Origin of the sequence: Vibrio sp. 1CM8B, from assembly GCF_023161685.1 — a bacterium.
GTDB classification, from domain to species: Bacteria; Pseudomonadota; Gammaproteobacteria; order Enterobacterales; family Vibrionaceae; genus Vibrio; species Vibrio coralliirubri.
The window spans coordinates 461,372-514,365 of the sequence record NZ_JALNTU010000002.1 but is presented as its reverse complement, the minus strand read 5'-3'; the positions used below and the strand labels follow the sequence as shown (position 1 = coordinate 514,365).

Below are 52,994 nucleotides of genomic sequence, written 5' to 3'. Positions count from 1 at the left end.
GCTACTCGCTACTCGCTACTCGCTACTCGCTACTCGCTACTCGCTACTCGCTACTCGCTACTCGCTACTCGCTACTCGCTACTCTCGCTTAGTATGGATCTTCCGACCAACCATCGCTATCCGACATGTCTGGTGCGCCAGCGATGCTGTTCTCTTCGTCTGCCCATTCACCGAAATCAATCATCTGACATTGCTTGCTGCAAAACGGGCGGTGCGGGCTTTGTTCGCCCCATTCAACGTCAGTATTACATTGAGGGCATTTAACGATGGTGATTTTCTTCGACATAGTGATTCTTAATTTGAGGATGTAATAATAGTGAGTTTAGGCTCGAGTGAGGACTCAAGCCAAACTATAAAAGGAAATTAATTAGGTGCAGATCGCCAACTCAAATTCGATGTCTTGAGTACAGGCTTGCCCAGTTTCAAAGCTCATGAATTTAACTGCAAAGCGGTTCTTGTGACCTGAGATCATCGGGTAGGCACCGTATTGCATTGGAATAGAAAGACGAAGGATATTCGCCTCATCGGCATCGCTCTGGAAGAAGCCAGCACGAGCGATTTGCTCTTTAAAGTGGCCAGTCTCTCTGGTGAGCTTCAACCACAGTGTTAGCGCTTCATACAGAGGCTGTAAGCTATCCATCCAAGCTTTAGCATCTCTCATTCTCTTATCAAGAGGAAGGTGCAGCCAATAATGCAGTGCCGGTAAATCAAAGCAGCATGAGCCACCTGGAAGATTAAAGCGTTGGCGAATCGCACTTAGGAAGCGGTCTTCTTTAAGTGACTGGCCAAAACGCTCTGCCTGCATCAGATCACGATAGATGTTGCCAATGTCATTAAGCAGTGATGTCAGCATCTCTTGATCGACACCTTCAACATCCAACCAACTTTTGTAGGTTACACGTTGCTTCTCAATATCTTTTGCCAGTTCGCTCTTGAGTTGGATCTGTTCGAAGATTTCAATCAGATCAAAGATGGAACGGAAAAAGAGTTGATACTGTTGAGCATCGAAAAATGTAGAAGACAAGTGTAGCTGCCTCAAGAGTGATTCGACTCTTAAGTAGATGCGTGTTTTCTCATTTAGAGGATGTTCAAATTTATGGGTGATCATCGAGCAAACCTTCATTCAACATTGTTCTATTCTGACCCATCTACAGCACTGATTGCCAGATACTTTTGATGTAAATCTGTGATTTGAGGCAAAAGTTCTTGGTTTTTAGTATGGTTTTTAATCACGTCATCTGCAACTGCTAAGCGTTGTTCTCTTGAAGCCTGTGATTTTAAAATTGATGCAACTTGTTCCCTAGAAACATTATCACGACTCATCGTACGTTCTATTTGAACTTCTGCTGGCACATCAACAATTAATACGCGATCGGCCATGCCTTGCATTTGGTTTTCCACCAATAGCGGTGCAACTAATAAACCATACGGGGATGTGATTTTAGACAGGTCACTGTCAATTTTGTCACGGATCATGGGATGAAGAAGATCATTGAGCCACTGCTTCTCTTTAGGGTCTGAGAAGATCAGCTCACGCAGGCTACTTCGATTGAGCGTTCCATCTTCAAGCAAGATAGACTCACCAAAGTGTTCTGTAATCTGTTTTAAACCGTCACTGCCCAGCGCAACCACTTCACGTGCCACGATATCAGCATCAACAATATCAATATTAAAATGTTCATTGAACAGGTTAGCGACCGTGGTTTTGCCACTGGCGATACCACCGCTTAATCCGATAATAATTGCCATGGTTAAATTCCTAGTACAGAAGTGAAATACCATCCCATGATGTCGTTACCCCACATCAAGCTTACCCAACCCGCAATCGCAAGATAGGGGCCAAACGGAAAGGCTTTATCAATGCCTTGCTGTTTCAAGCGAAGTTGAATCAAGCCAAAAACCAAACCGACAAGCGAAGATAAAAGGATGATCATCGGTAGATGCTGCCAACCAAGCCATGCACCAAGTGCAGCCAGGAGTTTGAAGTCACCGTAACCCATGCCTTCTTTACCTGTGAGTAGTTTGAACAACCAATACACCGACCACAGAGCTAGGTAGCCAGCCATTGCGCCAACCACAGAATCTTGTAGCGATACTGGGCTGATATTAAACAGTGCTAAAGCGATACCGGACCATACCAAAGGCAAGGTGATTTGATCGGGCAGTAGCATGGTATCGAGATCGATAAAGGTCGCGGTAATCAGGGCGAAGGTGAAAAAAATCAAAGCAATGGCGTAGTAGCTGAAACCAAAGTGGCTAGCAACCATTGTGCAAAGTATTGCGGTAAGCAACTCGACTAAAGGGTAGCGAGCGCTGATTGGATTAGCGCAGCTATGGCACTTACCCTTTAAGAATAACCAGCTTAACACTGGGATATTGTCGACGATTCTTAATTGAGTTTTGCATTTCGGGCAGGTTGAACGAGGAATGCTGAGATTGAACTTTCCCTCTGGCGCTGGAATTTTATATTGAGAGAAATATTCCGAGCACTCTTGTTGCCATTCGCGTTCCATCATAATCGGCAAACGGTGTATGACTACGTTGAGGAAGCTGCCGATAAGAAGGCTAAAAATGAAAGCTAATACGGGGAATAGCCAAGGATAGTAGTGAAATACTTCCATAGTGTCCTTTACCACTTAATCAAGGTGAGCAGAGATTGCTGCTCATGGGTGTTTAGTTGCTTTTAACTATCCTAACACACTCATAAGATTAAAGATCGGTAAGTACATCGCAACCACAAGCCCACCAACGACAGTACCTAAAAACACGATGATCAGTGGCTCTAGAATTTTGCCCAAATTGTCGACTGTGTTGTCGACTTCAAACTCGTAAATGGAAGCGACTTTATTAAGCATATCATCAAGGTTGCCTGACTCTTCACCGATCATCACCATCTGTAACACCATTTCAGGGAAGGCATTGGTATTGCGCATTGCGATATACATTGGCATGCCAGCAGCCGTTTCTCGGTGAACTTCAATGATGGCCGATTCATAATGCAGGTTGCCTGCGGTTTTTGCTGTGGTTTTGAGGCTCATCAAAATTGGAATGCCAGAACTAAAGCTGGTTGATAAGGTTCGGCTAAATTTGGCTATGGATGCTTTGGCTAATACGCCACCAAGAACAGGGAAGCGTAATCCTAGTCGGCTGACAGACAGTCTGATCGAGTGGGAACGCTGACACAGTTGGTAAATAATCAGGACAACAAGCCCGATGCCTACAGCCGTATAAAAACTGTAAGCCTGCATCCAATGGGAAAGGTAGAGTACTTGTTGGGTGAACCAAGGCAGGTCGGCGCCAAAGCCTGAAAACATCGACTCAAACTCTGGAATCACCATGGTCAGCATTAAATAAGAAACGGTCAGTGCAACGGTGACCACCATGGCGGGGTAGATCAGTGCTTTGACGACTTTGGACTTTAGCTGCTCGCTCTTTTCTCTATAGGTCGCTAAGCGTTCGAATACTTGGGCGAGGTTACCGGAGAGCTCGCCTGTCGCAACCAAATCAGTATAGAGGTCATCAAAGTGACGACTTGCGGTTCGCATCGCTTTTGAGATTGGCGTTCCGGCTTCTACACCTTTGCAGATATGCGATAGAATCGATTTCATTTCAGCTTTGCGGTGATTGTCTGACACCAACTTGATAGCCTGCACGATGGGTACACCAGTAGCCAACATAGTAGCCAGTTGCCGAGTTAAAATAGTGATGTCTTTGGCTTTGACTCTATGGGTTAAACGAGTGACGGCTGAAATACTTTTCTTTTTGATTTTCTTAATCTGAATATGCTGCTCTTTGAGCTTTTCTCGTACTTCCAATTCGGTGAGCGCTAAGGTTTGCCCAGACACTTTCTTGCCTGAGCTGTTAATTCCTTTCCAGTGATAGCTTTTTAGTTGTGATTGTTTGGACTTGCTACTCATTGGTGCTCCATGGGTTTATATGTACAGAACACGTTGCAGTTCTTGATAGCTGGTGGTGCCTTCAAGCAATTTATCTAGCCCCGACTCTTGCAGAGTTCTCATGCCTTCTCGACGAGCTAAGTTTTCAATGGCTAACGCGTTCGGTTTGTCGATCAGGCTGCTTTTCAGTTGATCGCTAAACGGCATCACTTCATAGATACCCACTCGCCCCGAATACCCCTGGTTACACTCATTGCAACCTTTAGGACTCGCTTTGTAGATGGTTTGGCTGTTAGGAATCGAGTGACGCAGAAAGATGTCTGGCGAGTCATCAGTTTCTTTGCAGTGGTTGCATAATCGTCTTGCCAGTCGTTGGGCGATAATCAAACTCAATGATGAAGCGAGGTTAAAGGGTTCTATCCCCATATTTGCGAGTCGGGTGACGGTTTCTGCGGCGGAATTAGTGTGCAGTGTCGAAAGCACTAAGTGACCGGTTTGCGATGCTTTGATCGCGATCTCTGCGGTTTCTAAGTCGCGGATCTCTCCAACCATTACAACATCAGGATCTTGTCGCAAAAATGATCGAAGTGCCTCAGCAAACCCAAAGCCAATCTTAGGTGTTACTTGTACCTGATTAATGCCGCACAGGTTAATCTCCACTGGGTCTTCAGCTGTCGAGATATTGCGTTCAGTAGTGTTGAGCACTCGAAGGCCAGTATAAAGGGAGACGGTTTTTCCGCTGCCGGTAGGCCCTGTCATTAAGATCATCCCTTGTGGGCGTTTTAGCGCATTGAGGTAGAGTGCTTTTTGATCTTCGCTATAACCGAGTTTATCGATATCGAGATTAGCCGCGCTGCTATCAAGCAGTCGCAGTACGATCTTTTCACCCCACAAGGTCGGCAGCGTTGATACACGCATATCAATCGCCAAGTCGTCATTTAGACGCAGTTTAATACGACCGTCTTGAGGCAAGCGACGTTCGGCAATATCAAGTTTGGCGAGTATTTTCACACGAGCAGATAAACGGCGACTTAAATGGGAAGCGGGTTGTTGTATTTCAACAAGGATGCCATCACAACGCAGTCGTACTCGGTAGTGCTCTTCATAAGGTTCGAAGTGGATATCTGATGCACCTTTACGCACCGCGTCGACCAATATCTGATTGATAAATCGGCTGACAGGGGAATCGTCTTGACTGAGATCTTCTATCGACGCTATCTCATCGTCAGACACTTCAACAAGATTAGCGAGTTCATCTTGGGTGATCTCTTTGCGTTTAGAGTCTTGCCCGGAAATCGAACGGCCATACAGCTTTCGTATTGCGCCTTCTAGTTCTGAGTAGTTGGCGACAACCAATTCAATCTGTAATCCGGTCGCAAATCGAAAGTCATCTTCCGCTTGCAAGTCGGTAGGGTCAGCAGAGGCGAGCGTGAGAGTCGAGCTAGAGGCTGAAATCGGGATAGCATGATACTTGGTGATCAGTTCACGAAGCCCTAGTTGGTCGCATAAGCCTTCATAGTCTGTATTGACGAGCTGTACTAACGGTAAGCCGAAGATGGTTTTAATGTTGTTTGCTAAGGAATCGCCGCTGAAGAAATCGAGAACGAGCAAAGCTTCAGGTGTCGAAATACCTGAAGCTTGTACATGTTCCGCTACAGCTTGTTCTTGAGTCAGGCTGAGTAAGTCGGCCTGGCGAAGAACGGTTGGGAGGTTGGTTAGCACTTATGAGCAGCCGTTAAGGATGACGTTCCTTGCCGAGCTAACACCACATGACCAGCTATCATCGACCCTAGATAAAGAAACTGAACTGCCTTTGCCACCACCACTAGTTATTGTCACATCAATCCCGCCTGAAGTTACAGCAATAGTACCTATGCTAAAGTCTGTTGCGCCAATAGCTGCTGAAGTTGTAGGTGCTGCCCCACTCACTGCTAAGTAATCTTCATAGTTTGTTTTGAGAGCTGTTGCCGTAGCTAATGCAGCTCCTAGAGCACCTTTCTCAACATATTCTTGATACTTAGGGATCGCAATAGCTGAAAGAACCCCAATTACAGCCACTACAATCATCAATTCAATCAGCGTAAAGCCTTTTTGGTTCGTTCTTTTGTTCTTGTTATTCATTGTCTAATTCCATTCTTTAGTTTGTTTCAGTGCAGGCACTGGTTGATGGAAAGAATAGAAGTTGATATGGGGTTGTGGAATGGTGTTCAGGTGCGGTCGCGAGTGGTTTGGTATTTATTGGTGTAGTGTTTCATATAGCGCGCAAATTTATGCGATCAACTTAAATAACTGCTTGATATACTGATAATTCAGGCAATAAAAAAGGCACTGTTATCAACAGTGCCTTTACAGAAATTACTTACTATTCAGTAAATTATGCTTTGAATCTCATTGATAGATCCATTGCTTTTAGGTGTTTAGTAAGCGCGCCTACCGAGATGTAATCAACACCCGTTTCAGCGAACTCAGCGATCGTATCTAGAGTCACGTTACCTGAGTTTTCTAGCGCAGCACGTCCAGCGTTTATTTTAACCGCTTCACGCATCATGTCTGTGGTGAAGTTGTCTAGCATGATGATGTCTGCGCCAGCGCTGATCGCTTGCTCTAGCTCTTCTAGGCTTTCGGTTTCTACTTCTACTGGTTTACCTGGGTTTAGCTCTTTTGCAGTAGAGATAGCCTTCTCAATGCCACCACAAGCGATGATGTGGTTTTCTTTGATTAGGTAAGCATCGAACACACCAATACGGTGATTGAAACCGCCACCACAGGCAACCGCGTATTTAAGTGCACTGCGTAGGCCTGGGATGGTTTTACGCGTATCCAACAGGCGGCATTCAGTGTGTTTGATTTTGTCTGCATAGATAGCCGCAGTAGTCGCACAACCAGATAGCGTTTGAATGAAGTTCATTGCGTTACGCTCACCGGTTAATAGCGCGCGAGCTGGGCCAGTTAGCGTGCAAAGCGTTTGGTTTGGTTCAACTTTGTCGCCATCTTCTACATTCCACTCGATAGTCACTTCACCGCCCAGTTGCTTGAACACTTCATCAGCCCAAGCTTTACCGCAGAACACGCCGTGCTCACGGGTAATAATGGTTGCACTGTTGATTGCGTCAGCAGGGATTAGACTTGCCGTAATATCAGCCGCTGGATCTAACGTACCACCTAGATCTTCTTTGATAGTCTCGGCTACTGCACGAGTGATCTCTAGAGGCAGTTGCTCTTTTAAGTAGTCAAGGCGTTGGTGGCTGTTATGTGTGTTTTTCATCGCAAATCTAATCTTGAAAGGGAGTGGGAATGGAATGATACTCTTGCTTAACTTCAAATTAAAGAGGCTAGCGCGACTGCTCTATGGGCAAGGTCACATCTTATTGTGCTAGCAGAAAAGAAAGTGAGACCAAGATGACGATCAGCTCCAACGGATGGTACGACAACGCTCGGCATGTTCCTTCCCCGTATTTTGATGCTCGACCGAGTACCGACGATATTTCTCTGCTGGTGGTTCACAATATTAGTTTGCCTCCGGGTCAATTTGGTGGGCTTTACATCGAACAGTTTTTTACGGGTAAGTTAGACCCGTCGGAACACCCGTTTTTTAAGGTGATTCACCAAATGGGCGTATCAGCGCACTGTTTGATTCGTCGCGATGGGGAAGTGGTGCAGTTCGTTTCTTTCTTAGACCGAGCTTGGCATGCTGGCCAGTCGAGCTTTGCAGGGCGTGAAAGGTGCAATGACTATTCGATTGGTATTGAACTAGAAGGCAGTGACTTTGTGGCTTACACCGAGCAGCAGTATCAAGCGCTTGCCCAATTAACAGAAACGATCGTATCGACGTTCCCTCAAATCACCAGAGAACGTATCACTGGCCATCAATACATAGCGCCTCTGCGTAAAACTGACCCTGGCTTGGTGTTCGATTGGCAGAAGTTTAAAAAAAATCTCAAAGTTTAAGCCTCCGTTTTTGACGATGGCCTTACCGCTGGTGGGCGTTGAATAGTCAACGCCTGGCATAATGACTTGTGAATTTTTGTTGTTGCGATGTAAAGAAAGTGGTGAAGAGAAGCGCATCAATAAATTGAGAGTGTGACGAACTTATCAAACACTCATTTATTAAAACTTATGAACAGAATTTCCACCCTAAATGTGCGCTTGGTTCGATTTTTAAACAAGTGACGCTAATCTTTCTGAAACAATTCATTTTTATCCTGAAACTTTCTAGCACGAACACTCCCCAAAAGTATTACCTCTGTAAATGGTAAGACCAATTTGGTTGCTGTTTTAAATTTCATTTGTTAAATCATGGTTAATTCACGCTGTATTCTATGATGCAGGTCAATTTTAGGCTGGACAGTGGCGTTTTAATTATGTTAATTTCTGCCCAACTTAAAATTGGTATTACCAATTGTCAGCGAAGAAAAAGAAGAACAACAAACTATGGCTTATCAAAGGATTCGTCAGCCAAAACTCTCCGATGTTATCGAACAAGAGTTAGAAAGGTTGATAGTGGAAGGAACACTGGCTCCAGGGCAGCAGCTGCCGCCTGAGCGCGAACTGGCGAAACAGTTCGATGTGTCTCGTCCTTCAATCCGAGAAGCGATACAACGTTTAGAAGCAAAACGCTTGCTTACTCGCCGTCAAGGTGGAGGTACGTTTGTTAGCGAAAATATCTGGAAAAGCTTTTCAGATCCTTTGCTTAATTTGTTGTCGTCCCATTCTGAAACCCAGCTAGACTTGTTGGAATCGCGTCATGCGATGGAAGGGATTTCGGCTTACTTCGCGGCATTGCGTGGAACTGATGAAGACTTTGCTCGAATTCAAGCATGCCAAGAAAAAATTCGCGGTGCGCAAGATAAGGGTGATATTGAAGCCGAATCTGCAGCAGTGATGGCTTTTCTTATTGCTTTAACAGAGGCAGCGCACAATGTGGTGTTATTGCACATTGTTCGTAGCTTGGCTCCGTTACTCGAACAAAACGTCTTAGAAAATTTAAAGCTGTTGCATCGTCGTAAAGACGTTGTGGAGAAAGTGAGTATACATCGAGCTAACATTGTAGATGCGATCGTTTCAGGACAGCCAGAACAGGCTCGTGAAATGTCACACTCTCATTTAGCTTACATCGAAGAAACATTGATGGATTTGACCAAAGAAGAGTCGCGTCGCGAACGTTCTTTACGTCGAATTCAACAGGGTAAATAGCCGTAATACTTCGGCTATTTACGTGTTTAGTAGAATCCAACTAACAAAAAGGATAGATCGCCATGTCTGACATGAAGCATGACGTTGATGCTCTGGAAACTCAAGATTGGTTAGAAGCTCTTGAGTCAGTAGTACGTGAAGAAGGTGTAGAACGTGCACAGTTTTTACTAGAACAAGTTCTAGATAAAGCGCGTTTAGATGGTGTTGATATGGCTACAGGCATCAACACAAACTACATCAACACAATTCCAGCAGCACAAGAGCCAGCTTACCCTGGTGACGTAACTCTTGAGCGTCGTATTCGTTCGATTATTCGCTGGAACGCAATCATGATCGTATTGCGTGCTTCTAAGAAAGACCTAGACCTTGGTGGTCACATGGCTTCTTACCAGTCAGCAGCAGCGTTCTACGAAGTATGTTTCAACCACTTCTTCCGTGCTCCAAACGAGACAGACGGTGGCGATCTAGTTTACTACCAAGGTCACATCTCTCCTGGTATCTACTCTCGTGCATTCGTTGAAGGTCGTCTAACTGAAGAACAGCTAGATAACTTCCGTCAAGAAGTCGATGGTAAAGGTATCCCTTCTTACCCGCACCCGAAACTGATGCCTGAGTTCTGGCAGTTCCCGACAGTATCTATGGGTCTTGGCCCTATCTCTGCTATCTACCAAGCGCGCTTCCTTAAGTACCTTGACGGCCGTGGCCTGAAAGAAACTTCAGCGCAACGCGTATACGCGTTCCTAGGTGACGGTGAGATGGATGAGCCAGAATCACGTGGTGCTATCTCTTTCGCTGCGCGTGAGAAGCTAGACAACCTGTGTTTCCTAATCAACTGTAACCTACAGCGTCTAGACGGCCCTGTAATGGGTAACGGTAGCATCATCCAAGAACTTGAAGGCCTATTCAAAGGCGCAGGTTGGAACGTTGTTAAAGTTATCTGGGGTAGCAACTGGGATTCTCTACTAGCTAAAGACACTACTGGTAAGCTTCTTCAACTAATGAACGAAACTATCGATGGTGACTACCAAACATTCAAATCTAAAGATGGCGCATACGTACGTGAGCACTTCTTTGGTAAGTACCCAGAAACAGCTGCACTAGTTGCAGACATGACTGATGACGAAATCTTCGCTCTTAAGCGTGGTGGTCACGATTCTTCTAAACTGTTTGCTGCATTCAACAATGCAAAAGAGACAAACGGTAAGCCAACTGTAATCCTAGCTAAGACTGTTAAAGGTTACGGCATGGGTGATGCAGCTGAAGGTAAGAACATTGCACACGGTGTTAAGAAAATGGATATGACTCATGTTCAACACCTACGTGATCGCCTAGGCCTAGAAGACATCCTTTCAGATGAGAAGATCGCTGAACTTCCTTACCTGAAACTGGAAGAAGGTACGCCTGAGTACGAATACATGCACGCTCGTCGTAACGCTCTACACGGTTACACACCTGCACGTCTTCCTAAGTTTACTCAAGAGTTCAAGGTTCCTGAGCTAGACGCATTCGCACCTCTACTAGGTGAGCAGAAGCGTGATATCTCTACAACTATGGCTTATGTACGTACGCTAAACATCCTTCTTAAAGATAAGAACATTGGTAAGAACATCGTTCCTATCATCTGTGATGAAGCTCGTACATTCGGTATGGAAGGTCTATTCCGTCAGGTTGGTATCTACAACCCACACGGTCAAGAATACACACCTGAAGATAAAGGCATCGTTTCTTACTACAAAGAAGCAACGTCTGGTCAAGTTCTTCAAGAAGGTATCAACGAACTAGGTTCTATGGCTTCATGGGTTGCTGCTGCAACGTCATACAGCACAAACGATCTACCGATGATCCCGTTCTACATCTACTACTCAATGTTCGGTTTCCAACGTATTGGTGACATGGCATGGCTAGCAGGCGACCAACAAGCTCGTGGCTTCCTACTAGGTGCTACTGCAGGTCGTACAACACTGAACGGTGAAGGTCTACAGCACGAAGATGGTCACTCGCACATCCAAGCGAACACTATCCCGAACTGTATCTCTTACGACCCAACGTTTGCTTACGAGCTAGCGGTAATCATGCAAGACGGTATCCGTCGCATGTACGGTCCTGAGCAAGAGAACGTTTACTACTACCTAACAGTAATGAACGAGAACTACGCAATGCCAGCAATGCCAGAAGGCGCTGAAGAAGGCATCCGTAAAGGTATCTACAAGCTTGAATCTCACGCTGGTGCTAAGGGCAAAGTTCAACTAATGAGCTCTGGTACTATCATGAACGAAGCGCGTAAAGCAGCTGAAATTCTAAGCGAAGAGTACGGCGTAGCATCTGACGTATTCTCTGTAACGTCGTTCAACGAACTAACTCGTGACGGCCAAGCGGTAGAGCGTGACAACATGCTTCACCCAGAAGCTGAAGAGAAAGTACCGTACATCACGACTGTTCTTGGTAAAGAACCTGCAATCGCAGTGACTGACTACATGAAGAACTACGCTGAGCAAGTACGTGCGTACATGCCAACTGAGTCTTACAAAGTACTTGGTACAGATGGTTTCGGCCGTTCTGACAGCCGTGCAAACCTACGTCGTCACTTCGAAGTTAACGCTGGCTACATCGTAGTTGCAGCTCTAACTGAACTGGCTAAACGTGGTGACATCGAGAAATCTGTAGTTGTTGAAGCAATTGCTAAATTCGATATCGACACTGAAAAAACTAACCCGCAATACGCATAAGACTGGCATTAAGGTAGGTAAATACAATGACAATCGAAATTAATGTACCAGACATCGGTGCTGACGAGGTTGAAGTAACTGAGATTCTTGTAAACGTTGGCGACAAGGTTGAAGAAGAGCAGTCACTGATCACTGTTGAAGGCGACAAAGCTTCAATGGAAGTTCCTGCGTCTCAAGCGGGTATCGTTAAAGAAATCAAAGTAGCGGAAGGCGATTCTGTTTCTACTGGTTCTCTTATCATGATCTTCGAAGCGGAAGGTGCTGCAGCAGCACCGGCTGCTCCAGCAGTTGAAGCGGCGGCACCAGTTGCAGCTGCTCCTGCAGCGGCAGCTGAGCTTAAAGAAGTTCACGTTCCTGACATCGGCGGTGATGAAGTTGAAGTAACTGAAATCATGGTTGCTATCGGTGACGCAGTAGAAGAAGAGCAATCTCTTCTTACTGTTGAAGGTGACAAGGCTTCAATGGAAGTTCCTGCACCATTCGCTGGTATCGTTAAAGAAATCAAGATCGCTTCTGGTGATTCAGTATCGACTGGTTCTCTAGTAATGGTATTTGAAGTAGCGGGTTCAGGCGCTCCAGTTGCAGCAGCTCCTGCTCCAGCGGCGGCACCAGCAGCATCAGCTGAAAAAGAAGTAAACGTTCCTGATATCGGTGGTGACGAAGTAGAAGTTACTGAAATCATGGTAGCGGTTGGCGATACAGTAGAAGAAGAGCAATCTCTAATTACTGTTGAAGGCGACAAAGCTTCAATGGAAGTTCCTGCACCATTCGCTGGTACAGTAAAAGAGATCAAGATTGCAGCTGGCGACAAAGTGTCAACTGGCTCTCTAATCATGACTTTCGTAGTTGAAGGCGCAGCGCCTGCTCCTGTTGCAGCACCTGCACAAGCAGCAGCTCCAGCGGCGGCACCTGCTCCTAAAGCAGAAGCACCTGCAGCGGCTCCAGCAGCAGCAGGCGACTTCCAAGAGAACGGTGACTACGCGCACGCTTCTCCAGTTGTTCGTCGTCTAGCTCGTGAGTTTGGCGTTAACCTTTCTAAGGTTAAAGGTACTGGTCGTAAGAGCCGTATCCTTAAAGAAGACGTTCAGTCTTACGTTAAAGATGCACTTAAGCGTCTAGAGTCTGGTGCAGCGGCATCAGGCAAAGGCGGCGACGGTTCTGCTCTTGGTCTACTACCATGGCCAAAAGTTGACTTCAGCAAATTCGGCGAAACTGAAGTTCAGAAGCTTTCTAAGATTAAGAAGATCTCTGGCGCTAACCTGCACCGTAACTGGGTAATGATCCCTCACGTTACACAGTGGGACAACGCAGACATCACTGAGCTAGAAGCATTCCGTAAAGAACAGAACGCAATCGAAGCGAAGAAAGACACTGGCATGAAGATCACTCCACTTGTGTTCATCATGAAAGCTGTTGCTAAAGCGCTAGAAGCATTCCCAGCGTTTAACTCTTCTCTTTCTGAAGATGGCGAAAGCATCATTCTTAAGAAGTACGTAAACGTGGGTATCGCTGTTGATACACCAAACGGTCTAGTTGTTCCTGTCTTCAAAGACGTGAACAAGAAAGGCATTTACGAGCTATCTGAAGAGCTAATGGCTGTTTCTAAGAAAGCACGTTCTGGTAAGCTAACAGCGGCAGACATGCAAGGCGGTTGTTTCACAATCTCTAGCCTTGGTGGTATTGGCGGTACTGCATTTACTCCAATCGTAAATGCTCCAGAAGTAGGTATCCTAGGTGTATCTAAGTCTGAAATTAAGCCAGTTTGGAATGGTAAAGAGTTCCAACCACGTCTACAGCTTCCACTGTCTCTATCATACGACCACCGTGTGATCGATGGTGCTGAAGGTGCACGCTTCATTACTTTCCTAAACAGCGCACTATCTGACATTCGTCGTCTAGTACTGTAATTGAGAAAGTAATTATTAAGGTGACTTTCGGGTCACCTTAATTCTTTATATAAAGACTATTTTTAGAGAACAGTTTCCTGCATTTCTCATAATCTGATGGGGAATTGTTGTCTAGCTCACAGGCTAACTTAAAGCTACTTTCACACTGTTAACATCTCTGTAAAATGTTTCCTGTTTGAAAGCCCAATAATTTTAAGAACATCTACTCAGCCTGTTAGGGATAATGACTACAAGAGGTCACAATGAGCAAAGAAATTAAAGCCCAAGTTGTTGTACTTGGTTCAGGTCCTGCTGGTTACTCAGCGGCATTCCGTTGTGCGGATTTAGGTCTAGAAACAGTACTAGTTGAACGTTACAGCACTCTTGGTGGTGTATGTCTAAACGTTGGTTGTATTCCATCAAAAGCACTTCTTCACGTTTCTAAAGTAATCGAAGAAGCTAAAGCGATGGCAGAGCACGGCGTTGTATTCGGCGAGCCACAAACGGACATCAACAAGATCCGTATTTGGAAAGAAAAAGTAGTTGATCAACTAACTGGCGGTCTTGGCGGTATGGCTAAGATGCGTAACGTAACTGTTGTTAACGGTTTCGGTAAGTTCACTGGTCCTAACAGCATTCTTGTTGAAGGCGAAGGCGAAGCAACTACGGTTAACTTTGACAACGCAATCATTGCTGCGGGTTCTCGCCCAATCAAACTTCCTTTCATCCCACATGAAGACCCACGTATTTGGGATTCTACGGATGCACTAGAACTAAACGAAGTACCTGAAAAACTGCTTATCATGGGCGGCGGTATCATCGGTCTTGAGATGGGTACGGTTTACCACTCTCTAGGTTCTAAAGTTGAAGTTGTAGAGATGTTCGATCAAGTTATCCCTGCTGCGGATAAAGACATCGTTAAAGTTTTCACTAAGCGCATTAAGAACAAGTTCAAGCTAATGCTTGAAACTAAAGTGACTGCTGTTGAAGCGAAAGAAGACGGTATCTACGTTTCAATGGAAGGCAAAAAAGCACCAGCTGAAGCTGAGCGCTACGATGCTGTTCTTGTTGCTATCGGTCGTGTTCCAAACGGTGCACTTATCGACGCTGAAAAAGCGGGTATCGAAGTTGATGAGCGTGGCTTCATCAATGTTGATAAGCAAATGCGTACTAACGTTCCTCACATCCACGCGATCGGTGACGTTGTTGGTCAACCAATGCTTGCTCACAAAGGTGTGCATGAAGGTCACGTAGCTGCTGAAGTTATCTCTGGTAAGAAGCACTACTTCGATCCTAAAGTAATCCCATCAATTGCGTACACTGAGCCAGAAGTTGCTTGGGTAGGTAAGACTGAGAAAGAAGCGAAAGCTGAAGGCATCAACTACGAAGTTGCTACTTTCCCTTGGGCTGCTTCTGGTCGTGCAATCGCTTCTGACTGTGCAGATGGCGTGACTAAGATGATCTTCGATAAAGATACTCATCGCGTAATCGGTGGTGCTGTTGTTGGTACTAACGGTGGTGAACTTCTTGGCGAAATCGGCCTAGCAATCGAAATGGGTTGTGATGCAGAAGATATCGCACTTACTATCCACGCTCACCCAACTCTACACGAGTCTGTTGGTCTAGCTGCGGAAGTATTCGAAGGTTCAATCACTGACCTTCCAAACAAGAAAGCGGTGAAAAAGAAGAAGTAATTCTTTCTTAGCCACTAGCTAATGTTTTTAAAAGCCGCTGATTCGTCAGCGGTTTTTTTATGCGTCATTATTAGTGAGTCATTTTACTAAAAGAGATCCCCAACTCGCTCGTACCTCGCTCTTGAGGATGACGAAATGAGGTGTTGAACTTTGTGATTGGGTTATTTTTGAATATGAGAGAGTTGCTGCTCACTATTTACGTCATTCCTTAGATTGACGAAGGAGGGAGTAGGGAATCTTTTTCAACCAATATCCATCTATCGGTAACAAAAAAGGATTGACGAAAACGCCAACCCTTTCAATCGCTTTACTCGAATCTCGAATCTCGAATCTCGAATCTACTTATAAATGCACAGCATGTTCAAGTAGCTATCCGTTAAGCTTGAAAGCTCTTCTGGCGTTTCTACACGTTTCGCTTGGATGAATAGCGAGTAGCAAATGCCGTGGAATAGATTCGCTAGATGTTTAGGGTCGTGATCGTCACAGACTTCGCCACGTTCAATCGCTTTGCTAAACATGTTTTGTACTAACATTTGGTTAGTGCGGTTCGTTGTTACGAATAGCGGCCATACTTCATCACGAGTCGAAGCGCTCCATTCGAACCATACATTTAACCAATGGCTATCTTGAGCCACTAACGTCACCATTTCAGTCGCAATATTATGTAGGTTTTGTTTTGCGTGAATATCCAGATCGATATTGTCTGAAAGGAAGTTAGAGAATTGGCGTACAACGTGATTTAGTACTTCATCAACCAGATCTTCACGGGTAGGGAAGTAATTAAATACAGTTGCGACAGACACCTGAGCGATGTCTGCAATATCAGCGTGTCCACCACGACCGATACCGCGGCGAGAGAATACCTCAAGAGCGATTTCCATCAATTGAAGTTTTCTTTTTAAAGGTGAAAGCCTAGTTCTAGGTCTCTTAGATATTGAGTCCATTTTATTTTCCTTGCCAACGAAATTTTTATATTAATGATTTTATTATTATTTAAGCCAAGATGAGTGTAATGGTGCATATGCGAATGGTCAATCCTTTCAGCTTATTTTATAGACAGTTACATCAAACTTGATACATAAAGCGTGATCAGCATTGATGTGAAAGGAGACGAGTATTGGATAAGGCACCAGCGCACATTTCGTTGAGAATCTGACAGTAAATTCGAACCATAAGGTGGTGTGGGTATTTGAGCAGTGCTAGACTTACGCACAAAATTGAGCGACACAACTGACGAAACTGTCAACATTCGTCGCAATCACCAAATAGAATGAGAGCAGTATGAAGCATACAGTTGAAGTCATGATCTCTGAGCAAGAAGTTCAGGATCGAGTGAACGAACTAGGCAAACAGATCACGGAACACTACAACGGTAGTGAAGATCTAGTTTTAGTTGGCTTATTGCGTGGATCTTTTGTCTTTATGGCAGATCTTGCTCGTGCTATCGATTTAACTCACCAAGTTGATTTCATGACCGCGTCTAGCTACGGCAACGGCATGGAAAGCTCACGTGATGTTCGTATTTTGAAAGACCTTGATGATGATATCCAAGGTAAAGACGTTCTACTTGTAGAAGATATTATCGATACAGGTAACACGCTGACTAAAGTAAAAGAGATTCTGAGCCTACGTGGTCCTAAGTCTATCGAAATTTGTACGCTATTAGACAAGCCTTCTCGCCGTGAAGTGACTGTCGATACAAAATGGATTGGTTTTGAAATCCCAGACGAGTTTGTTGTAGGTGTTGGTATCGACTACGCACAAAAATATCGTCACCTACCGTACATCGGTAAGGTAGTACCTCAAGAGTAATCATTACGCTTGTGGTTTAGAAGTCATTAAAAAGCCCGCTTGACGCGGGCTTTTTGTATATATGACGGAATGGGTTAGCTTTGTTGACTAAGAAGAGGCGTCGTTAAGATCTTGTTTAATGCATCTAAGTGACTGTTCTCTAAAGTATCGTTACTTGAGCAACGTACGCCAAGGTCCTGTAGCTTGCCATCGCCAATACCATAAACCACACCATGGATTTCAACGTCTTGGCCACGCTCCCACGCATTTTGCATAATGGTTGAGTTACCTAGGTTATAAACCTGTTCTGCGACGTTAATTTCGCATAACTTGTCACCCCATTGCTCACGAGGAAGCCCCTCGATTTGCTTACGGTATTTTAGGTAATTGTCACGGATGTGAAGTAACCAGTTGTTGATAAGACCAAGTTTAGGGTTATCAATCGCCGCATTAACACCGCCACAGCCGTAGTGGCCACAGACAATGATGTGTTTAACTTTGAGTACATCGACGGCGTACTGTACCACTGAGAGGCAGTTTAGGTCGGTATGAACCACTTGGTTTGCCACATTTCGGTGAACAAACAGTTCGCCAGAATACAAACCAGTGAGACGCTCGGCCGGAACACGGCTATCTGAGCAGCCAATCCATAGAAAACCAGGGCTTTGACCCTCTTCAAGCGTTGTAAAATACTCAGGTCGTTGAGATCGAATTTCTTCTGACCATTTAGAGTTGTTTTCAAAAAGCTGTTTAATCTCTGGCATTTTGCGTCTTACATCCCTTAATTAAGAATCTCAACTATACACAATGTTACAAATTCAATCTCGTAAAAACTGTGTCAAATAGTACTCATCTGACGTGTACTCGTCGTTAAAATCATTAACTTAGCGTAGAAGCTATGATCCGGTTATAAGACATGAATAATGTGATTGAATTAACACTTTCTGAACACTTGATACATTTGTTAAAGTGATAAGGTTTGTCATTTCATCATCAGGAAGGTGTGTTTTGTTTGGAAGTCGTTTTACGGATATCAATCTCAAAGGGGATATGTTTGGCGGTGTGACTACAGCCATCATCTCATTACCTTTAGCGTTGGCATTTGGTGTTGCTTCTGGTGCGGGCGCGGAAGCTGGCCTCTGGGGTGCCATCATGGTTGGCCTATTTGCGGCATTGTTTGGTGGATCGAGCAGCCTGATCTCTGAACCGACCGGCCCGATGACGGTGATCATGACAGCCGTAATGACCAGCATGGTCGCGAAGTATCCTGAAACCGGCATGGCAATGACCTTCACAGTCGTGATGATGGCAGGTGCTTTTCAGATATTACTCGGTACATTAAAGCTCGGAAAATACGTGACTTTGATGCCATATAGCGTGATCTCCGGATTTATGTCGGGTATTGGCGTTATTCTAATTATTTTGCAGTTATCCCCTTTATTAGGACACGCCGCACCTTCTGGTGGGGTGATGGGCACGCTCTCTGCGCTTCCAGATACGTTGGCTAATCTTAAAATCAGCGAGCTGTTTTTAGGAGCATTGACGCTCGGTATTCTTTTCGGTTTTCCAGCCAACTATCGTAAGTATGTTCCTGCTCAACTGGTCGCTTTGGTTGCTGTGACACTCTTGTCCGTCATTATTTTTGATACCGACTCTATTCGCCGTATTGGTGAAATCCCAGCTGGTTTGCCTACTCTCGTTATCCCTACGATCAGCGCTGAACAGTTAACTACTATGGTTATTGATGCCTTGGTGCTTGGTACATTAGGTTGTATTGATACGCTTTTGACCGCGGTTATCGGAGATTCATTGACTCGTAAAGAGCATGACTCAGACAAAGAACTTCGCGGCCAAGGCATTGCCAATATGATCTCTGGCCTGTTTGGTGCGCTACCTGGCGCGGGCGCCACTATGGGTACCGTAACGAATATTCAGGTGGGAGCGCGTTCTCCGCTTTCAGGTGTTATTCGAGCTTTAGTACTTGCGCTAGTGGTATTGGTTGCAGGTGGCTTAACAGAACCTATTCCTATGGCAGTGCTGGCTGGTATCGCGATGTATGTTGGTTTCAATATCCTAGATTGGAGTTTTATCCAGCGCGCGCACAAGGTTAGCTATGCCGGCATGGGCGTGATGTACGGCGTGATGCTACTGACTGTATTCGTTGACTTGATTATTGCCGTTGGACTGGGCGTGTTTATCTCGAACATTCTGATTATTGAAAGATTGAGCCGAGAGCAAGCCAGACAAGTTAAGTCGATCAGTGATGGTGATGATGAAGACGATATCCCATTGACCGATAGCGAACGTCAGTTACTCGATAGTGCCAATGGTAAAGTGTTGTTCTTCTATCTATCTGGGCCGATGATATTCAGTGTCTCAAAGGCGATCTCACGTCAACACTCAAGTATTTCTGACTATGAAGCGATGATTCTAGACCTGACAGATGTCCCTATGATTGATGTCACTGTTGGTCTTGCGCTAGAGAATGCGATTAAAGATGCATTGGATGCGCAGTGTGAGGTGTATCTACTGTGTCCTAATGAGAATACTCGTCAGCAACTGGAGAAGTTCCACGTGATTGACCTAGTGCCGGAATCCAATACTTATCGATTCAGATATGAAGCCCTGACGGCAGCAACAAGCTATGTCGATAGAGATGAGCATCAATTTGAGTCAGTTTAATTTTCAGTAATAATCGGATATGAATAATCTAGTATGAATAAGCTATAGACGCTCACTTCAAGACTGATCATTAATGCCGTTAAGTGAATCACTTAGCGGCATTTTTATATTTACTGAACATTGATTTAGTCTTCAGGGAGCCAAGACGCTTATTTGTTTTCGAAAGAAACTCTCACACGATATTTGTATTAATCGTCAATCAACGATAAACTTGTTTGCAAAATGGCCGAGTAAACAAGTTTGGGTTAGTTTTCTGCTAGCTCGTTTAAGCATTATTCTCTTCCTCAAGCTCGGTCGTCTACATCTTATCTATAGCAAATGGCAGTCTATCTCTATGTATGCATTAGAAATTGAGCAATTAAGAAAAACTTATGCTGGGGGCTTCGAGGCTCTTAAGGGCGTTAGTTTACAAGTAGAAAAAGGCGACTTTTACGCACTACTTGGTCCCAATGGTGCGGGTAAATCAACCACCATTGGTGTTATCTCTTCACTGGTAAATAAAACGTCAGGCAAGGTTAAAGTGTTCGGTTACGACATTGATACCGATCTGGAATTGGCGAAGCAGAACTTAGGCCTTGTGCCTCAAGAGTTTAACTTTAACCCGTTCGAAACCGTTGAACAGATCGTGCTGCAACAAGCGGGTTATTACGGCGTGCCAAAAGCATTAGCGAAAGAGCGAGCGAAAAAGTACCTATCTCAACTCGATTTGTGGGAAAAGCGTGGCGAACGTGCGCGTAACTTGTCTGGTGGTATGAAGCGTCGTTTGATGATCGCGCGTGCATTGATGCATGAACCTCATTTGTTGATCCTTGATGAACCGACAGCAGGCGTTGATATTGAACTACGTCGTTCAATGTGGGAATTCCTAAAAGAGATCAATGAGAAGCAGGGCATTACCATTATCTTGACCACGCACTACCTAGAAGAAGCAGAAATGCTGTGTCGCAACATTGGTATCATCAATCGCGGTGAACTGATTGAGAACACAACAATGAAAGCGCTGTTGGGTAAATTGAGTGCTGAGACCTTTATTCTGGATCTGGAAGAGGGCACGACTGAACCTAAGCTTGAAGGCGTGAATAGCCAAGTGATGGTCAATGGCTCGCTAGAAATTGAAATCGACAAGAACCTAGGTTTGAATACCATCTTTGCTCAATTGAGCGAGCAACAGGTTAAAGTCCTCTCTATGCGTAACAAAGCAAACCGTCTAGAAGAGCTATTTGTGAGTATCGTCCGTGAGGGGAGTAAATAATATGTACAGCCTATATTGGACAGCTTTCTGCAGTTTGTTGACCAAAGAGATCAATCGCTTTACTCGTATCTGGGTGCAAACTCTGGTGCCGCCAGCGATTACCATGACGCTTTACTTCATCATTTTCGGTAACCTGATTGGTGCGCGTATTGGTGAAATGAACGGCTTTAGCTACATGGAATACATTGTTCCCGGTCTGATCATGATGTCGGTGATCACCAACTCATACTCCAACGTTGCTTCATCGTTCTTTAGTGCTAAATTCCAAAAGAACATTGAAGAGTTACTTGTAGCCCCCGTTCCTAATTACGTGATTATCGCAGGTTTCGTAATGGGCGGCGTGGTTCGTGGCTTGTTAGTGGGCACTATCGTAACCTTCGTGTCGTTGTTCTTTGTCGACTTACAAGTTGACCATTGGGGCGTGATCATTGCGACGGTATTTTTAACATCAGTTGTGTTCGCTCTGGGTGGCTTGATTAACGCGGTATTCGCACGCACGTTTGATGATATCTCTATTATCCCAACCTTTATCTTAACGCCGCTGACTTACCTTGGTGGTGTGTTCTACTCGATCAGTCTATTGCCTGAATTCTGGCAAGGTGTATCGAAGTTGAACCCTATCGTGTACATGGTTAACGCGTTCAGATATGGCTTCTTGGGTGTGTCTGATGTGGGTATCGTGACGTCGTTTGGCGTACTAGGTGTGTTTATCGTGCTGTTGTATGGCATTGCACACTACTTAGTGACAAAGGGTATCGGCTTACGTAGCTAACCTTTGGTTCATCTAAGTAACAGGTAAAGAAAAAGGTCGATATAACATCGACCTTTTTTATGTTTTGCGTTTGGTGTTTTTGTTTTGCGTTAAGAGTAGAAGCCGACTATTCAGTCGCTTCTTCTTTCACTTCTTCTTTGGTTTCCGTTACCAAATCGAGAACTTGGTTATCGATAAGACGCGTCTTACCTAGGAAAGCCGACATTAGAATCACTGCTTGAGTTGATTCTGAAGTGATTGCTTGCAGTGTTTTCGCATCGCAGATGAAGATCTCGTCAGGTTGAAGATCTGCAGCGCGTAGCTGGTCAGTTGCATCTTCAATCACTGAGGCGTAATCATCGCGGCCACCACGAATAGCGCTGCTGATCCAACGCATAGTGCGCGCTAGAACGGGCGCTCGTTGGCGCTCGTCAATCGTTAGGTTGCTATTGCGAGAGCTCATTGCCAAACCATCCATTTCACGAACGGTCGCAACGCCGACAACTTCAATGTCTAACGCTAAATCAGTGGTCATCTGGCGAATAACAGCAAGTTGTTGAAAGTCTTTCTCGCCGAAGCATGCAAAGTCTGGCTGAACGATATTAAACAGTTTAGTGACAATGGTTGATACACCACGGAAGTGACCTGGACGAGAGGCACCTTCAAGCATGTGAGATATGCCAGGGACCTCAACAAACGTCTGCTTGTCTAATCCATCTGGGTACATCACCTCTGGCGTTGGTGTAAATACTAGCTCAACACCTTCACCTGTTAGCTTGCTTAAATCTGCTTCTAACGTGCGAGGGTAGTTGTTTAGGTCGTCGGCACGTTCAAACTGCATTGGGTTTACAAAGATGCTTACCACAACGATGTCGGCCAGTTCACGAGCTTTCTTTACCAGAGTCAGGTGGCCTTCATGCAGGTTTCCCATTGTCGGTACAAAAGCAACCGTACGTCCATCACGCTTAAACTGTTTAATCTGCTCACGAAGAGCCGCTATTTCAGCAAAAGTTTGCATACTTACTCCTAAGCGATTGTATGAGCTTCATCAGGGAAGCGCGCGCTCTCTACTTCTTCTTTGTATAGAGCTACTGCTTTACGCATATCACCTGTTTCTGCTAGGAAATTCTTAGAGAACTTCGGCATGTAGTTCGCAGAAATACCGAACATGTCATGCATAACCAAGATCTGACCATCGGTAACATTACCTGCGCCGATACCGATAACCGGTACGTCACAAGCTTCTGTAATTCGTTTTGCCAATGAAGCTGGCACACATTCAAGTAGAACGATTTGAGCGCCTGCGTTTTGCAGTGCTAACGCGTCAGCAACCATTTTGTCGGCTTGCTCGTCGTCACGACCTTGAATCTTGTAACCACCAAAAATGTTCACAGACTGGGGCGTTAAGCCTAAGTGTGCACATACTGGTACTGCACGTTCTGTTAGCATCTTCACAGTATCAACCAACCAGCTTCCGCCTTCGATTTTTACCATGTTCGCACCAGCACGCATCAAAATCGCTGCGCTCTCACAAGCTTGTTCTGGCGTTGCGTAGCTCATGAAAGGCATGTCAGCCATAAGAAGACAATTTGGGCTACCAGCACGCACTGAGCGAGTATGGTAAGCAATGTCTTCAACGGTTACTGGTAATGTATCGTTATGGCCTTGTAAAACCATACCCAGTGAATCACCGACAAGCAGAACTGGCATTTCTTGGCTTTCGAATAATTGAGCAAAGCTCGCATCATAAGCTGTCGAAGTCGCGAATTTACGGCCTTCAAGTTTGCATTTGATCAGGTCGTTAATGGTTACTTTTTTCATTGGTTTTCCTTAATGCGCTTGGCTATTGTTGCCAAACATTGAGCCCGTTCTTATCTACTATTTTCAGCAGTTTTGTCAGCTCAGTCCCATCAGGGAGTTGTAAACTTGGTGCGATTTCAGCAAGCGGGTAGAGTACAAACTCTCGTTCTTTCATTCCATAATGAGGAACGATTAAGCGCTCTGAATCGATCACCTCATTGCCGTATAGCACAATGTCGAGATCCAAGGTTCTTGGTCCCCAACGTTCATCTTTACGGACGCGCCCTTGCTCTAGTTCGATCTTTTGAGTGCAATCAAGTAGTTCAATTGGCGTTAATTCGGTTTGGATAGCGACTACCGCGTTGATGTAGTCTGGTTGATTTTGCGGTCCCATTGGAGTGCTACTATATAGCTGAGAGGTCGCAATAAACGTTGATCGCGGTAGGCTTTTTAGCGTTTCGATAGCCAAATTTGCTTGGCTAACTGGGTCGGCAAGGTTGCTGCCGACCGCAATGTAAGCAGTTATCATTCTGATTGCTTACTCTTTTTGTTTCGGTAAGTCTTACGGCGACGATGGCCTGACTTTGATGGTGCTGCAACGTCGTTAGCCATTGCTTGACGCATGTTGCGACCTGCCGTCTGATAACGCTCCCACCATTTTGCTAACTCTTTGGTTTCGCCACCTTCAATCTCACCACGCATTTCTAGGAAATCGTAGCCTGCACGGAACTTGTTGAGCTCCATTAGACGAACAGCGCGTTTACCGTTACGGCGAGGCAGTCGAAGTTGCAGTTGCCAAACTTCGCGAATGGTGGCGGTATGACGGCGAGGAATAGCAATAGACTTTACTTGCTGATCAAGAATGATGTTACTCGCTTCCATGATCGCATCGTAGTGTGCCATACCCTGTTCTGCGACAAGTTTGTCTGCCAGTTTGTTCATTGGGTACCAAAGCATCGCTGCGAACATGAATGCTGGATTTACTCGCTTACCATCTTCGATGCGAAGGTCGGTTGAATCGAGAACCAAATCAAGCATCTGCTCTGTGTGAGAGTCATAATCTTCGGTGAAGTGCTCAGCCACGGCTGGGAACATCTGTTGGAACAGGTTGTACTCGCGCATCAGGTGGTAGGTTTCTAAACCGTGACCTGATTGCAGCAGTTTTAGAGACTCTTCGTAAAGGCGCGCTGCTGGGATGTCTCTTAGAAGGTGCGCTAACTCTTCAATCGGGTCAGCCGTGTCTTCTTCGATGTCGAAATCCAGTTTAGCGGCGAAGCGCATTGCACGTAGCATACGTACTGGGTCTTCGCGGTAACGCGTTTCTGGATCGCCAATCAGGCGGATCAGTTTATCTTCTAAATCTTCTACACCACCCGCGTAATCGTGGATGCTGTAGTCTGCAATGTTGTAGTACATCGCGTTGATTGTGAAATCACGACGTTCTGCATCTTCATCAACACTGCCGTACACGTTATCGCGCAGTAGCATGCCTTCTTTCGATTGTGCAGAAACATTTTTCGATGGTTCTTGGTGGTGACCACGGAAAGTTGCTACTTCAATGATGTCACGACCAAACATGATATGTGCCAAGCGGAAACGGCGACCGATAAGGCGACAGTTTCTGAAGAGGTGTTTGATTTGCTCTGGCGTTGCGTTGGTCGCAATATCAAAATCTTTTGGCTGAGAGCCTAATAAGATATCGCGCACACCACCACCGACTAAAAATGCGTCAAAACCCGCACCATTCAGGCGATATAGCACTTTTAGTGCGTTGTCGCTGATCTGCTTGCGTGAAATATTGTGCTCTTGACGAGTATAAATATTCAGAGCTAATTCGTGGAATCCGCGTTGTTCGCTTGGGGTATTGTCGTTTGTATTCATTAGTTTAGAACAAAGTAGGTATCGCCAACTTTGTTTTTCTCTTAGTCCAAAGTGGTAGTGCAGAGTTTAATTGCGGCTAATAATAGCTTAGCGCGAGCCATTTGAGAACATCGTCTGCTTAACCACAGTGGTTGGTTATGGCATTTTTATGTGTCGTTTTTGCTATTTGCCGTGAGTTTCGAGCTAATTACAGTGCTCTTTTTGTAAACTATCAGGTAACTGACTGACGTTCCATTGTTGGCAGCCCCACAATAAAATCTCATCCATTGAAGCCTCATAAAGGGCCGTCGGGATATCAAAACCTAAGAATCGCATCGCGTTGAGTAACGTTGGTTTTGGGTTATCGAGATCTATCGCGGTGGCATGGTTCTGTTTTGACAGTTTATTCCCCAAGCCATCGGTTGCCAATGGTAAGTGCAAGTAGCTCACTGTTTTTTGTTTGAGCGTCTTATACAAACTGATTTGTCGACCTGTTGGTTCTATCAGGTCGGCGCCTCTTACGACTTCTGTTACTCCTTGTTCGATGTCATCAAGGACAACGGCCAAGTTATAGGCAAACAATCCATCTCTGCGTTTAATAATAAAATCTTCTGCAGCTAATGCTTTAGGGATTTGAATGGTGCCGTGGCGAACATCATCAAAGGACTCTACTGGAAAGTCCATGCACAAGCGCACCGCCTGTTCACCTGAGTCGATTAGGCCTGCCTCTCGACAATGACCATTGTAAAAGCCCCCCCAAGCCTTTATCTGCTTGCGGGTGCATTGGCAGTAGTAGGCTTGATTGTCAGCAACCCATTGAGCGATTTGAGCTTGATACAAGTCATGACGCTGGCTTTGATAGACGACTTCACCATCCCAAAATAGATGGTAAGCCTCAAGCGTCTTAAGAATGAGGTCTGCAGCGCCGGCCATTTCTCTTGGCGGGTCGAGGTCTTCCATACGAACTAACCATTTTCCTTGGTTAGATTTCGCTTGAAAGTAGCTACCAAGAGCAGCAACAAGTGAGCCAAAATGAAGAGGACCTGACGGTGATGGTGCAAAGCGCCCGATATAATTCATGAGTGAACAACCTAATCTAAATGGTACCGCAGTAGCCGATTCTTAAGACGTTTAACAAGAGCTTTAATGCGTAGAACTAAGCTTCAATCTATAGAAAAAAGGTTTGATGCATAGAACTAAGGCTTAAAGCTGCTATTTACTATCAAGCGTGTGAAATACTTCGCTTGGATAACAAACAAAAAAGGGAGCCAAGGCTCCCTTTCTTTACATCTGCAAGAATTAACCTTGCATCTGTTTCTCTTTGATCTCTGCAAGTGTTTTACAGTCAATACAAAGATCAGCAGTTGGACGAGCTTCAAGGCGACGAATGCCAATCTCGATACCGCAAGAATCACAGAAGCCGAAATCGTCTTCTTCGATCTTGTCTAATGTCTTCTCAATTTTTTTGATAAGACGACGCTCACGGTCACGGTTACGTAACTCTAGGCTGAATTCTTCTTCTTGAGAAGCACGGTCAACTGGGTCTGGGAAATTCGCTGCTTCGTCCTGCATGTGGTGCACAGTACGATCAACTTCTTCCCTGAGCTGGTTGCGCCAAGCTGCTAAAATTTTTGTAAAATGTTCCGTTTGCTCAGGTGACATGTACTCTTCACCTGGCTTCTCTTGGTACGGTTCAACACCTGCGATGGCTAGGATGCCTAGCGCTTTTTTCTTAGATTCTGGCATACAGCATCTCCTATTTACACCTAGTCAACTGCAAAGCAGCTAATTTTAAGGCGGGTATCTATAGCAGAAAGAACGAATGGTGGCAAATACTCTTATTCAAACTTGCAATCAATGTGATTAGTTCAACATCTTTGCTTAGCTATTGATAAATTCAACAGCTTGTTTTAGTTGTATTTGAGTACTGCTGAGCTCTGCTTTATAGCAAAGCACTTCAACTCCAGCGTCTTGTGCTTGTTTTAGTAATAACGAATATTTGGCGTCTATATGGTGTGCCGCAGACACTTTTTCAATACCTGAATGTAAAACAGTGAATAAAAGTACGGCTCTATTTCCAGATTCGACCATTTCTGTGAGTTCACGCAGATGTTTTTGGCCTCTGGTTGTGACCGCATCAGGGAAAAAACCTTGCCCTTTAGTTGACGTTTCTAGCTCGTCGAGCAAAGTGACGCTTTTCACTTCGATATAGCAAGGCGGCTTTTCGTTATCTTCAAGCAGAATATCAATGCGACTATTCTCACTGCCATATTTCACTTCGGTTCGTAACGCGTTATAACCTAAGAGTTCAACTATAGTCCCATTTTCAATTGCTTCCACTGCTAGCTGGTTTGCCCGCGCAGTATTTACACAAATACGATGACCTTTGTCTGTTTCTGAGATCTCCCAGCTGTTTGGGTACTTTCTTTTTGCATTATCGGAGGTTGAGTACCACACCGTATTGCCAGGAGTCGCACATCCTGTCATCGCTCCAGTGTTAGCGCAGTGAATAGTACGCTCGCTACCGTCTGGAAGTTGGATGTCAGTGAGGAAACGTTTATAGCGTTTAATAAGAGTCGCTGGCTCTAATGGCGGATTGAAGTGCATATTACTTATTTAGACAGGTAGGTTTTTATGTACAATGTTGCCAACATTACACCACAAGGTTCTCCCATTGCCACAACTGCCCATAGAAGCTGTGATGCCAGATCTGCTCGCTGGCGTAGAAACACACACTCAACTTATTCTAAAGGCCGCTCCCGGTGCGGGTAAGTCAACATTCTTTCCTTTACAGTTAGTTAAGACCAACGCCGTTCAAGGCAAAATCATTATACTTGAACCGAGGCGTTTGGCGGCAAGGAATATTGCCACTTACTTAGCGAGCCAATTGGGAGAAAAGGTGGGGGAGAGCATTGGCTTTAGAGTCCGTGGTGAATCTAAAACTAGCAGTGCAACTCGCTTGGAAATCGTCACCGAAGGGATCATGACGAGAATGATCCAAACCGACCCTGAATTAACTGGGGTTGATATGGTGATCTTTGATGAGTTTCACGAGCGCAGTATTCACGCCGATACCGCATTGGCGTTTAGCTTAGAGATCCAAGAGGCGTTGCGTGATGATCTAAAAGTGGTTGTGATGTCGGCAACCTTAGATCAACAAGCTCTGCAAACTTTGCTGCCGAATGCCAAATACGTTGAATCACAAGGTCGCACCTTTCCGGTCGATTTCCGTTATCAGCCATTAGGCTCGAATGAATATCTAGCCCCTAAAATGGCTAAGGTGATTCAATCTCTGATGGAGAAACAGTCAGGCTCACTTTTGGCTTTCTTGCCGGGTGTCTCGGCGATTAAGCAAGTCGAATCTCAACTAGAACAACTCGCCAGCGATATCGATGTGTGTCCTTTGTACGGTCAGCTCAGCTTTCCTCAACAACAAAAAGCGATCGCGCCATCAGAGAAGGGGCGTCGAAAGGTGGTGTTAGCGACCAATATTGCTGAGACTTCTTTGACGATTGAAGGTATTCGATTGGTGGTCGATTCCGGGCTTGAACGTGTGGCGAAGTTCGATCTGAAAACCGGTATTACTAAGCTTGAGCAAGTGAAAATCTCGCAATCTTCAGCTGAACAACGGGCGGGGCGTGCGGGACGAATGGAAGAGGGCTTGTGCGTCCGTTTGTACAGCGAAATGCAACTTATTCAGCAACCAGCTGTACCAGAACCTGAAATTCTTCACTCTGATTTGTCTTCGCTGGTGTCTGAATTGACGCAATGGGGCGCTGCGAGTGCTGATGAACTGCAATGGTTAGACGTTCCACCCAAAGCTTCTATTGGGCAAGCCAAGCAACTCTTACAGACTCTTGAATTGTTAGACGATAATGGTCAATTTACGGCATTAGGAAAACAGGCCCAACGTTTAGGTTTAGAGCCTCGTATTGCCAGCATGTTAGTTAAAGCGCAGCAAGGTAGTCCTGCTCTGTTGAATGTCGCGATTGTTGCCGCTGCTTTGCTGGAAGAGCCGGAACGCAATGTGACGGATATTCAACACTCTTTGCACCGATTTAAGCAAAGAAAACATTCCAAAAATAGCGTTGTGATGCAGCGAGCGAAAAGTCTCGCGAGCAAACTCAATCATCACTTAGATTTGTCACAAGCTGACGAATCATTGCTACCATTAGTGCTTTGTTTTGCCTTCCCAGACCGGATTGCACAAGTGAGAGGCGCGACCAGCAGTGCTTTCCTTCTGGCGAATGGCCACGGCGCTGAGGTTCGTGACGATGACCCATTGGCGAACAATGACTATATCGTAGTGATTGATTTGATGCGCAGCACAGGGCGAGCCAGTCAAATTTTCTTAGCCACCGCGGTTGATATCGCGCAGCTAGAAGCTGAATTTCCAAAACTGTTTGTGCGTTCCGATTACGCCGATTGGGATGAGAAACGTGGCCGTTTAGTTGCTGAGCAGCGAGTGTCTCTGGGCAAGTTGATTATCAGCACCAAAGCTTTACCTGATCCCGATGCGAATCAGGCGAGCCAAGCGCTGCTCAATTATGTCGCTCGATGCGGGCTGGATCGCTTAAATTGGACTGCTTCGGCTAAGCAGTTGGTTGAGCGTGTACGCTGTGCAGAGCTTTGGATGGCTGAGCATGATTGGCCAGAGATGGACGATGCGAGTTTGATTGAACACCTTGATGAGTGGCTATCTCCGTATTTGAATGGCATTAAGTCGGCAAAAGGGCTGGCTAGTGTTTCGATTGAGCAAGCATTGTCGGCTTATCTCGGCTGGCCTTTGAATCAAGAAATCGACCAATGGCTGCCAACGCACTACCTGATGCCGACCGGCAGCAAGAAGGCCATTCGTTATCAATATCAATCTGAACCAGTGATCTCAGTGCGAATGCAGGAAGTCTTTGGCGAACAAGACTCGCCATTGATCGCGCAAGGGCGTAAAAAAGTAGTGCTTGAGCTCCTTTCTCCAGCACAGCGACCACTACAAATTACTCAAGATTTAGTCGGCTTTTGGGCTGGCGCGTACAAAGAAGTACAAAAAGAGATGAAAGGCCGTTACCCAAAACATCCTTGGCCGGATGACCCTGCTAACCATGTAGCAACCACTAAAACCAAACGACAGTTGAATCGATGATGACCAAAATGTTAACGCCAAAAAAGGCACCACCTAACAAAGCGCCAGCAAAGAAGTCACCAGCAACCAAAGCTAAGCCAAGAAAACCAAGAGCGGCTGCGAAAAAGACCAAATCTAAGGCTAAGAAATCTGGCAAAAGAGGTTGGTTGAAGATCCTATGGGGCATTTCTTGGAAAGCGGGCTTAGCGCTTGCGGCATTGCTGTTGTTCGTCGGTATTTATCTCGATTCTGTGGTTAAGCAACGCTTTGAAGGTCAGCTGTTTGATTTGCCAACCGTGGTTTATGCGCGAGTGCTAAATCTCTCTCCGGGAACTCCGGTGAGTTTGGTTCAGGTTAAGAATGAGCTCGATGTACTTAATTACCGTAAGGTGAACGCGCCTCGTCACCCGGGCGAATACTCCTCTTCTTCCACCAAGATTGAAATGATTCGTCGTCCGTTCGAGTTTGTCGATGGACCGGAAGCGGATCGTCATGTGATGCTGCATTTCAATGGTAACGAGTTAACTCGTATTCAGTCGCTAGAGAAGAAAGGCGACATGGGCTACCTGCGTGTTGAACCGAAAATGCTTGGCATGCTTGAGAAAAGTAACGATGAGCAGCGCCTGTTCTTAAAGCGTAATCAGTTCCCAGAAGTGATGGTTGATGCCTTATTAGCAACCGAAGACCGAAATTTCTATCAACACGATGGCGTGTCGCCACTGGCCATCGCTCGTGCAATGGTCGTTAATGTCAAAGCTGGGCGAACGGTCCAAGGTGGTAGTACGCTGACACAACAGCTGGCAAAAAACCTGTTCCTGTCCAGTGAACGTACTTTGTGGCGTAAGGTCCGTGAAGCCTACATTGCACTTATCTTGGACCATCGTTATAGCAAAGACCGAATCCTAGAGGCTTACTTAAACGAGGTTTACCTTGGGCAAAATGGTGGGCAAGCGATCCATGGCTTCGGTTTAGCGTCTCGCTTGTACTTCGGTCAGCCAATTCAAGAGCTCCGTATTGATCAGCTAGCACTGCTGGTGGGTATGGTGAAAGGACCATCGTATTACAATCCGGTTCGTTATCCTGAGCGTGCTAAGACTCGACGCGATCTGGTTCTTCGCTTATTGATGCAACAAGACATATTAACTCCGCGACAATACGAAGAAGCGGCGAGTCGTGATTTGGATATTCAAGACAACCCACGTATTGCTAGCCGTCAGCCAGCTTACTTCCAACAAGTAAATATTGAGCTTAAGAAGTATGTCGGCGATCGATTTGAGGCGAAAAAAGGGATTCGAGTTTTTACCTCTTTGGATCCGGTTTCCCAAGACAAGTTAGAGAAGTCGATTGCTCGTAAGGTGCCTGATTTATCGAAAACCGCAGGTAACAAACTGGAAGCAGCAGCTATTGCCGTGGATAGAAATACCGGTGAAATCCGAGCGATGGTCGGTGGTAAGCGTACTGGCTATGATGGCTTTAACCGTGCCTTGAACGCGAGTCGTCCAATTGGTTCTTTGGTCAAGCCTGCAATTTACTTAACCGCACTAGAGCAGCCTCAGAAATACACGTTGGCGACAACATTGAAGGACACGCCACTGAGCTTGAAAGGCAGTAAAGGCAGTGTGTGGAGCCCGAGAAACTTCGATCGTAAGTTCCGTGGCGATGTGCCTTTGTATGTGGCGCTTTCTAAGTCTTACAACGTACCTACTGTTCGTTTAGGCATGCAATTAGGCATTGATAGTGTCTCGGATACGATTGGAAAACTGGGGGTCGATAAAAATGAAATTCGCCCAGTACCGTCGATGTTTTTGGGGTCGTTCTCACTGACTCCATTCCAAGTCGCGCAGATGTATCAAACTATCACCAACTCTGGCCGTATCGCACCTTTGTCTGCACTTCGCTCTGTGGTTGATAACGATGGCGAGGTTCTGTATCAGTCGATCCCTCGTGTATCACAAAGCGTTGACCAGCAAGCCGCTTGGCTAACAACCTATGCAATGAAACGTGGCGTATCGGAAGGTACGGGGCGTTTCCTACAAGGTCAGTTTGCATGGGCAGGATTAGCCGGCAAGACCGGTACCAGTAATGACAGCCGAGACAGTTGGTTTGTGGGCGTTGATGGCCGTGAAGTGACGACCATCTGGCTAGGGCGTGATGATAATAAGCCGACTAAGCTTACTGGTTCGAGTGGTGCGTTACGTGTTTATGCCGATTATCTCAAACAGAGAACACCCGAGCAGTTATTGCTGCCTTGGCCGACAGGAATTGTCACCGCTAACTTTACTCGAACTTCTGAAGGGGCTTTAGAGTTTGATTGTGATGGTGCAGTTAAACTGCCAGTTTGGGATGAGGATGGAAACATTAAAAAGGGCTGTGAAAGTCAACCAAAACAGTGGCTAAAGAAGCTTTTTCAGTGGTAAAGTCGTAACAAGAAAGAATGACAAGGACAGTTAAAATAATGATTTCTCGTTGGTTAGTGAGTAGCTTAGGCATTGTCGGTACTGTGATCAGTTTTCAGCTGTTTGCATCCACCGCGACACAGGTTGATCAATCTCAGCAGGCTGAGCAAGCTCATAAAAGGCCAACCGTTGCTGTTGTTCTTGCTGGTGGTGGGGCAAAAGGTGCAGCTCACATTGGTGTGCTTAAAGCTCTAGAAGAGATGCAAATCCCGGTTGATTACATTACCGGTACCAGTATGGGCTCATACGTTGGTGGTCTTTATGCGACAGGGATGAGCGCAGACGAGATCGAGAGCTTTATTTATACGGTCGATTGGAATCGCGGTTATCGTGATCGCGTTAACCGTAGTGATCGCCGTGTACGTGACAAAGAATATGAAGACCGCTACCAACTGAACACCGATCTCGGCTTAGGTTGGGGGGAAATCAAAGCAAGGAAAGGGGTGGTGCAAGGCCAGAATATGTTGCGTATTCTGCGTGAAACCACCGGTAATCTATCCTCATTCGATTCTTTCGACCATCTTGCTATTCCATACCGTTCCGTCGCAACCGACATTATCGAACTTGAAGAGGTGGTCATCGACCATGGTCACCTTGTTGATGCCATGATGGCCAGTATGTCAGTTCCCGGCGCGCTTCCTCCTTATGAACTCGATGGTCGAATGCTGGTTGATGGTGGTGTCACCAATAACATGCCCGTCGACGTTGCCAGAGCGATGGGTGCAGACATCGTCATTGCGGTGGATATCAGTACCAACTACAAAGGCAAAGATGATTTCACGAATTTTCTAGCCGCCGCTGACCAACTCTCTAATTATCTTGTTCAACGCAGCACACAAGAGCAAGCTGAAACACTCACAGACGATGATGTCTTCCTGCGCCCTGATGTTGGGGAAATGGAGACGACTGACTTTGATAAAATGCCATCGGCTTTCCTCGCGGGCTATGAAGCCGCTAAGCAGCATACTGATGAACTTTCTAAGCTATCGCTCTCAAATGCCGATTATCAGCATTATATCGAGGACAAGCAAAAAGCACGAAGACAGCTGAAACACGGCGATAAGACCGTCGTTGACCGAGTTGTCATCAATAACAATACCCACTATTCCGATAAGCTGATCGAAAACCGTTTAAACCTTGATTCAGGTGAGGTTCTGAAGACCAGTGAAATTGAATCTAAAGTTCAAGACCTCTATGCGCTAGATAGATTCGAGTTGGTGACTTATGAATTTGATACTGTTGATGGCGAGGAGCAACTGCAGGTCAATGTGAACGAAAAATCTTGGGGGCCAAACTACCTCAACTTTCGATTCTTTCTTGAAGATGATTTCTCCACTACCAGTCAGTACTCGATCGGTGTTTCAGCCAACTTTACCGATATCAACTCGCACGGTGCAGAGCTAAGAACCAATATCGAGATGGGAACGGATAAACGAATTGAGGCGGAACTCTATTCGCCATTCTTTTCGAGTCAAAAATTGTTCACTTCTGCATCGATTGCTTATAGCAAGGAAAACAGAAACCTACCAGCGGGTGAGGGCGAGATTGGAGAGCCGTCGCTAGATGTAACTAAAGACTATCTACCAATGGCGTATAGCGAGTATATCGGTGAATTGGCATTAGGCTATCAACCGACCTTATGGCAAGAGCTGAAGTTTGGTGTTCGTTATACTGATGGGGATGTTGAGGTATCTTCGTTACCTTCGTTAGGTAATGGTGGTTACACGCGTATTGGTGGATTTATCAATTATCGATTGGATACTTTGGATAACTTCAGCTTGCCTACCAAGGGCTACTTTGTCGATTTAGAATACCTTGTCTCTCATGATGATTTTGAAAATGGTAGTGAGATCGGAGATAGTGAATTAGCTTCTGGAAGCGATACGGTTTATGAGCTTTCGGCTAATTTCATGGCAGCAAAGAGTATCGAGAAGCATACTTTAGTCGCAAAACTTGATTATGGCATTGTAGAAAGTAAAAACTCTGTTTTCCCTATCGATCCCAAGGAGCTTGGTGGCTTCTTAAACCTGTCAGGTATTCCAAGGAACAGTATGATTGGTCAGAACCTGGCCTATACCAGTCTTATTTATCGTTATAAGTGGTTTGAAAATGACTTCGGACTCTTTGAATCACCATTCTACGTGGGGGCATCCATTGAGCATGGTGGTGTTTGGTCGAACAATGATTTGAGTATTGATGAAGCGCCAATGTACACCGCGGGTTCTGTTTTTGCGGGTGTCGATTCACCAATCGGGCCGATCATTTTAGCTTATGGCCGAACCGAAGATAATTTCGATTCGGTGTATCTGATTGTAGGTACGTCCTACAAATAACCATGCGCAGAGTCGCCATCTAAGTGCGTAATTAGGCAAAAATAGTGGGACTTTCGTCTTAACTTGCTATGTTGGTCAAAATGATAAGATTTTAATTTAACGTTAAATTTGCTATTCTACCGCCCACAGTTTGGCCTCTATGACGCCGCTCATCAATACAAATTGAATGACAAAAATGGCAATGGAGAGCCAAGTTTCCAAGGATGTTCACTTCTTTATTTTACTAACAATTATGAAGGGAAGAAGTGAACCGCAATGAGAGGAAAAAAGTCGTGCTTGAAGCCTACCGTAAACACGTCGAAGAACGTGCTGCCGAAGGAGTTGTTCCAAAACCACTAGATGCTGAGCAGGTAGCTGGCCTAGTTGAACTTCTGAAGAATCCACCTCAAGGTGAAGAAGAAATCATTCTTGACCTACTAGAAAATCGCATTCCACCGGGTGTAGATGAAGCTGCTTACGTAAAAGCTGGCTTTCTTACGGCTATCACTAAAGGTGAAGTAGCTTCTCCACTAGTAAGCAAAGCAAAAGCTGCAGAACTGCTTGGTACTATGCAAGGCGGTTACAACATCGAATCCCTAGTATCTCTACTAGACGATGCTGAGCTTGCTCCAATCGCTGTTAAAGCGCTATCTCATACTCTACTGATGTTTGATGCGTTCTATGACGTAGAAGAGAAAGCGAAAGCTGGCAATGCATCTGCACAACAAGTACTTCAATCTTGGGCTGATGCTGAATGGTTTACAGCGAAAAACAAAGTAGCGGAAAAAATCACCGTTAAAGTATTTAAAGTTACCGGTGAAACGAACACTGATGACTTATCTCCAGCGCCTGATGCATGGTCACGTCCTGATATCCCAGTGCACGCGAAAGCGATGCTGAAGATGGAACGTGATGGCATTACTCCTGATGAACAGGGTAGCGTTGGTCCAATCAATCAAATTGAAGAAATGCAAAAAGATGGCATTCCACTGGCTTACGTTGGTGATGTTGTTGGTACAGGTTCTTCACGTAAATCGGCAACAAACTCAGTACTTTGGTTCATGGGTGAAGATATCCCATTCGTACCAAACAAGCGTACTGGCGGTGTTTGTCTTGGTGGTAAAATTGCACCAATCTTCTACAACACAATGGAAGATTCAGGCGCACTACCCATTGAACTGAACGTACAAGACATGAATATGGGCGATATCATTGATATCTACCCGTACGAAGGTGTTGTTCACAAGAACGGTTCTGTGATTTCAAACTTTGAGCTAAGCAAAGTACTTCTTGATGAAGTGCGTGCTGGTGGCCGTATTCCACTGATCATCGGTCGTGGTCTAACGGGTCGTGCTCGTGACGCTCTAGGTCTAGCTGAAACGGATCTGTTTGCTAAACCAATCGATCCATCTGCATCTGATAAAGGCTACACGCTAGCTCAGAAGATGGTTGGTAAAGCATGTGGCGTTGAAGGTGTTCGTGCTGGTCAGTACTGTGAACCTAAAATGACGACAGTCGGTTCTCAAGATACGACCGGTCCTATGACTCGTGATGAGCTTAAAGATCTGGCGTGTCTTGGTTTCTCTGCAGACCTTGTAATGCAGTCTTTCTGTCACACATCGGCATACCCTAAACCAGTCGATGTAAACACTCACCATACGCTACCTGATTTCATCATGAACCGTGCGGGTGTTTCACTTCGTCCGGGTGATGGCGTTATCCACTCATGGCTAAACCGTATGCTTCTTCCTGATACTGTAGGTACAGGTGGTGACTCGCATACTCGTTTCCCTCTAGGTATTTCATTCCCTGCGGGTTCTGGCTTAGTCGCGTTTGCTGCGGCAACAGGCGTAATGCCTCTTGATATGCCTGAATCTATCTTGGTTCGCTTTAAAGGTGAAATGCAGCCGGGTATCACGCTACGTGACCTCGTACATGCCATTCCTCTTTACGGTATCAAGCAAGGTCTACTAACGGTAGAGAAAGCCGGTAAGATCAACGAATTCTCTGGTCGTGTACTAGAAATTGAAGGTGTTGAGCACTTATCTGTTGAGCAAGCATTTGAGCTTTCTGATGCATCTGCTGAGCGTTCTGCTGCAGGTTGTACGGTTAAGCTATCTCAAGAGTCTATCGATGAGTACCTGAACTCGAATATCGTGATGCTTAAGTGGATGATTGCTGAAGGTTACGGTGATGTTCGTACGATTGAGCGTCGTATTACGGCAATGGAAGAGTGGTTAGCGAACCCTGAGTTGCTATCTGCTGATTCAGATGCGGAATACGCGCATGTTATTGAGATTGATCTTGCTGACATCGATCAACCAATCCTATGTGCACCAAACGATCCAGATGATGCTCGTCTTCTTTCTGACGTTCAAGGCACTGAGATTCAAGAAGTGTTTATCGGTTCTTGTATGACCAACATCGGTCACTTCCGTGCTGCAGGTAAGATGCTAGAAGAGTTTAACGGCTCGCTAAATACTCGCCTCTGGGTGGCTCCGCCAACGAAGATGGATAAAGACCAACTGACAGAAGAGGGCTATTACGGCATCTTCGGTCGTGCTGGGGTACGTATCGAAACTCCTGGCTGTTCACTATGTATGGGTAACCAAGCTCGTGTTGCTGATGCTTCGACGGTTATGTCGACGTCAACGCGTAACTTCCCGAACCGCTTAGGTAATGGTGCGAACGTTTATCTGGCTTCTGCTGAGCTTTCTGCTGTTGGCGCGATTCTAGGTCGCATCCCAACGAAAGAAGAGTACTTAGAGTACGCTGAGAAGATTAATGCAACCGCTGCTGATACATACCGTTACCTGAACTTCCATAAAATGGGTCAGTACACGGAAAAAGCAGACACGGTTATCTTCCAAGAACCAGCTTAGTTCCTCGTTATATTTGTAGCTGCAGCGTTGTTGACTGCGTACGTTCACCGGAGCGCCGGCCGCCCTAATCACATAGAGCTTCTATGCTCATAGGGATGAACGTACTTGTCGCCTAACTGCAACTCCAACTATTTAGAGGAACCCAAATGATAGAACGTCTACTTCGGTAGGCGTTTTTTTATGTCTGAATTCTGGACGACGAGCGACTCGATCTCTTGATGACTTCGCTATATACTCTCGCCTCATTTTTGCCACAACCCTTTTATTGAGTCTCTTTTTATTAGAGCTTTGGAGCCTTATGGAATTCGAATTTACTAGAAACACTCTAATGGGTGAATACTATGTGAAATGCAGCATGGGCCATGAGATTGTTGGCCGTTGGCTTCAAGAAGAGATCGGCAAAGATAAGCAGAAATTAGATCATGTGATGGCGTTGATTGAGCAATCTCGACAGGATTTGAGCAATGAAGTGACGTTGCTTGGCAAAGAGATTAGCCTTGCGATCAATGAAGATGAAGTAACGATTCAAGAAAACGTGTTAGCGCATGAGCAAGAGATGGAAGAGGGCAGTGAGTTCGACTTCTATAACTGTGAAAGCCAAGCAAGCTGCGGAATCGACGATTTCGAACTGCTCATCGAACGCTGGATGGATTTTTTAGGTTACTAGTCCTAAGACCTATTTGTTAGTCATTCAGAGCTTTGAAGGCTTCGTTGCCCAAAACTGGAGCAATAAGAGCATCACGCATTAAGATAGTGAAAAGGCCGCACCATATTGGTGCGGCCTTTTTCGTTATTACGACCTTATTATCTTCATCTCATTTAAAATCAATTACTTAACTTTTTGGCACGCTACTTGGATTGTAATAAGAGAATTAACGGATTAAGTAAGAATTTAAGGAACGAATATGAAATTAATAAATGCCATTGTTAAGCCATTCAAATTAGACGATGTACGCGAAGCGCTCTCTGATGTGGGTATTGAAGGTATGACTGTTTCTGAAGTGAAAGGCTTTGGTCGTCAGAAGGGACACACTGAATTGTATCGTGGTGCAGAGTACCAAGTGGATTTCCTACCAAAGGTGAAGCTAGAGATTGCTACCCAAGCTGAAAATGTTGACCGAGTTGTTGAAGCGATTAGCCAAGCGGCACACACCGGAAAAATCGGCGACGGCAAAATTTTTGTGTATGACCTAAGCCAAGCCGTACGAATTCGTACTGGTGAAATGGATGCTGAAGCACTTTAAAGAATTACAAGGACTGGAGACTTTAATATGGAACTTACAACAACAGTAACGGAACTACGTTACGCACTAGACACTTTTTTCTTCCTCATTTCAGGTGCGTTGGTAATGTGGATGGCAGCAGGCTTCGCGATGTTAGAAGCTGGCCTAGTTCGTTCAAAGAACACCACAGAAATTTTAACTAAGAACATCTGTTTGTACGCAATTGCTTGTACAGCTTTCTTAGTGGTTGGTTACAACATCATGTATGTCGACAACGGTGAAGGCGGTTGGTTGCCATCATTTGGTACTCTAATTGGTACACAAGGTGAAGGCGCAGACCACTCTCTAGAATCAGACTTCTTCTTCCAGGTAGTATTCGTTGCAACAGCAATGTCTGTAGTATCTGGTGCGGTTGCTGAGCGTATGAAACTTTGGTCATTCCTAATCTTCTCAGTAGTACTAACAGCGTTCATTTACCCAGTTGAAGGTTACTGGACTTGGGGTGGCGGTTTCCTATCAGAAGCGGGTTTCAGTGACTTCGCAGGTTCAGGTATCGTACACATGGCTGGTGCAGCAGCAGCGTTGGCTGGTGTTTTACTACTCGGTGCTCGTAAAGGTAAATACGGTAAGAACGGTGAAATCTACCCGATTCCTGGTTCAAACATGCCACTTGCAACGCTAGGTACATTTATCCTTTGGTTTGGTTGGTTCGGTTTCAACGGCGGTTCTCAACTGATGGTTTCGGATTTTGAGAACGCAACAGCAGTAGGTCAAATCTTCCTTAACACCAACGCAGCAGCAGCAGCTGGCGCAATTGCAGCACTACTAGTATGTAAAACAACTTGGGGTAAAGCAGACCTAACAATGATTCTTAACGGCGCGTTAGCTGGCCTAGTAGCAATCACTGCAGACCCTCTATCACCATCACCTCTATTTGCTGTAGCGATTGGTTCGGTATCTGGCGCATTGGTTGTATTCAGCATCATCGCTCTAGACAAAGCTAAGATTGATGATCCAGTAGGTGCTATCTCTGTACACGGTGTATGTGGTTTCTTCGGTCTAATGGCTGTGCCACTAAGCAACGCTGATGCAACGTTTGGTGCTCAACTATTAGGTGCAGCAGTAATCTTTGCATGGGTATTCGGTGCTAGCTTAGCGGTATGGGCAGTGCTTAAAGCAACAATCGGTATCCGAGTAACGGAAGATGAAGAACTTGAAGGTATGGACATGCACGATTGTGGTGTCGGCGCTTACCCTGAGTTTGTATCAGTAAAATAATCAACAGTCGTCGCCTAATCTGAATGGGTTAGGTTGGACAAAGAAAGCCCCGTAACTCTTGTTGCGGGGCTTTGTTGTATTTACGGTTGAACAATATATAAATACGAGCGTTGAAGTTAGGCTCATTGTTTAAGGGGGATGACAAGACACAAAGTTGAAATGGTTTGTTACAAAAGTGAGAGTTTAAATGGTCTGAGTAGACGGATTTTTTGTTGGTCGTCATTGTAATTATGTTAATGATGAATATAATAACGCAACTGATAGACATTATCATTTCGATATAAAGGATTTTACAATGAAGAAACTGCTAACACTTTCAGCTCTAGCGTGTGGTGTAATTGCCCCGACAGCAATGGCTGCGGAAGAAGTAAACGTATACTCTTACCGTCAACCTTTCCTTGTTGAGCCAATGTTCAAAGAGTTCACAAAAGAGACTGGCATTAAAGTAAACGTTAAGTTTGCTAAAAAAGGTTTAGCAGAGAAGTTAGCTCAAGAGGGTGAATACAGCCCAGCTGACGTTGTCTTAACTGTAGATATCAGCCGTCTATCTGAACTAACTAAACAAGGTCTAGTTCAATCTGTAGAGAGCGATGTACTTGAAAAGAACATCCCTGCTCAATACCAAGATACAGATAACGAGTGGTTCGCTCTAACAACTCGTACACGTAGCGTTTATTCTTCACGTGACCGTGTTGGTCGTCTAGGTGAAGAGTTCACTTACGAAGATCTAACTAAGCCTGAATTTAAAGGCAAAATCTGTACTCGTAGCGGTAAGCACCCATACAATGTTTCTCTAGTATCTTCGATGATTGCTCACAAAGGTGAAGCTGAAACGAAAGAATGGCTAGAAGGCGTAAAAGCAAACCTAGCACGTAAGCCTCAAGGTAACGACCGCGCGCAAGTTAAAGCGATTAAAGAAGGTCTATGTGATGTTGCTCTTGGTAACAGCTACTACCTAGGTAAGATGGTTAATGATAAAGAGCAAAAAGCTTGGGCTGACTCTGTTTACATTAACTTCCCTAACCAAGAGACTACAGGTACTCACGTAAACATCTCTGGTATGGCAATGGCTAAATACTCTCCAAATGAAGAGAATGCCGTTAAGCTGATGGAATTCCTATCTGGTAACACAGCACAAAGCATGTACGCAGAAGTGAACTACGAATACCCAGTGAAAGCAGACGTTAAACCTTCTGAGCTTGTTGCTTCATGGGGCGAGTTCAAAGCGGATACTGTTTCTCTAGATGAAATTGCAAACCACCACGCGGCTGCAATCAAGCTATTAGACGAAGTTAAGTTCGATCTATAATTTATTACGGTAGGCTTCGGCCTAAGTAAAATGACAACCTCAAGTCGCCATTTTGGCTACTTGGGGTTGTTTGTTATTGGAAAATCACTTTTTGATACAAAGCACCCTGTTGATCCCTTGAGTTATTAGCATCTCACCTTGAAGTCATTAGAGTATATGGGTATAAATAACCCCACCATTAAAAGGATATGAGATGTATTTGCAAATGCATTTGTGTTTCATTAAGCCTCGTTGTAGTTAGGCGATGAAAGAAAAGAATTATTTATGGAACACCAGTAGCAGCATTATTGCTGTATTACTGGTTTTACCGATCTTAGCGATTTTTACGACGGCTGTTGGAGAAACGGATGAGCTATTTTCTCATCTGATGTCCACAGTGATGCCTACCTATGCCTACAATACGGTGGTTTTAGTCATAGGAACCATGTTCCTGTCTTTAGTTTTTGGTATTCCGTCGGCTTGGGTTATGGCAATGTGCCGTGTTCCGGGAGAGCGTGTTTTGCAGTGGGCACTCGTCCTGCCATTAGCAATGCCAGGCTATATTGTTGGGTATATCTTTACCGATTGGTTCGACTTTGCCGGCCCTGTTCAGGTTCTACTGCGAGATCTTACTGGGTGGGGACCCGGTGAGTATTGGTTCCCGGATATTAGAACCTTATCCGGCGCTATTATTGTTCTGTCTCTCGTTCTCTATCCTTATGTTTATTTGCTGTGCCGCGCGGCATTTATGGAGCAAAACGTCTCCTTATTGCAATCCGCTCGTTTGCTAAAGTGCTCACCTTGGGAAAGCTTCCGTCGTATATCCTTACCACTTGTTCGTCCATCAATGGCGGTCGGTTTATCGCTTGTTGCTATGGAAACCATCGGTGACTTTGGTACCGTGAGTTACTTTGCGGTAAATACTTTAACGACTGCGGTTTATGATACTTGGCTGGGCTACTCAAGCTTAACGGCAGCAGCGAAAATATCGGCAATCATGCTGGTTATCGTGATCCTACTATTGAGCTCAGAGCGATACAGTCGCCGTAAGCAGAAGCTATTCCAGAATCAGTTCAGTAGCCGCGAAGATTTTCGTTATGACCTTTCTGGTTGGAAAAAATGGCTGGCACTATTCTGGTGCTGGGGATTAGTTTGCGTTGCATTCCTGTTCCCTCTTGGCCAGCTCATAATTTACGCCTACAAATATTTTGCTCAAAGCTGGACCCCTGAATTCAGAGAATATGCCATCAACAGTCTTTACGTTTCGGTAGCTGCTGCGATTATTGGCGTGATTATCGCGATGATTGTTAACTTTAATCAACGAGTTAGTCCGAGTAAGAAAAATCAGGCTTATATGCGTCTCGCTTCGATGGGCTATGCCGTTCCAGGCACTGTGTTAGCGATTGGTGTGATGGTACCTGTTTTGTTCATGGATCACTTGGTCAATGACATTGCGAAAGTGATGGAGTGGGGGCGACCTGGTTTGATCTTCTCCGGTTCGATGTTCGCGCTAATCTTTGCAATGGTCGTGCGCTTTTCGGCAGTAGCAATTGGCAGCATTGAAAGCAGCTTGAGTAAAGTATCCCCTTCATTGGATATGGCCTCGAAAACCATGGGTTGCAATACCAATCAGATGTTACGCCGTGTTCATTTACCTTTGATTAAACGTGGCGCATTGATCGCTGGTTTACTGGTGTTTATCGAATCAATGAAAGAGTTGAATGCGGCATTGCTACTGCGTCCTTTCAACTTCGAAACATTGGCGACTTATGTTTATAACTATGCCTCAGATGAGCACCTAGAGTTGGCGGCGATGCCTGCTGTATTATTGGTGTTGGTGGGTTTAATTCCTCTGATCATCGTAAACCGTTCCTTGGAGCAGAAAAACTAATGAGTTGTGCATTATCAATTAAAGATCTGACCTGTAAGTATGAGTCGCAAACCATTTTGGAAGCGCTCTCGTTAGAAGTTGAGCATGGTGAAATTGTTTGTCTTCTTGGTGCGAGTGGCTGCGGTAAAACGACCTTACTGAAGGCGATTGCGGGCTTACTTCCATTGAGTAGCGGTGTGATGAGTTTGAACTGTCAAACCATTGATGATGGCGAGAATTGGTTGCCACCAGAGCAGCGTAACATTGGTATGATTTTCCAAGATTACGCCCTGTTTCCGCACCTGACGGTAAACCAGAATGTCGGCTTTGGCTTGAAAGACCTTTCTGAGCAGCAAAAGAAAGACAAGGTTCAAGAGATGCTGGAGCTGGTTCACTTAGATGAGTACGGTGACCGCTACCCACACCAACTTTCAGGAGGTCAACAACAGCGTGTCGCTATTGCTCGTTCTTTGGCGTACAAGCCAGACTTACTACTGTTAGATGAACCATTCTCAAACATCGATACTCAGGTTCGTCATGAGCTGATTTCTCAGATTCGTAAGATCTTTAAGAAGCAGGGTGTTACAGCTATCTTCGTAACTCACAGCCGTGAAGAAGCGTTCGCATTTGCAGATAAAATGGCAGTAATGAACCATGGTGTGATTGAGCAGTATGGCTCGGCATCTGAGTTGTATTTCCATCCTTCGAGTAAGTTCGTTGCAGACTTTTTGGGCGGCGGTAGCTATCTCAATGCACAGCGTATTTCAGAGCATGAATTTGAAACCAGTTTGGGTATGGTTGAAGCCAAACCGCAAACGGAGATTGAGTTCGGCAATACGTGTGAGCTTCTGCTAAGGCCCCAGCATATCCAAGCAAGTTACGAGCAAGATAGTGCTATTTCAGTGCTCGAGCAGCAATTTATGGGCGATCACTGTCGTTATGTAATCGAAGCACATGGTCAGAAGTTATTAGCAACCTCGTCAGAAGCACTTGAAGTGGGTATGCCGGTCAACGTAAAAGTCGATACCAAAGGCGTACTGGCTTTTTAAAGAGATATAACGCGATACTAATCGTTACAAGAATCGCGATAAAAAAGCCCAGCACTTTAAACAAAGTACTGGGCAAGAGTTCTTCACTTATAGGCTTTAACAAGGCAGTGATTTGTTAAGTCCCATACAAAACTGCTGCACTCTATAAGCCTATAGAGAGAGGAAGTCTTTCACTTTTTGAAGAACACGTTCTGCAGTGTCTTTATCTTCCATTTCTGCGAAGATTCGTAGTAACGGCTCTGTTCCTGAGAAGCGAGCAATTACCCAGCCGCCATTCTTGAAGTACACCTTGGCACCATCTTCATAGCTGACTTTTTCAATTTCGTATTCAAATTCAGGCAGTTGCTTCTCGACGTAGATCTTAGTGTAGAGCGCTTCTTTCTCTGAAGGTTTAAACTTACAATCGCCTTCCGCGGTGTAGGCATAGCCATATTTAGAGTAAATCTCATCAAGTAATTCAGACAGCTTCTTGCCTGTCACACTGATCATCTCAACCAGTAAGCTTGAAGCAAATACGCCATCTTTACCTTTGATATGACCACGAATGGTTAAACCACCTGAACTTTCGCCGCCAATCAGAGAGTCATCAGCCTCCATTTGCGAGCTGATATGCTTAAAGCCTACAGGAACCTCAAAGCTCTTCTCACCATGATCTGCCGCCACTTTATCCAGTAGATGTGTGGTTGCGATGTTACGAACGACAGAGCCCTTCCAGCCTTTGTATTCCAGTAAGTAGTAGTAAAGCAGGAGTAGTACTTCGTTAGGGTGAATGAAGTGACCTTTCTCATCGATGATTCCCAAACGGTCGGCATCGCCATCAGTACCAATACCAATGTCATAGCCTTCTGCTGCAACTAAGTGCTTCAAGCGATAGAGCGTTGCAGCATTTGGTGATGGCATCAAGCCACCAAAATCTGGGTTTTTGCCATCGTTGATGACGTCGACATCACAGCGACCGTTAATCAGCACTGTTTGCAGAGCATTTTTTGCCACGCCAAACATTGGATCAATCAGTACACGTAGGTTAGCTTTCTTGATTGACTCGATGTCGATGAAGTTGATGATCGAATCAACAAAGTCGTTCATCGGGTTGATGATCTCGATTTCTTTGTCGTTTAACGCCTGTTCGAAATCGACTCGGATAACGTCTTCGTTGGTCAGTGTTGCGATTTGCTGTTCGATCTTCTCTGTGATGATCTCATCGGCATCGCGGCCGCCTTCAATGAACACCTTGATGCCATTGTAGTCTGCTGGGTTGTGAGAAGCGGTAATACACGCCGAGTAGGTGCATCCCATCTCTTTCGCTTGGAACATCACGATAGGTGTTGGAACGAACTTATCAATGAAGCTTACTTTGATGTTGTTCGCCGCAAGTACTTCTGCAAACCAACATGCTGCTTTATCTGAAAGGAAGCGGCGGTCATAGCCGATCACAAACCCATTCTTGGCTGCATCTTCGTTGTTGATGATGTTAGCGAGCGCTTGTGCTACCAAACGGACGTTTTCTCTAGTGAACTCCTCACCAATGAAAGCGCGCCAGCCACCTGTACCAAATTTAATCATTAGAAAATCCTTTTAGTCTCATTGTCTCAAGCCCGTAAAGACTTGAGACAAGAGCTGTTCGTTAAATTGCGTGACTAGCCTAGAACAACGACAACATCGTTCACGCTGCCTTCTGCTTGTACTGGGATAGCGCCTTCAACTGACTCACCATTGATAGTGATAGAGGCAACGCCTTTGCTTACTGCATTCGGGTTCTGTACTGTGATGTTGTAAGTCGCGCCGCGCCATTGACGAGTAACCTCGAATTCTGGCCAGTCAGTCGGGATACAAGGATCAACCGTTAAGCCTTCAAAGCCTGTACGAACACCAAGAATGAAGTTGGTTACCGCGAAGTAAGCCCAACCCGACGTACCCGTTAACCAAGGGTGGTTTGCACGGCCGTGGTCTTGGTGATCTTTACCCATGATGAACTGCACGTACGAGTATGGTTCTGCGTAACGTGTTTCAATCATGTCGTTTTGGTTGTACGGGTTCAGTGCGTCGTAGAACTTCATAGCACGGTCACCACGACCTAGTTTAGCTTCTGCTACCCAAGCCCATGGGTTAGGGTGAGAGAAGATTGCGCCGTTCTCTTTTACGCCTTGGTAAACGCGAGTTACGAAGCCGATGTCATCGTTTGGTGTTGCGAATGAAGGAGAGTTTAGGTGTAGGCCATATTCAGAGAAAAGGTTCTCATCAACAGCGTCCATCGCTTTCTCACCGCGTTCTTGAGATACCGCGCCAGATAGAACCGCGAGCGTGTTTGACTCAAGGTGTACACGACCTTCAGCTTGTTGAGCGGTACCGATCTTGTCGCCATTTTTAGTCAGACCACGGATGTACCAACCACCCTCGTCATCCCAAAGATGCGTTTCACACGCTTCGCGAACGTTAGCTGCCATTTCAGTGTATTTCGCAACGTCAGCATCGTTATTGCGGAACTTAGCAAGATCTAGGAATTCTTGTAGAGCCCAGAAGTGTAGGAATGAAACCATTGAAGATTCACCGCCACCTAGGTTCAAACAGTCATTCCAGTCTGCGCGAAGGCCTTTACAGATACCCGTTTGACCAACGTATTCTGCAGAGAAGTTCAGTGCCGCTTTCATGTGTTCGTAAACTGTCGCGTCGCCACCGTCTGCGTATGGAATCACTTCATCAAAGAAGTCGTGCTCACCGGTTTCCATTACGTATTTGATGATGGTCGGAACGATCCATAGGTGATCATCAGAACATGTGTCTTCAATGCCGTGGATCTTGTCGTCATCTGACGGTGTTGGAACAACTGTTGGTGATTTTGATGGCTTAACGTCGGCTTTCTCTGGATCGAACCAGTCAGGATCGAACAAGTGTAGACCGTAGCCCGCTTTCACTTGGCCGCGAAGCAGGTCGATAATACGCTTCTTGGTCATTTGTGGGTTGGCATGAGGTACTGAAATAGCATCTTGCGCCGTATCACGGTAACCAAGACCTGTACGGCCGCCAACTTCGATGAATGATGCAAAGCGTGACCAAACCACACAGGTTTCCGCTTGGTATAGCGTCCACGTGTTGATCATGGTGTCTAAGCCTTCGTTTGGCGACTTAACTTGGAATTTGTTGCAACGCTCGTCCCAGTGATCTTTGATGCCTTGGAAAGCGGCGTCTACGTTTGCTGTGTCTTGGTACTTCTCACGTAGGCGTTCACCGTTGCCTTTACCGATACCGAGTACATACGCAAAGCGAACTTCTTCACCTGGTTGAATCGTAAATTGCTTGTGCAGAGAACCACAGTGGTTGTAACAAGTTTGAGCGCTGTTAGAACACTTACCGTTTTCAACCGCAATTGGATTTGCTTCATCACGGTACATACCAAGGAAGTTGTCACGTTGGCCATCGTAGCTGTCTGGTGAGAAAGTTGAAGCTAGGTAGTAGAAGCCTTCAAAGTCGTTAGTGTTGTAGTACAGGTCGTATTCCAGAACACCTTCTTGGTAAGACGTGCCCGCAGAGTACAAAGACATCTGATGGTTTTGATTGTCTGATTGAATATGGCTGAAAGAGAACTCAACAAACGAGAAAGTGCTGATAGTACGTGGCTTGTCAGTGTTGTTCTTTAATACAACGTCCCAAACTTCTGCATCTTCACCCTTAGGTACGAATAGCGTCTTTGTTGCGGTAATGCCGCTGTATTCACATTTGAATTTTGAGTATGACAGGCCGTGACGAACTTCGTAGTTCGCTTCATCTAGGCTCTTTGCCACTGGTTGCCAAGAGATAGACCAGTAATCACCCGTCTCATCATCACGCAGGTAAACATAGTGTCCTGGGCGGTCGAATGTGCCGTTTGGACGGAACTTAGTAACACGGTTGTATTCCGGAGAATTGTAGAACGAGTAACCGCCCGCATTGTGCGAAATCACGGTACAAAACTTTTCAGTACCTAGGTAGTTTGTCCAAGGTGCTGGTACATCAGGGCGAGTGATGACGTATTCGCGATTGTCGTTATCGAAATAGCCGTATTTCATTGTCATTTCCTTTTTAACAAACTGCATCTATGCAGCTAATTTTTAAATAGTGATGCTGAGTCGTATCTAACTGAGCACCTTAATTTGAGTCAGCAACCACTCGGTGTGAGTGTCGCTTTGGTTTGTTTTATTGAGCTTTCCAAGGGTTGCGATAATCAACATTGAGTCTGTCGAGTAATGGCAAATGCCCCTTTAGGCGAGACAGGTAATCTAGCCAGTTTCGGTTGTTTTTATGTGTCCAACATCCTTCAGCTAAAGCGCTAATTCTTGGGAATACCATGTAATCCATACGCTTTTGGTTGGTGACGATCTCACACCATAGAGCACACTGAATTCCGCGGATCCGCTTACGAATTGGGTCGGTGTCGGATATCTCAGCAAGTGCTTCGTAGGTATAAGCTTGTTCTAATGGGATAACGGCAGCCCAATCTACGCCCGGTTCTTCCGGTGCATAATCTTGGGTCATGTCGAGATAGGTAAACTGTGCAGGTTGCAACACCACATCAAAGCCTTGGCGAGCGCAATTGACAGCCGCGTCTTCACTGAGCCATGAGTAGATGATGGTCTCTTTACTCACTTTGTCGCCGTGCTGTGCTTCTTCCCAGCCGACCATGCGTTTGCCGAGTTGCTTAAGCTTGTTTTCGGCATAGCGGAATAGGTGACCTTGTAGGTCTTTGCTGTCTTGGTACTGGTGTTCTTTCATCAACGCTTGAGCAGCAGGGCTGTTGCTCCACACTCCCGGTGGCACTTCGTCTGCACCCATGTGAATTAATTCGCTAGGGAACAGCTCTGCGACTTCTTCAATAACCGCATCTAGAAATTGATAAGTGCCTGGTAAACCTGGGTTTAGTACATTGTCGTTGTAGTGCTGAATGCTCTTGTATTGAGTGGTATCCGCTTGCTCTACCAGCATGTCAGGCAGTGATTTGATTGCGGCGCGACAGTGTCCCGGAATATCGATCTCTGGGATCACCGTGATGCTGCGTTGCTCTGCATATTCAATGACTTCGCGAATCTGTTGTTGTGTGTAGAAGCCGCCATAGTTGTCAGCTATGTGGGTGTATTGCGGTTCCAATGCATGATCAGGACCACGCCAAGCGCCAATTTCTGTTAGCTGAGGCAGGCTCTTGATCTCAATTCTCCAGCCTTCATCATCGGTGAGGTGCCAGTGAAAAACGTTGAATTTGTACTGCGCCAATTGGTTGATTAAACGCTTCACCTGATCCACTGAGTGGAAGTGACGAGCGCAATCCAACATCATGCCGCGGTACTTAAAGCGCGGTTGGTCGGCTATCTTGCAACATGGCACAGAGAAACTTTCGGCATCCTGTTGTTGAACCAATTGAATCAGACTTGCTACAGCGTGTGTAAATCCAGACTGGCTACCTGATTCAACAATTATTTGTTGTTCAGTAATGCGGAGTTTGTATTCGGCTTCGTCTAAAGTCGGGTTGCTGCGAAATAGAATGTCGCAACTTTCGTCTTTTGAAAGCGCGTTCGAAAGAGACAACTCAAAGGTCGATAGCAATTCTTGCTGGAACCAAGAGACTGCCTTATCTGCAAGATGAGATTGAACCTCAATTCCGCATTCGCTACTTAGCGGGAAACTACCTTGCTTAAGTTCGATCTGGTTCGGCTGAGGAATCAATGCAATCTTAGCTGCATTCACTTCAGGTATCTGGTTGCGTTCACGGTATGGTGACGCTAGAACAATAGGTGATATCGCAACTGGCAGTACTGAGGTTTCACCTTGGTGATGCGTTTGGATAAAGGCATCGTTTAGACCGTCAGAATAGAAACGGAACGGGGCGCTTTGAATGCTAAATTCAAGATAGTAATGGTTATTGGCCTTTAACACTGACGAACTTGGTTTGAACGAGCAAAAGCTGCCAACTTGAGTCAGATCTCCTTGCGATAAACTCTCTGGAAGGATGAATCGATCAAATGCAAAGTGCAGAGACCAATCTTTTACGTCGAGGTCACTTAAGTTATGTACCGTAAGGCCAAATCGGCAGTTATTTTTTTGTTCAGAAAGAACAGCTAAGTCGATGCGATAATTCATATAACTTCCCTGCTAAGCCTGTTGATACAAGTTGTGTTGTGGTTTTCCGGCAAACATCAATGCGCCTTCAATAGCGTCGAATTGAGGTTTTACGATCCATTGTTGTACTGGTGGTGATAGCCAGTTGAGAATACGCTCAGCGATACTTCCCATTAAGCACACCTTGTCAGCGCCTTTTCGATGCAGTGCTAAGACAAACATTTCGATATCAGCCGCGGTTTGCTTGAGCATCTCGATAGCCAGTTCATCGCCTTCGTTAGCGAGTTGAAAAATCACTGGCGAGAATTGACCGTAATCCTTTGGAATAGCACCTTTTGACCATTCGACAATGGCATCCACATCACTATTAAAGTGATTCATCACATGTAGAGTCAGCGGGGTTTTGCTGCGAATACCGTCTTCTGCAAGCAAGACTTGTTGAATCAAACGTAAGCCCATGACAGCGCCGCCGCCTTGATCTGAAATCGGAAATTCACGACCGCCAACAACATGTTGCTCGCCGTTGTTTAAGTAAATGCCGCATGAACCTGTGCCACCAATCATGATTGCGCCGTTTTGGCCATTGTGAGCACCAATGCAAGCGCCATAAGCGTCGGTATTTAGTGTCATGCTTGCGAAAGGGTGCGGTTGTGACATGAAGTCGAACCATGCTGATTTTTGCTCAGCACCAGCCAGTGCTAGGCCAACATGCATATTTGAAAAATCGTTAGAGTTAAGTTGCCCTTCTTGTGCCGCTTTTGTGATGGCATCAATAATTGAGCTCATCGCAACATCAACACCCAAAAGGATGTTGGCACTGCCACTTTTCGCTTCACCAATCAATTTGCCTTGGTCGTCACGAATACGAGCACGACAAGAAGTACCACCACCATCAATACCTACGTAGTAAAGAGTCATGATTATTGCTCCTTACGCTGTGCTAAGAAGTTGAACTGTGCAGCGGTTGCTAATAGGAACCAAGCGCCGTGAGGGATCCATTGTTCACCCCAGCGCCAGTTTTGAAGCATGTCATCTTTTTGTGCTGGTGGGTTGAACGCAATGTCTTGTTCATCGTCAAAACCAGCCGTGATGCCATTACAGATACCGCCTTTCGCATTAAAGAAACCCAGCTGAGGTAGGTAGTCTGGGTTGTTATGGCCATGACCATCGAGCATGCACATGTGGTATGGGTTGAGGCCCAAGATCCAATCAAGGCTATTTTGTGAAAGCTGGAGCAAGCGCTTTTGAAGGTCATTATCTTTAATGTGCGGTTGAACTAGGTAAGCCATGGTTGCGAGCGAGCCAAGGCGTGCGTTCTCGCCTTGCCACCAGTAACCTGTTTCGTTCTGTTGAGCGACGAAGAAGGCATCACGTTTATCACCATCGACAGATTTAACGTACTGTCTTGGGTAGCCGAATGGGTTGGTGACTTTGTAGGTGATGTTGATTTCGAACTGACAAGCTTGTTCAACAACTTTGCGAGCCTGTTCTTTTAGTTCAGCATCGGTTTCGTTGTCGATGTATTCACATAGTGCAATCACCGGAAGGCCTGCTTCTGCTGCGTGAAAATATGGGCGCGAGCCATCAGAGTTTGCCGACCAGAAGTGCTCAAATGAATCATCGGATTGCTGACGAGAGATTAAACGAGTCGCCCAAGTTCTTGCTTCTGTTAAGTATTGCTGATCTTGAGTTACGCGATACAGCTCATTGGCTGCGAGTAGGGCGCAATACTCATCGATGATGTTCTCTTCACCATCGTTTAGATACTGGAGGTTGTACTCTTTTAGATGCCAGTAACCCTTAACCGCCGTTTCAAGGTATGTGTGGCTCGAGTAGCTGCCAGAGATTTCAAGCTCAGAAGCTGCGGCTAATGCTGCGATAGCAACACCTGCACCTTGTCGG

At 45.4% G+C, this 52,994-nt stretch carries 41 protein-coding genes (1 of these 41 cut by a window edge); 19 read left to right on the top strand and 22 right to left on the bottom strand.

From position 1 onward, the window contains the following. Nucleotides 1-88 precede the first annotated feature (88 nt). The 8 genes from yacG to nadC all read right to left on the bottom strand — a co-directional run bounded on the left by yacG (nt 89) and on the right by nadC (nt 7,161). On the bottom strand, nt 89-286 hold the full coding sequence (gene yacG, locus MSG36_RS06010) for a DNA gyrase inhibitor YacG (protein WP_017106879.1): 198 nt from the start codon (nt 284-286) through the stop codon (nt 89-91). 81 nt (nt 287-367) lie between these two features. Beyond that, nucleotides 368-1,108, bottom strand: a complete 741-nt coding sequence (zapD, locus tag MSG36_RS06005) for a cell division protein ZapD (protein ID WP_248366707.1) — start codon at nt 1,106-1,108, stop codon at nt 368-370. Between the two features lie 26 nt (nt 1,109-1,134). Further along, nucleotides 1,135-1,749, bottom strand: coding sequence for a dephospho-CoA kinase (coaE, locus tag MSG36_RS06000; RefSeq protein WP_050651751.1), 615 nt, complete (start codon nt 1,747-1,749; stop codon nt 1,135-1,137). A gap of 2 nt (nt 1,750-1,751) precedes the next feature. After that, the gene (locus tag MSG36_RS05995; protein ID WP_017058945.1) at nt 1,752-2,621 is read right to left on the bottom strand and encodes an A24 family peptidase; all 870 of its coding nucleotides are present in this window, start codon (nt 2,619-2,621) and stop codon (nt 1,752-1,754) included. A 66-nt stretch (nt 2,622-2,687) separates the two neighbouring features. Further along, entirely contained in the window at nt 2,688-3,917 is a 1,230-nt protein-coding gene (locus MSG36_RS05990; RefSeq protein ID WP_048659371.1) for a type II secretion system F family protein, read from the bottom strand. 15 nt (nt 3,918-3,932) lie between these two features. Continuing rightward, on the bottom strand, nt 3,933-5,618 hold the full coding sequence (pilB, locus tag MSG36_RS05985; RefSeq protein WP_248366705.1) for a type IV-A pilus assembly ATPase PilB: 1,686 nt from the start codon (nt 5,616-5,618) through the stop codon (nt 3,933-3,935). Further along, nucleotides 5,619-6,017 carry a pilin gene (locus MSG36_RS05980; protein ID WP_052878830.1) on the bottom strand — a complete coding sequence of 133 codons (399 nt, stop codon included), beginning with the start codon at nt 6,015-6,017 and terminating at the stop codon, nt 5,619-5,621. A 253-nt stretch (nt 6,018-6,270) separates the two neighbouring features. After that, nucleotides 6,271-7,161 (bottom strand): carboxylating nicotinate-nucleotide diphosphorylase, encoded by an 891-nt coding sequence (nadC, locus tag MSG36_RS05975; protein WP_248366703.1) that lies wholly within the window; start codon nt 7,159-7,161, stop codon nt 6,271-6,273. Nucleotides 7,162-7,244: 83 nt separating this feature from the next. On the opposite strand from nadC, the gene ampD reads away from it, so the two are divergent. The 5 genes from ampD to lpdA all read left to right on the top strand — a co-directional run bounded on the left by ampD (nt 7,245) and on the right by lpdA (nt 15,395). Then, a complete protein-coding gene (ampD, locus tag MSG36_RS05970; RefSeq protein ID WP_052878831.1) occupies nt 7,245-7,844 on the top strand; it encodes a 1,6-anhydro-N-acetylmuramyl-L-alanine amidase AmpD in 600 nt (199 codons plus the stop codon). Nucleotides 7,845-8,327: 483 nt separating this feature from the next. Continuing rightward, the gene (pdhR, locus tag MSG36_RS05965) at nt 8,328-9,089 is read left to right on the top strand and encodes a pyruvate dehydrogenase complex transcriptional repressor PdhR (RefSeq protein ID WP_009847596.1); all 762 of its coding nucleotides are present in this window, start codon (nt 8,328-8,330) and stop codon (nt 9,087-9,089) included. Between the two features lie 62 nt (nt 9,090-9,151). Beyond that, nucleotides 9,152-11,815, top strand: coding sequence for a pyruvate dehydrogenase (acetyl-transferring), homodimeric type (gene aceE / locus MSG36_RS05960; protein WP_017059442.1), 2,664 nt, complete (start codon nt 9,152-9,154; stop codon nt 11,813-11,815). 26 nt (nt 11,816-11,841) lie between these two features. Then, nucleotides 11,842-13,722: a pyruvate dehydrogenase complex dihydrolipoyllysine-residue acetyltransferase gene (gene aceF, locus MSG36_RS05955; RefSeq protein WP_248366701.1), complete on the top strand. Its 1,881-nt coding sequence runs from the start codon at nt 11,842-11,844 to the stop codon at nt 13,720-13,722. Nucleotides 13,723-13,964: 242 nt separating this feature from the next. Then, on the top strand, nt 13,965-15,395 hold the full coding sequence (gene lpdA / locus MSG36_RS05950; RefSeq protein WP_017059440.1) for a dihydrolipoyl dehydrogenase: 1,431 nt from the start codon (nt 13,965-13,967) through the stop codon (nt 15,393-15,395). Nucleotides 15,396-15,733: 338 nt separating this feature from the next. On the opposite strand, the gene MSG36_RS05945 is transcribed toward lpdA, so the two are convergent. Continuing rightward, the gene (locus MSG36_RS05945) at nt 15,734-16,339 is read right to left on the bottom strand and encodes a LuxR/HapR/OpaR family quorum-sensing transcriptional regulator (protein WP_019824386.1); all 606 of its coding nucleotides are present in this window, start codon (nt 16,337-16,339) and stop codon (nt 15,734-15,736) included. Between the two features lie 337 nt (nt 16,340-16,676). On the opposite strand from MSG36_RS05945, the gene hpt reads away from it, so the two are divergent. After that, nucleotides 16,677-17,207 carry a hypoxanthine phosphoribosyltransferase gene (gene hpt / locus MSG36_RS05940; RefSeq protein ID WP_017059438.1) on the top strand — a complete coding sequence of 177 codons (531 nt, stop codon included), beginning with the start codon at nt 16,677-16,679 and terminating at the stop codon, nt 17,205-17,207. 74 nt (nt 17,208-17,281) lie between these two features. Here the strand turns inward: hpt and can are convergent, their stop codons facing one another. Continuing rightward, a complete protein-coding gene (gene can / locus MSG36_RS05935) occupies nt 17,282-17,950 on the bottom strand; it encodes a carbonate dehydratase (RefSeq protein WP_017059437.1) in 669 nt (222 codons plus the stop codon). Between the two features lie 286 nt (nt 17,951-18,236). On the opposite strand from can, the gene MSG36_RS05930 reads away from it, so the two are divergent. The 3 genes from MSG36_RS05930 (at nt 18,237) to MSG36_RS05920 (ending at nt 21,892) form a co-directional block, all read left to right on the top strand. Next, on the top strand, nt 18,237-19,868 hold the full coding sequence (locus tag MSG36_RS05930) for a SulP family inorganic anion transporter (protein WP_248366750.1): 1,632 nt from the start codon (nt 18,237-18,239) through the stop codon (nt 19,866-19,868). Between the two features lie 334 nt (nt 19,869-20,202). Beyond that, nucleotides 20,203-21,120, top strand: a complete 918-nt coding sequence (locus tag MSG36_RS05925) for an ABC transporter ATP-binding protein (RefSeq protein WP_017059435.1) — start codon at nt 20,203-20,205, stop codon at nt 21,118-21,120. Nucleotide 21,121: 1 nt separating this feature from the next. Continuing rightward, nucleotides 21,122-21,892, top strand: a complete 771-nt coding sequence (locus tag MSG36_RS05920; RefSeq protein ID WP_010435987.1) for an ABC transporter permease — start codon at nt 21,122-21,124, stop codon at nt 21,890-21,892. Between the two features lie 106 nt (nt 21,893-21,998). Here MSG36_RS05920 and panC read toward each other — a convergent pair whose 3' ends face one another. From panC to sfsA, 7 genes are all read right to left on the bottom strand, one after another. After that, nucleotides 21,999-22,889, bottom strand: coding sequence for a pantoate--beta-alanine ligase (gene panC / locus MSG36_RS05915; RefSeq protein WP_248366698.1), 891 nt, complete (start codon nt 22,887-22,889; stop codon nt 21,999-22,001). 8 nt (nt 22,890-22,897) lie between these two features. Next, nucleotides 22,898-23,692: a 3-methyl-2-oxobutanoate hydroxymethyltransferase gene (gene panB, locus MSG36_RS05910; protein WP_248366695.1), complete on the bottom strand. Its 795-nt coding sequence runs from the start codon at nt 23,690-23,692 to the stop codon at nt 22,898-22,900. A 22-nt stretch (nt 23,693-23,714) separates the two neighbouring features. Then, nucleotides 23,715-24,200, bottom strand: a complete 486-nt coding sequence (folK, locus tag MSG36_RS05905) for a 2-amino-4-hydroxy-6-hydroxymethyldihydropteridine diphosphokinase (RefSeq protein WP_248366693.1) — start codon at nt 24,198-24,200, stop codon at nt 23,715-23,717. Next, a complete protein-coding gene (gene pcnB, locus MSG36_RS05900; RefSeq protein ID WP_017059432.1) occupies nt 24,197-25,552 on the bottom strand; it encodes a polynucleotide adenylyltransferase PcnB in 1,356 nt (451 codons plus the stop codon). Before pcnB ends, folK begins: the two co-directional genes overlap by 4 nt. Nucleotides 25,553-25,735: 183 nt before the next feature. Further along, nucleotides 25,736-26,611, bottom strand: coding sequence for a tRNA glutamyl-Q(34) synthetase GluQRS (gene gluQRS / locus MSG36_RS05895; RefSeq protein WP_248366691.1), 876 nt, complete (start codon nt 26,609-26,611; stop codon nt 25,736-25,738). Nucleotides 26,612-26,830: 219 nt separating this feature from the next. Beyond that, entirely contained in the window at nt 26,831-27,277 is a 447-nt protein-coding gene (gene dksA, locus MSG36_RS05890) for an RNA polymerase-binding protein DksA (RefSeq protein ID WP_004738189.1), read from the bottom strand. A 135-nt stretch (nt 27,278-27,412) separates the two neighbouring features. Further along, a complete protein-coding gene (gene sfsA / locus MSG36_RS05885) occupies nt 27,413-28,138 on the bottom strand; it encodes a DNA/RNA nuclease SfsA (RefSeq protein ID WP_048612328.1) in 726 nt (241 codons plus the stop codon). 34 nt (nt 28,139-28,172) lie between these two features. Here sfsA and hrpB point away from each other — a divergent pair, with 34 nt between their 5' ends. The 10 genes from hrpB to MSG36_RS05835 all read left to right on the top strand — a co-directional run bounded on the left by hrpB (nt 28,173) and on the right by MSG36_RS05835 (nt 45,008). Beyond that, nucleotides 28,173-30,671, top strand: a complete 2,499-nt coding sequence (hrpB, locus tag MSG36_RS05880; protein WP_282452195.1) for an ATP-dependent helicase HrpB — start codon at nt 28,173-28,175, stop codon at nt 30,669-30,671. Next, nucleotides 30,668-33,067: a penicillin-binding protein 1B gene (mrcB, locus tag MSG36_RS05875; protein ID WP_248366689.1), complete on the top strand. Its 2,400-nt coding sequence runs from the start codon at nt 30,668-30,670 to the stop codon at nt 33,065-33,067. The genes hrpB and mrcB overlap by 4 nt, the downstream gene beginning before the upstream one ends. 38 nt (nt 33,068-33,105) lie before the next feature. Next, nucleotides 33,106-35,439, top strand: coding sequence for a patatin-like phospholipase family protein (locus MSG36_RS05870; protein WP_248366687.1), 2,334 nt, complete (start codon nt 33,106-33,108; stop codon nt 35,437-35,439). 272 nt (nt 35,440-35,711) lie between these two features. After that, nucleotides 35,712-38,300: a bifunctional aconitate hydratase 2/2-methylisocitrate dehydratase gene (acnB, locus tag MSG36_RS05865; RefSeq protein WP_048605714.1), complete on the top strand. Its 2,589-nt coding sequence runs from the start codon at nt 35,712-35,714 to the stop codon at nt 38,298-38,300. Between the two features lie 298 nt (nt 38,301-38,598). Continuing rightward, a complete protein-coding gene (locus MSG36_RS05860) occupies nt 38,599-38,967 on the top strand; it encodes a YacL family protein (protein WP_019824378.1) in 369 nt (122 codons plus the stop codon). A 238-nt stretch (nt 38,968-39,205) separates the two neighbouring features. After that, nucleotides 39,206-39,544, top strand: a complete 339-nt coding sequence (glnK, locus tag MSG36_RS05855) for a P-II family nitrogen regulator (protein WP_004738200.1) — start codon at nt 39,206-39,208, stop codon at nt 39,542-39,544. Nucleotides 39,545-39,571: 27 nt separating this feature from the next. Then, nucleotides 39,572-40,801, top strand: coding sequence for an ammonium transporter (locus tag MSG36_RS05850; RefSeq protein WP_048605711.1), 1,230 nt, complete (start codon nt 39,572-39,574; stop codon nt 40,799-40,801). A 295-nt stretch (nt 40,802-41,096) separates the two neighbouring features. Further along, a complete protein-coding gene (locus MSG36_RS05845; protein ID WP_065676697.1) occupies nt 41,097-42,110 on the top strand; it encodes a Fe(3+) ABC transporter substrate-binding protein in 1,014 nt (337 codons plus the stop codon). 244 nt (nt 42,111-42,354) lie between these two features. Beyond that, nucleotides 42,355-43,980 (top strand): iron ABC transporter permease, encoded by a 1,626-nt coding sequence (locus MSG36_RS05840; RefSeq protein ID WP_050620019.1) that lies wholly within the window; start codon nt 42,355-42,357, stop codon nt 43,978-43,980. After that, nucleotides 43,980-45,008 (top strand): ABC transporter ATP-binding protein, encoded by a 1,029-nt coding sequence (locus tag MSG36_RS05835; RefSeq protein WP_017059417.1) that lies wholly within the window; start codon nt 43,980-43,982, stop codon nt 45,006-45,008. The genes MSG36_RS05840 and MSG36_RS05835 overlap by 1 nt, the downstream gene beginning before the upstream one ends. A gap of 150 nt (nt 45,009-45,158) precedes the next feature. On the opposite strand, the gene MSG36_RS05830 is transcribed toward MSG36_RS05835, so the two are convergent. The 5 genes from MSG36_RS05830 to MSG36_RS05810 all read right to left on the bottom strand — a co-directional run. Beyond that, nucleotides 45,159-46,571: a phosphoglucomutase/phosphomannomutase family protein gene (locus MSG36_RS05830; RefSeq protein ID WP_048612323.1), complete on the bottom strand. Its 1,413-nt coding sequence runs from the start codon at nt 46,569-46,571 to the stop codon at nt 45,159-45,161. A 74-nt stretch (nt 46,572-46,645) separates the two neighbouring features. Next, on the bottom strand, nt 46,646-49,051 hold the full coding sequence (locus tag MSG36_RS05825; protein WP_248366685.1) for a N,N'-diacetylchitobiose phosphorylase: 2,406 nt from the start codon (nt 49,049-49,051) through the stop codon (nt 46,646-46,648). 127 nt (nt 49,052-49,178) lie between these two features. Then, complete coding sequence (locus MSG36_RS05820) at nt 49,179-51,113, bottom strand: family 20 glycosylhydrolase (RefSeq protein WP_248366682.1); 1,935 nt, start codon at nt 51,111-51,113, stop codon at nt 49,179-49,181. A 12-nt stretch (nt 51,114-51,125) separates the two neighbouring features. Beyond that, entirely contained in the window at nt 51,126-52,010 is an 885-nt protein-coding gene (locus MSG36_RS05815; RefSeq protein WP_248366680.1) for an N-acetylglucosamine kinase, read from the bottom strand. A 2-nt stretch (nt 52,011-52,012) separates the two neighbouring features. Continuing rightward, a protein-coding gene (locus MSG36_RS05810; protein WP_248366678.1) for a glycoside hydrolase family 9 protein crosses the window boundary here: on the bottom strand, nt 52,013-52,994 show its 3' portion. Its footprint extends 740 nt past the window's final position; 982 of the gene's 1,722 nt are visible here — the last part of the coding sequence; its start codon lies beyond the right edge, outside the window — the gene reads right to left on this strand; the stop codon is at nt 52,013-52,015.

Coding starts and splice junctions, on each gene's coding strand:
- aceF (WP_248366701.1), top strand. CDS start 11,842: ATGACAATCGAAATTAATGTACCAGACATCGGTGCTGACGAGGTTGAA.
- hpt (WP_017059438.1), top strand. CDS start 16,677: ATGAAGCATACAGTTGAAGTCATGATCTCTGAGCAAGAAGTTCAGGAT.
- aceE (WP_017059442.1), top strand. CDS start 9,152: ATGTCTGACATGAAGCATGACGTTGATGCTCTGGAAACTCAAGATTGG.
- MSG36_RS05980 (WP_052878830.1), bottom strand. CDS start 6,017: ATGAATAACAAGAACAAAAGAACGAACCAAAAAGGCTTTACGCTGATT.
- pdhR (WP_009847596.1), top strand. CDS start 8,328: ATGGCTTATCAAAGGATTCGTCAGCCAAAACTCTCCGATGTTATCGAA.
- MSG36_RS05945 (WP_019824386.1), bottom strand. CDS start 16,339: ATGGACTCAATATCTAAGAGACCTAGAACTAGGCTTTCACCTTTAAAA.
- mrcB (WP_248366689.1), top strand. CDS start 30,668: ATGATGACCAAAATGTTAACGCCAAAAAAGGCACCACCTAACAAAGCG.
- MSG36_RS05930 (WP_248366750.1), top strand. CDS start 18,237: ATGTTTGGCGGTGTGACTACAGCCATCATCTCATTACCTTTAGCGTTG.
- MSG36_RS05830 (WP_048612323.1), bottom strand. CDS start 46,571: ATGATTAAATTTGGTACAGGTGGCTGGCGCGCTTTCATTGGTGAGGAG.
- ampD (WP_052878831.1), top strand. CDS start 7,245: ATGGGCAAGGTCACATCTTATTGTGCTAGCAGAAAAGAAAGTGAGACC.
- pcnB (WP_017059432.1), bottom strand. CDS start 25,552: ATGAATACAAACGACAATACCCCAAGCGAACAACGCGGATTCCACGAA.
- zapD (WP_248366707.1), bottom strand. CDS start 1,108: ATGATCACCCATAAATTTGAACATCCTCTAAATGAGAAAACACGCATC.
- dksA (WP_004738189.1), bottom strand. CDS start 27,277: ATGCCAGAATCTAAGAAAAAAGCGCTAGGCATCCTAGCCATCGCAGGT.
- MSG36_RS05820 (WP_248366682.1), bottom strand. CDS start 51,113: ATGAATTATCGCATCGACTTAGCTGTTCTTTCTGAACAAAAAAATAAC.
- yacG (WP_017106879.1), bottom strand. CDS start 286: ATGTCGAAGAAAATCACCATCGTTAAATGCCCTCAATGTAATACTGAC.
- MSG36_RS05835 (WP_017059417.1), top strand. CDS start 43,980: ATGAGTTGTGCATTATCAATTAAAGATCTGACCTGTAAGTATGAGTCG.
- hrpB (WP_282452195.1), top strand. CDS start 28,173: ATGTTGCCAACATTACACCACAAGGTTCTCCCATTGCCACAACTGCCC.
- MSG36_RS05860 (WP_019824378.1), top strand. CDS start 38,599: ATGGAATTCGAATTTACTAGAAACACTCTAATGGGTGAATACTATGTG.
- MSG36_RS05840 (WP_050620019.1), top strand. CDS start 42,355: ATGAAAGAAAAGAATTATTTATGGAACACCAGTAGCAGCATTATTGCT.
- MSG36_RS05850 (WP_048605711.1), top strand. CDS start 39,572: ATGGAACTTACAACAACAGTAACGGAACTACGTTACGCACTAGACACT.
- MSG36_RS05925 (WP_017059435.1), top strand. CDS start 20,203: ATGTATGCATTAGAAATTGAGCAATTAAGAAAAACTTATGCTGGGGGC.
- sfsA (WP_048612328.1), bottom strand. CDS start 28,138: ATGCACTTCAATCCGCCATTAGAGCCAGCGACTCTTATTAAACGCTAT.
- MSG36_RS05870 (WP_248366687.1), top strand. CDS start 33,106: ATGATTTCTCGTTGGTTAGTGAGTAGCTTAGGCATTGTCGGTACTGTG.
- lpdA (WP_017059440.1), top strand. CDS start 13,965: ATGAGCAAAGAAATTAAAGCCCAAGTTGTTGTACTTGGTTCAGGTCCT.
- nadC (WP_248366703.1), bottom strand. CDS start 7,161: ATGAAAAACACACATAACAGCCACCAACGCCTTGACTACTTAAAAGAG.
- MSG36_RS05815 (WP_248366680.1), bottom strand. CDS start 52,010: ATGACTCTTTACTACGTAGGTATTGATGGTGGTGGTACTTCTTGTCGT.
- MSG36_RS05845 (WP_065676697.1), top strand. CDS start 41,097: ATGAAGAAACTGCTAACACTTTCAGCTCTAGCGTGTGGTGTAATTGCC.
- gluQRS (WP_248366691.1), bottom strand. CDS start 26,611: ATGAATTATATCGGGCGCTTTGCACCATCACCGTCAGGTCCTCTTCAT.
- MSG36_RS05920 (WP_010435987.1), top strand. CDS start 21,122: ATGTACAGCCTATATTGGACAGCTTTCTGCAGTTTGTTGACCAAAGAG.
- panC (WP_248366698.1), bottom strand. CDS start 22,889: ATGCAAACTTTTGCTGAAATAGCGGCTCTTCGTGAGCAGATTAAACAG.
- MSG36_RS05825 (WP_248366685.1), bottom strand. CDS start 49,051: ATGAAATACGGCTATTTCGATAACGACAATCGCGAATACGTCATCACT.
- can (WP_017059437.1), bottom strand. CDS start 17,950: ATGCCAGAGATTAAACAGCTTTTTGAAAACAACTCTAAATGGTCAGAA.
- glnK (WP_004738200.1), top strand. CDS start 39,206: ATGAAATTAATAAATGCCATTGTTAAGCCATTCAAATTAGACGATGTA.
- folK (WP_248366693.1), bottom strand. CDS start 24,200: ATGATAACTGCTTACATTGCGGTCGGCAGCAACCTTGCCGACCCAGTT.
- coaE (WP_050651751.1), bottom strand. CDS start 1,749: ATGGCAATTATTATCGGATTAAGCGGTGGTATCGCCAGTGGCAAAACC.
- panB (WP_248366695.1), bottom strand. CDS start 23,692: ATGAAAAAAGTAACCATTAACGACCTGATCAAATGCAAACTTGAAGGC.
- MSG36_RS05995 (WP_017058945.1), bottom strand. CDS start 2,621: ATGGAAGTATTTCACTACTATCCTTGGCTATTCCCCGTATTAGCTTTC.
- MSG36_RS05990 (WP_048659371.1), bottom strand. CDS start 3,917: ATGAGTAGCAAGTCCAAACAATCACAACTAAAAAGCTATCACTGGAAA.